This is a genomic window from Paraburkholderia kirstenboschensis (assembly GCF_904848585.1).
Classification (GTDB): Bacteria; Pseudomonadota; Gammaproteobacteria; order Burkholderiales; family Burkholderiaceae; genus Paraburkholderia; species Paraburkholderia kirstenboschensis.
On record NZ_CAJHCR010000020.1, the window covers coordinates 1 to 57,671 of the forward strand.

The window sequence follows — 57,671 nt, forward strand, 5'->3', positions numbered from 1 at the left end:
CGTCATGGCGGTCTCCACAGGCGGGAAAACCGCACCAGCATGCGCTACAGACCCTTGGGGTACGACATCTGTACTTTGCTCAGGTACGACACTACTACTTTGCTCCCACAAATTAATCTTCGATCATTTGATTTATGTAAAATTGACTGGCGCAGCCTCGCGGGCTGCTTCGCCGGCCAGAACACGGACAGCGTTTATACCTGCCCCTTGCGAAACTGGTCCCATAGACGATCAAAGCGGGAGACTTCTGCAACGATCATCGGTGCGCGGGAAACCCAACGGCTCAAGAAAGAATCCTCAGGTTACGAATGCGGCCGATCGACGGCGAGCGCTCACGGATCAGATTGGCAACGAACTCTGGCAACAGTGCCCGAGGCACCGTGACCGGTACATCGCAGATCATCTGCGAGGGGACGTGCACGATGAAATCGTTCGGCGCAGCCACGAGACTGTGCTCATAGGTAATTCGATAGTCCATCTTACGGATGCCCAGATAGTTCAGGTCCTTCATCCGGTCCAAGCTCCGCCTCGATCTGCTCGATTGACGGCAGGTCCGGCATGAGCGGCGCCGGGATGTCGCGCAGCAACTGATATTCGGCGACGCCCATCGGGTTGGCGATGCCACGCAACGCATATTCGGCGACCAGCCGATTGTTTTCCTTACAAAGCAACAAGCCAATCGTGGGCTGGTCGTGCGTTCCCTTGACCTGTGCATCGACGGCGGACAGATAGAAGTTCAGCTGACCGGCATATTCTGGCTTGAATGGCGTCGCCTTCAGTTCGACAACCACGTAGTATCTGAGCTTCAAATGGTAAAACAGCAGGTCGATGAAGAACTCGTCGCCGGCCACTTCAAGCCGATATTGCCGTGCGACGAACGCGAAGCCGGCGCCTAGTTCAAGAAGGAAACGCGTGATGTGCCGCGTCAGCGCGTGCTCGATGTCGCGTTCCTGGGCGCTTTCGGTCAGGCCCAGAAAATCGAAGATATACGGATCCTTGAGTGTGTCGCGGGCAAGGTCGGACTGAGGCGGAGGCAGACGATCGGGAAAATTGGTGACGGCACTGCCTTGTCGTTCCTGCAGGCGACTTTCGATCTGCATCACGAGCACGTTCCGGGACCAGCCGTGTTCGATCGATTTGGCGGCGTACCACTCGCGCGCGTCTGATGCCTTAAGCTTATCCAGCAACGTGACCACATGAGACCAGGGCAATTGTGCAACAGGGTATTGCACAAATTCCTCGCCCGGCCAGGCTTCGGCCAGCGTACGCATGTACTTCAGGTTTCGCGGCGAAAACCCGCGTATGTCGGGAAACGCCGCGCGCAGATCGCGCGCCAGCTGATCGACGACCTTTGCGCCCCACCCTTGTCGCCGCTGCCGCTCAAGGATCTCGCGGCCTATCTGCCAATATAGCGAGACCAGTTCCCGGTTGACCGACAACGCGGCGCGCTGCCGCGCGTGCTCGACACGGGCCTTAAGGTCGCTGAGCCAGGCGCTATAGTCAGCGGCGGTAAAAGACACTTCAGTCATACTGTCCTGTGAAACATGGCGCCGCAACTGCCGGCGAATTGCATCGATTATCAACGGTCGCCGCCCGAAACGGAAATTCCTTCCCAAGAGCCGCTCCCAGCTTGATATGCCAGCGTACCGTCACTCAGATCCCTACGCCTCCCAAAGCCGTTCTCACCGACATGCAGCGATTGCTCTGGCAGTCGAAGGCTGCGCAAAATCCGGCAAGCCTTATCTCTCCACCGTTTGCAGGCGCCTGGGAGTCCAGCCTCCTGAGTTTTCAAACCCCACCAGGCAGCGCCAAGTCCGGTGGCCGAACACTCGCTAGCGGCTATCCGATTGATCCTCGCGTCGCGGGCATCAACGGCTAAATCGAGCCTCGGCGGCATGCGTAGCATTGATGCTCGATGACTATGGTGCCGTCGGCACAGGCGGCATGGCTGTCATCTTTCCCTGAAGATCCGCTGCCTCATAAACGGGATATCGTCCGACGCGGTTGATCTGAGTTGGCGCCCTTCCTCCGCGAGAAAAGACACGTGGCCTCTCTCCGCTTTGAGCACACCGTTTCATGAGCGGTCCGGGCCTGCAGCGTGAGGTGGGCGCGCTCGACGCGTCCCTTGGCGGGGCTTGAGTTCGCGCAGAACGTGTCGATGGTCAGCTCGTACATCGCCAGGCCGAACTGCGTGACGCCTTTGCCCGCCGTCTCCGCGCGCTTCTTGACATGGAACACGCTGGCGCGGTCGCTGTAGAACGCCACCGGCTTGCCATGCCTTTCGAGATACGCGCGCGTCGCCTCAAAGTAACCGGCGGCACGCCCTGGTTTGAGCCCCATGTCTACCACGGCCTGGATCACCTTCAAACGGTCGAGTTCGCGCATGTTCAATGTCACCAGTGCGGCTGGGCTCATGACTGGCTCCTGCGATCACGCTGCAAAATGCCAGCTTGCCAGCCACGGTAAAACACGACATTTGTATCTTGCTAGAACACGACATTCTCATATTGCCGCCACAAGTTGTCAGGTGACAACTTTAATTATGTCAAATTGCCGGCTCACTTCTGCAAGCAGGTTGCCACCGGACCGTTAATGGTCTAAATTCGGTCCTGTCTCAACGTTAATTGGAGCGCCTGATGCATCTCGCCGATCACGTTAAACCGATCAGCTACCTCAAGAGCGAGGCGGCGCAAATCGTCAAGGACCTGACGGAGTCCGGGGAGCCGCTCGTCATCACGCAGAACGGCGAAGCGAAGCTCGTCGTTCAGGATGTGCGAACCTACGAATCAACGCAACAGACGCTGGCGCTCCTCAAACTCCTGGCGATCGGCCAGAAGCAGATCGAGCGCGGGGATCACGTCGATGGCGATGCGTTTTTTGCGGAACTCGACGAGCTCGACCGTCAGGAAAAGCTCCGCTGATGGCGGGACCGCTGCTGAACTACCGGATTCTCCCGACCGCGCGGATCGGCATTGACGAAGTGAGAAGCTATGTCGTCCGTACATTCGGATGGGAGACATGGCGTCAGACATCGGCGCAACTGCAGGAGACGATCAGGCATATTCGCCAGTTCCCCGCTAGCGGTCATGCGCCTGTAGAGCTTGAGGGTTTGTTCGAGGATGGTTTCCTTCAGGTCATTTCTGGCAAGAACCGGATCATTTATCGGGTCCGCGACGATACCGTTTTCGTTCATCTCGTGGTCGACGTCCGCCGGGACTTGCCTTCCCTCCTTCAAAGAGTCGTGCTTCGCCTGATGTAACGGTATTGGCCGACTCAAGCAACTTTAACCCAAACCGCCAAGTATTCTTGGCCGCGTTGCTGCCTTTCTTCGCTCTTTGACTAACTTGCGGCGGAGTTTGCTTCTTCGTGGACAACCTTCGGCGCATCTTACTTGCGGTTTTCATCCATAAGGCTTGACGCTCCTGTAACACCGGGGACTACGCATTCAGGATAGCTAGATTTAACACTGATGCGATCAGCGATTCATTGGGCGTCTGGTTTGCCAGTTTGGGCGGCGTGAAGCGGACCCGCCGTCGCTTAATCAAACCGTGGCAAACGTCAGCCGGATGCCTCGCATTCCTGCGTCGAAACGACGAGAGCACGCGACTGGTCTGAACGTTTTGGAACCTGAACTCCGAGCACTTTGATGCCTCCTGAGGCTACACGACCTGCTCGTCGGCGTAGCTAACTCTTCTCTACGGATCCGAACGACATACTCGTCGCATCAAGAAATGGCATGGCGTAGCCCATGAATTCTGCGTGGGGCGTTCTCGCTTCAGTCCATCGCCTCGGATTGGATGGCGGGGTGTCCCGGCAGTCGCTCACGGTTAGCACGAGGCGTTTCTTTGCGCGGGACACCCCAACGAAGAAAAACCACAGCGCTCATCGTCTGCGTTTCCCCAGAAGGTCTCCGTCTCGACACCGAGAATGATGACTGAATCCAATTCCAGCCCTTTGCTTTTATGGATCGTAAGAATCCGGACGGCCTCGTCATCAGAAAAACAGGCCAATGCTTTGGCTAAGTCAGGCTCTTTCTGCAGCAACTCGCCGATGCGCGTCCGCGTGTTCTTGATCACTGCGCCAAGCTGAACCTTTGATTCATAGTCTGGCGAGAGCGCAGACAAGGCTGCACCCCCCAACTTCTGAAGAAATGCGAACGCGAACTCCCACCAGCCCGCAGTCGGCTGAAGGCCTCTGGCGACGGCCGCACCTTTCCGCTGCTCCGCAAAAAAGCGCTGGAAGTCATGCCGTGCGCTCGCCTGGACCTCTTCATCGGCCAAAGGAATCAACTGGCTCATTAGTCGAATCCAGGCCTTGGGCTCGCGTTGACCGTAAAGGCAAGCCAGATAATCAACGATCAATCTTGCGAGTGGCTCCGCAGAGATATCCTGTAACTGCTGTTCGTTACGATACGGGATACCCCGCTTCTCCAGCGCGTCCATCAGTTGCGCAGCATAGAGGTCGGGTTGGCGGGAGACCAACACTGCAATTCCGAAGCGGGAATTGCTTCATCGTCGATCCAGTGATGAATAGCATCCGCCAGACGATCAGCTTCCGTCTGACTATCAGGAAAACGCCAGTAAAGGATCTGCCCTTCTTCTCCGGCAAGTTGTCCGGCTGGCATTACAGAAGCCGGGTCCATCCTGCGGATAATTTCATTTTGCATGCGTAGCAGCTGCGGCTTCGACCGGAAGTTCCGGTACATATTGAGCGCTTCTGCGTTGAAGTCTGTCGCGAACGTCTGGAATATTCCGTCCAGCGCGCCGGCCCATCCCATGATTTTCTGTTTGGTGTCACCGACTGCGGTCAGCCGGATCGCGGTTCCTTGGAATGCCGGTTTTACTAATTTGTATTGCTGGGATGTGCAGTCCTGGAATTCATCAAGAAAAACATCGCTGTAGGTCTGACGAACGGCATTACGGGCAACAGCCGATACACGTAGAATCTGCGTCGCCAGAGGCACAAGGTCGGAAAATTCGATCTGTCGCCGGGCGACCCGCCGCTCACCCATCGTGTAGTCGACATCCAGTGCATCTTCGCCGGTGAGCACGGGGCGAAACCGATCAATTATCCGCTTTGCGAATGCATGGAAGGTATAACTGTCGAATCGCGCGGCCAGATCATGACCGCACCGGCGCTGTACGCGTTCCTTCAGATTCCTGCTGGCGTCCACCTTGAATGAGATAGCCACAATCCTTTTCGGGTATCGGGAAGTTTCGGTCCGTAACAGGAAGTCGGCGCGTTGAGCCAACATCTCAGATTTGCCAGCTCCAGGTCCTGCCGTCAAGGCAAGACAACGCTGCGTTTCCTCCGCGGCACGCAGCGCGTTCGGTTCAAGCGTCAGTCCATCTGCGGGACGCCATTTGTCCGCCGAAATCATTCTGGGCCGCATCAGCGACACCCGTCTTCGCACCCGTGAAGCTGCCGCGCGGCTCATCGCCGCAGGTCGCCTCACGCATGAGCTCACCGTCGATCTGATCTATGCCGAGATCCGCCAGGGCAGCCGTACGACGATCAACGACGAACTGAAGCTGTGGAAGGACGAGCAGGCGCGTGTTGACGCGCTGAGCACCGCGCTGCCGCCTGCGGTGGCCAGTGCCATGCTCTCGGTGTGGGCGCTCGCGGTCGAACAGGGCGAACGTGTCTTTGCGCAGCGTGGTGACGAACTTGAAGCGGAAGCCGCCACAGCCATCGCACGTGCCGGAACCCTTGAGACGGCCCACGCAGAGGTTCAGGGCGAACTTCGCACCGTTCGCGGTCAGCTTGATGACCACCAGGCACGACTTGCCACCGTGCTGGCGGAACTCGCGCAGGCGCTGGGCGGGCGTGACGCCGCACTCCGGCTGGCCGAAGCAACTGCGGCCGAGAGGGACGCCGTCCGCGCGCAATCGGAACAGGCGCTGCACGACATGCGATCTGCGCATCTCCATGAACTCGACGCGCTGCGCGCCGCCCACGCCGAACATGACGCGGCGTTGCGGGCAGAGGTCCACCAGGCGACGACGCGACTCGAGGGCGTCCAGAAGCGCGTCATGCTTCAGACGGAGGAGGCACGGGGTGCGCAGCGGCGCGCCCAGGCTGCGCTGTCGACTATCCGGCAGCGCAATGAGCAGTTCATCGCCGACGTCCAGCGGATCTCGGCCGAAGCTGCCGAGCATCGTCGCTTGCCGAACGGCACGAGAAGCAACTCGCCAGCGCAATGGATGAGGCTCGCGATCTGCGCCGTGAACGCGATGCGCTCGCCCGGCAGGCGGCGTCACTGCAAGGCCAGCTCAAAGCCCGTCGCGAAGTCCCCCCGCCACGCACAACCAGACCTCCCCGTCACGAGACCTGACCGCGGTACTCCGCACGCCCCGGAGTCAGCAGCATCGTGCGAAACTCACTCGGCGATCTGCATTCTGTCTGCGCCGGATACGATGTGACCGGTGCGCCAGGCAACGTGAAGCCGTGAATCGGGAACATGAACGGATTGCGATCGTCGTCCGCCCTTGCACCGCCGGAGTGACGGCTTTGCTGCGACTCACCGGTGACACTTCAACTCGCAGGCCGCAACCTGCCACAGTCCGGCTACAGGAGGCCGCTTCAGTAAGGGACGCTCCGGGTCGGCCAGCCTGTGTGGTCGGTCAGTGTCCGCAGCCCTGAGGATAATTGCTCTGCGGCCGCTCCCGGCACATCAGGTTTCGCAGGGCCCGTGACCGCTGCCCGCACACGCCTCTTCGCTGGAACTTCCTTGCCAGCTTTTTTGGCAGCCGACTTCTTTTCTTTTTGCCGTCGCCTGCTTCTTTGCCGCAGGGCGCTTCGCCTTCATAGCGAGCCCGGGTGCCTCTGCCATCAGGAACCATGTGCGGTCTTTTCCCCCGCTGGCAAGCCATGCGGGCGCAGGACCGTGCCGACTCCGTGAGCACCGGTCTTCGGGTCCGGATATTCCGGAGGCTGCGGACCCCGCAGGTAGTTGCCGGATGCTTGCCTTACGGGCGGAAGCTGCGGGCTTCGGCGAAACGCCCTGCCTGACCGTTCATCTCTTGACGAACGGTCACGTTGCTCACGACGACGGTGCGCTAGTTTAGACGCGCCTCATGGAATCCTAGGGATCAACATAACCGGGTCAAGGAGCGATCGGCAGCCATTTTTGCGGAATCCACCACGTATCGATCTGCACTTCAAATCCGTGGCGCCAGGCAATGTTTGCGTCGATAACCGCCTGGGTAGCGATGAGCTTTTCCGTGAAGCCAAAAGCTTGCTCGACGTTCCGAACTTTGCCGACCTTGGGCGACGTGAGCTCCCGAAGAACTGCTTCGATACCCGGTACATCGCTTCGGTCCAACGCCAGATAGAACCGGTGGTCAATCTCGTACGTCCTCATTTTCAACGCGAATGACCGATGAGCCGAAGACAGCGATCTTCCAATGCAGGCCACTGCCCCAAACCGCCAACAAGGCCTGATATCCTTGAAATTCGGGGGGTGCTGGTTCATTGGGCCGCACCATATCTGGGGAGCCGTTATGGGCAAACCACTGAATCAATCCTTCATGCGGACAATAGCGGCATGAGCAGCACATATGCTGGATACGCAGCTTCTGGATCCATCTGAAAAAGAATACCTTCCAGCTTAGCGCTTAAGTAGCTCCATTCCTTGAAATGCGCCAGATCGTGATTTCTGAGCCACGAAACAAGCGCTGACGCGGTCGCATGGCTGCGCAAACCGCGCTAGAAACTGGACCGACTGCCTTTATTGTTCCCAATCATTGCTACGAGGCTGGGACATCCGAGGCCGTTGCTCAAGCCGTCAGACGCGCGGCCATACCTTTCCCTGCCGACTGACCGCGAGCGGCACCTAAGCCGTTTTGTCGTGCTTCCTGTGCGACGTTGCAACGTTCTTCAGCAGCGCGAGCCGCATGAGCCCCAAAGATTCGGGCGGCCTCAGGCGCAGGCTAGATTGCGTAGCGGCCTTTCCTGAAGTCGCGCCGGTCTGGTCGTTCCTTTGCACCGGATAACCGTCAGCGCCGATGGTCCAGCCGCTTCTCCTGCCGTGTTCCGTGAGGGTGTAAACCGGCGGATTCACGCTAACATCGTATGTGTAATTCGCTATTTTCGATTCCGTGACTTCCTTCGATTTGACGGTTCCCACCTCCTGCTTGACCCTGAACGTCGAAAATTCGGCCCCAAGGGATTGCGTGCTCCCGGCGTTGGAACCACGGTTGACGAATTTCTCCAGGAACTGAAAATTTGCGATGTGGTTTTGCCCGTAACCAGGGTCCAGGATGTAGTTCAGGAATCCTTTATCGAGCTTCGCGCTCGTAACGCCCCGGCCGTTCAGGATCGCGTTGGCCGATACCGTGTCCTGAGCGTTGAACACGTAGGCAGGTCGATGGCCGTCCGCGTCATAGCTGCCCGCGCCAGACGCATTCCAGTTGACTGTCGAAACGCCCGTCGTTTGCCGATAGTAGCCCAACTGAAACGCCACCATATCGACGTATTCCAGATCGGCCCCTTGACCCTGCGCGTATGCGTACATGTCGGACAGGGCGTCCCGATCACCAGCGGTGAGCCACTCGACTGGGTTCGAGCCGTCAGCAGATTTTGCGATTCCGACTAGCGGCTTCGCGGGAACGCCCTGCTCTGAACCGTACAACCGCGAGAGCATGATCGCCCTGCCGCTTAAACTCACGCTATCAGTCTGCGTGGCAGTCTGCGTCGAGGCGGTTTGGGTAAACGGCTGCGCCGGTCGAAGCACTGCCGACCGCAGCCGTCGATTTAACCGTGGTCGATGCCGTCGAAAGATTCGAACTGATTTGCATCACTCTATGCCTTTTTGTCGTGCGTCACGTCACGCGGCTTGTGCGCTGACGTGGCATTTTTCAGCAGTGCGAGCAGCATAAGGCCCAACGACTGAGGCGGCTTGATCGAGCTTTGAACGGACTTTTTATCGCCTATTCGAGAAGTCGTAGCGGATTGCTGATCCTTCGGAACAGGACGGCCTTGCGCGTCTAGTATCCAACCATTCTTTTTTCCGTGTTCAGTGAGTGTGAAAACGCCGCCGTTAACCGTGAAGTCCGAAATCATGGATTCGGTAACCTCCTTAGACCCGTGAACAACTGTCGCTTCTTTTTGAATAGTGAAGGTGGAAAACTCGGGCGAAAGCGGCTGTTTAGTTTTAGCGTCCGAAAAATGATCCACCATCTGGCCTAGAAATTTGAAATTCGCAGAATGATTGGGCGAAAATCCCGGGTCAAGCTCGTATTTCAGAAATCCCTTGTCGACTTTCGTGCTACGGATCGCATCACCATTCATGATGGAATCTGCTGCCGCCGTGTCATTCTTGCCAAAACTCACCGAGAGCTGATGACCGCCAGAATCATATGTGCCGCCGTCATTTATGTTGGCTTCGCTAGGGCTGTATCGACGGTACATTCCCATATCAAACGCAATGTCATCGACGTAATTCAAATCTGCGCCTTGTTGCTGCGCATACGAATACATATCGGACAGCGTATCGCGATCAGCGTCCGTCAACCAATCTACGAGGGGCAAACCAACAGTATTATCGTTAAATTCCGGTATAGAAGCCGGTATGCGCTGCTCGGAACCATACAGCCGGGAGAGCATGAGTGCGCGACCGCTGAGCGTCACACTGTCAGTCTGCGTCGCTGTTTGGGTCGAAACGGTTGCATACGCGGCAGCGCCGGTCAAGCTGGGACCCTTTGCCGCTGTCGATTTGACCGCAGGCGCACTACGATCCTGCGTCGTCAAAAGGTTTGAACTGATTTCCATGAAAATTCCCCGCTTTGCCCAGCCAGAATATGGCCCCGCCCTTTGCGGGGCCGCTACCGATCAATACGAATAAAAGAAGGTCACGGACTCAGCGCTAGCCGGTTTCAGATTCGCTCCAGGCGCGCTGCGGCTGATGTTATGCTGAATTTCAACCTTCGCTCCGTTACCGAATGCCAAGGCGTTGAAATCCGTATAATTGGCGTTGCTCGTGCCCGCAGTAACCGGATGGCATACTGCCGGTTTGATGGTATAGGGCAGGTAATAGCAAATATTTGGCGCGTCGTCGCCAGCGCCGATGTAGGATGTAACCTGATACGCAATTTTCGTCAGTTTTGTCTGAGCGCCGGGGGGAACACTGCCCCAGTCGCTACCCGCGACGCCGAAATCGGTAATGCTCGTGCCGCCGCTGCCATTTGAATAAATGAACGCAACCGGGGGCGTGATAGTCTTAGAAATGGGCGTGCCGTCAGTCGCGTGAGCGCTGACAAAAGCGGTAGACAGGAGCGCAGCTAGAATCATTTTCTTCACGACTTTCTCCGAAGTTGAACGCCGATAAATGCGCGTTGTGCGCACATATAAACCTAGCACAATCATCTGATGATTTGTCTAGCGGAATATCGGCATTCAGGAAAAAATCTTGAGGAGTAATGCATGACGCATTTTTGGGTATTTCCTGTGCATAGTTGCTGTGTTCAACAGAAATTTCTTGTATGTCGGCCTCGTAACGGGTTCGCGTCCGGGCATCCTCGAGAAAGTCAGCGCCAAGTCGGACAGCGCCCTTGCGCGACATTGAACGAAAAGCGGGCTGCGTCATAGCGCCGCTTCTTCCGCGACGCGCTCGCTCACTCTCTGGTTCTTGGCGATATTGGTCCGTCGCGCTATTCAGCCGTCTTCTTCGCCGGCGGCCATAGCACGATGTGGGACTTCGCCGACAGCCAGGCCGTGCAGAAAGTGATCCGCGAGATTTGGGAAGCCGGCGGTGTGGTTTCGGCGGTCTGCCACGGTCCCGCAGCGCTGGTGAACGCCACGCTCTCGGACGGCAGTTATCTGATCGCAGGCAAGAAAGTTGCGTCGTTCACCGATGAAGAGGAGGCGGAAGTCAAGTACACCACGGTCGTGCCATATCTGTTGGCCAGTACGTTGAAGCAAGGGGGTGCACTGCATCAACCCGCGCCCAACTGGACCGAGAAGGTCGTAGTCGATGGGCGTCTCGTGACCGGTCAGAACCCAGCCTCCGCACGCGGCGTTGGACAGGCGGTCGTCGACCAGCTAAAGCCGAGTAAGGCCATCGCCTAACGCCGGAGTTGATCATGCCGTCACTACCCTGCCCACATCGCGAAGTGACGCAGCAACAGGAGACGCAACATGATCAAACACAAACTCGGCCAAGGGCTCGACGTATCAGCGCTGTCGCTGGGAGCGATGGGTTATGGCAGAGCCCGGGAACTGCCCGACCGGGCGGAAATGATCGAACTCATTCGCATGGCCGTCGACCGTGAAATGGACTTCTTCGATACGGCAAAGGTCTATGCCCCTAGACGAACACTAAATGACAAACGATATATGAATAGTCTGTTTACGGAATACCCCCGCCATATCATCTTCCTACTCGTGATGATGTGCGCGCTGCTGTCGTTGGGTAAGCACGGTAACGTCTATGCGCAGGAGCCGAAAATGTTAGTTCGAATCTCGGAAATCGAAATATTCAGTCAGCACCTCGAAGAATATCATCGCATTTTGAACGAAGAGGCTGAGGCCTCAGTGCGCCTTGAACCCGGGGTGCTGTGCATTTTCCCGACCGCTCAAAAGGACAATCCGACGCAGATCAGGATTCTGGAAGTTTATGCTAGCCGCGATGCCTATGACGCGCATATAAAGTCACCGCATTTCCAGAAGTACAAGAGTTTGACGTCGCAGATGGTGAAGTCGCTGCGACTGGTGGACATGGCAGCCTTGGATGCAGAGGCGATGCCGCTGATCTTCAAGAAAATGAGCGGTCGGCCGTAACGAACGCTGGCAAGATTGGAAGAAAAGTTCGCCATGAAAGAGATCAAATCTCACTTGTTCGGGGCCCTGGTGGGCACGGCCCTCTGCTTGAGCCACCTGTCAGTTCACGCGCAGGCCCCCACGGTTGCCACGCCAGCGTACTACGTCGCTGAGTTTCAGGCGACCGATTCCGAGGGCATCAAGCCCTACAGTGCCAAGGTGGAATCGACTTTCAAGCCGTTCAGCGGGCGCTATATCGTTCGCGGCGGTGAGCTGGACGTAAAAGAGGGCTTTGGCGCCCAAGGGCGCCTGGTCATGATCAAGTTCGATTCACTGGCTCAGGCGCAGGCCTGGTACAATTCGCCCGCTTATCAGGCCATCATTCCCATCCGCCATCGGTCCGGCAACACCCGGGCCTATATCGTTGAGGGCCTAGCGGAACAGTGAACGCATTGCGTGCCGGACGGTTCATCGTTGCAAATGCACTTCGTCGCGGCGCGCCGAACTCCGGCGTGAAGTGGAAGAATTAAACCAAGCGGTTCACCAATGCGTGGCCGTCCGCTTTCGGAGGGTCGAGCTGCCTGCCAGATGTCTTGTCGCTGTCGTTGGTTTACGACCGCTTTGGCCGAACTCGGGAGTCCGGTAGCCGAGTCGGCCGGGTGTGAGCCAAGCCAAGCCCATTGGTTTTAATGTCGAGTGCAACTTATCAGATCGGGCGCTTCACCGCATCTGTCGGCTGTTGACACTTTCAATTCGCTCTCGCGAATCCTTATGTAGTAAGGCTCCTCGGCCGACGATGCGCCGCTCGGCTGCTGGCTGACACATTCTTTGTCGCTACGTTGACAGAATTAATGCGGTCCACGATCACACGCGCCCAAACACCGAGGCGTATTGTGGCAACAGTTTTTGGAATGGAGCGATCAGCGCCCCGGCGCGATAGCAAGCTGTCGATCCAGTGCCTCTCGCGCACGCCGTGCGACTTCTCCGTCTACGCGATCAGCCAACACTTGCCCTACCTGCCGCAACTGATTCGCGGTAAGGCCGACGTTCATGCTGATGCGCACGTGGGCCTGCAGCTGTGAGTCCACTCCGGATAACGCGGAAAGCATGCTCACGGTGGCGAGTTCACGGCTCTGCCAGTCAAGGTTATCGCGCTCGAAGATATCGCCGAACAGGTGGGTCTTAAGATATGCATCGATCGCAGGGGCGAATTCAAACAATTGTCCCGTAACCGGACTGCCCGACAGCCTGGTCTGGTTCGCGGTGCCAGCGGCAAGCAGGGCATCTCCAGTAGGAATGAGAGAGCCGGGTTGGCGGCCCGCCACATCCTGAATTCCGCGCTGCTTGCGCATCTCCAGCACCTTCATCAGTTCTGCCAGAGCGTTAAGGCTTCTTGGGAAGCCCGCGTAGGCGTAAAGCTGCACCAGAATTTCCTTGGCTTCACTGACCGTCAGGCCCGCGTCCAGACCAGCGTCCAGGGAGGTATTCAGACTGGCAAGATTGCCGGCGGCGGCGAACGCAGCAATCGGCACGATTGCTTGCTGGCGGTCGGTCAGGGTTTCAGAAGCAGCGGGTAAGTTGGTACCGGTATTCGGCATGTCGTTAGATCCTTCGCTTGTTAAGGGGAAGCTTGATGTTGCTGCCACGCTCACGATCACGGTCAATGCCGTAGCCTGCGCGTGTTTCCTTAGGCGCTTACCGCGCGTCGTATTGCTCATCGGTGACTTTCTCCATCCATGAAACGTTCTTGCCATTAACCGTACCTGTCACAGCCAGATGAGTCATGGGGGAATTGGGCGCGGCGCCATGCCAGTGTTTCACGCCAGGTGGGCACCAGATAACGTCGCCCGGCCGGATTTGCTGGACTGGTTTCCCCCACTCCTGTGTGAGCCCCACTCCTGATATCACGACCAATCGTTGGCCCGCCGGATGGGTGTGCCAGGCAGAACGCGCTCCGGGTTCGAAACTGACCAGCCCACCCGAGACGTTGCTGTTCTCGTCTACCGACCAGACAGGTTCCACGCGTACTTGGCCGGTAAAGTTCTCGGTGGAACCGGTCACCGAAGCCCGCGCACCGGCGCGCGTTATCTTCTGCTGCGCGTCGGCAAGCATCATGTCGTTCGCCCACGCCTCGACGGCACCTGTCAGGAGTGTTTGAAGGACTGCGAAGGTCAACGCGAAGCGCACAGGCGAAGCATTCATAGAAGGTACCCGTTTCAAAGTGATCGACGTCGCAGCCCCGCATCAGGCCTGATACGCCGCCGGTCAATGGGCGGTGAACCCACCGTCGATTGCAAGGGCATGACCTATTACGAAGGTCGATCCAGTACTGCAAAGCCAAAGCACCGCATCCGCGATTTCCTCGACGCGCCCAAGCCGTCCGATCGGCTGTTCGCGAAGGATCTCCCTCATTGCATCGGCTTGCTTTTCCAGCATCGCAGAGACCATCGGAGTATCGAAGGTGCCGGGGCAAATCGCGTTGATACGGATCCCGCGTGGCGCGTACTCGAGGGCCGCGCTTCGCGTCAGCCCGATCACACCATGTTTCGACGCGTGATAGGCCGCCCGGCCAGGGAGTCCCACCAGGCCTCCGAGCGAAGAGCAATTGACGATCGCGCCGCTGCCCTGTTTTCTCATGTGGCTCAACTCATGCTTCATGCAAGCCCAGACGCCCCGCAGGTTCACGGCGGTGACCTTTTCGAAGTTTTCCGCGGGTTCGTCTGCATCGCTCGGCGGCACCTGAATCCCAGCGTTGTTGAAGGCCGCGTCCAGCCGCCAAAAGTCGCCACCGTCCGATTTACCATCTCGGCAACCTACGCTTCATCGGTCACGTCGCAAGCCACTGCCAGCACCTGATGCGCTGGAACTCTCAACGAATCCATCGCATGATGGAGGGCATCGGTATTGACGTCTGCCAGCGTCACAGACGCACCCGCCTGCGCGAATGCCCTGGCAGTCGCGAGACCCGTTCCGGACGCCGCACCGGTGACCAGCGCGACCTGCCCTGAAAAATCGAATGTGACCCGCACGATACCTCCTACGTAATCGTTGACTTGAAAGTTCTGACAACCATCGGGGCGTTGTAGCGGTGCCCGCTCAAATGCGTCCGCCACACATCTGTCCCGCCCGCCCGTGGCGTCAAATATCAGGTGACGACCGGCAGCCGGTCGAGGAACTTGTCCAGCGTGACGGGATACTGGCGCACGCGCACTCCGGTCGCGTTATAGATCGCATTTGCGAGGGCCGGGGCAACTCCCGTCAGACCCAGTTCACCGACTCCCTTCGCTTTCACAGGCGAGATCGCAGGATCGACCTCGTCGATGAAGACGGCGTCAAGATGGGGGATATCTGCATGAACCGGAACTTCGTAACCGGCGAGGTCATGATTGACAAAGAAACCCTGACGCCTGTCGATCGTCATTTCTTCCATCAACGCCGCGCCAACCCCCATCGTCATTCCTCCGATCACCTGGCTGCGTGCCGTCTTGGGGTTGAGGATGCGCCCGGCGGCGCAAACCGCAAGCATTCGTCGAACACGGATTTCGCCGGTAAACGCATTCACGGCAACCTCGGCGAAGTGCGCTCCAAAGGTCTGAATCGCGAATTGCCTCGACAGGTCTCCGAATTCCATACTGTCTTCGACGACGATGTCTCCGTCGGCAGCGGCACGAGCAAGCGACACGCTCCGGTTGCCAAAACGCACTTCGCCAGCGACGAACTCGGCCTCCGAGGCAACGAATCCCAGTCGCTCGGCAACAACCTGCCGCAGCTTCGTGCACGCCGCGTAAACGCCTGCGGTAACGGAAGCAGCACCCTGCTGCCCTCCAGAACCGGGGGTCTCAGGGAAGCTCGAATCACCCAGTCTCGCCACGACTCTGTCGATCGACACGCCCATCATCTCGGCCGCAGTCTGTTGAACGATGGTGTAGCTGCCTGTGCCGATGTCGGTCATGTCTGTCTCGACCGTGAGCAGTCCGTTGCGACCGAGACGCACTCGCGCGCCTGCCCTGGCAATGGGAGCTCCTCGTATTGCGCTCGCCATGCCAAGCCCGATGAACCAGTGACCCTCGCGGACCTGGCCCGGCTGCGCGTTCCTCGCACTCCATCCAAAGCGTTCGGCCCCCGTGCGCAGACATTCGACAAATGGGCGGGAGGAGAAGGGCCGATCGGGATTCTCGGGATCGACCTTCGTATCGTTCAGGATACGCAGCTCTACCGGGTCCATCCCCAACTTCTCCGCCATCTCGTCCATGGCGATCTCGAGCGCCATCAGGCCAGGCGCCTCACCGGGCGCCCGCATAGCGTTACCCTCCGCGAGATCCAGCGTTGCCAGCCGGACGCGGGTCATCCTGTTTTTACCCGCGTACAGCATCCGGGTAGACAAGGTGGTCGGTTCCGTGCGCCCGCCCGCAAGGTTTCCAGACAGGCTCTCGTGCCCGAGCGCCGTCAGCTTTCCGTCGCGCGTCGCGCCGAGTCGGACGCGCTGGATGGTCTTGGGCCGGTGGATCGTATTGTTGAACATGATCGGACGTTGAAGCGCGATTTTGACTGGCCGACGCACCACCTTCGCTGCAACGGCTGCAAGCACAAGATCCGATTGGACCGTCCCCTTCCCTCCGAAGCCGCCCCCGATGAACGTGGAAATCAGCCGGACGTTCTCGCGCGAAATACCAAGAATGAGCCCAAGATCCCGAGTTCCCCAGTTCATCTGCTGGATCGAAGTCCAGCAGGTCACGCGATCAGCGTCCCACGCCGCAATCGTGGCGTGCGGTTCCATCATTGCATGCGCCTGATCGGGAACTGTGTATGTCTCGTCTACCTTGAACTCCGCATCTGAATAGGCCTGTTCGAAGTCCCCCCATCCGTCTCAGTCGGACCACCGAACGCCATCTGTGGTGCGATCGGGGCGCTTGCTAGTTGAGCGCAGAGATCGAACCGGCCGGCGCTACGCGCGTAATCGATGCGAACGAGCGACGCCGCCGCCCGCGCCTGCTCGAATGTCTCGGCGACCACGACAGCAACGGGCTGGTGATAATGATCCACGTCTGGCGACGCAAGCATGCGCTGCACGTAGAACTTGCCAATTCCAAGCGGACCGGCGTTGCGATACGTCACGACGGCCAGCACACCCGGCGCGGCCTCTGCCTGACGCGTATCGATGGCCGTGATCCGCCCTTTCGGAATCCCCGCGCCCAGAATGTAGCCGTAGCAGATATTCGGTGCGACACCGCGGTGCTCATAAGCGTAGGTCGCGGTGCCGGTGGTTTTCAACTTCGCCTCGAACCGGTCGAGGGGCTGACCGACTACCGCCAACCGGTCAATGGGGTTGGGCCCTGCAAGCGTGTCGAACTTCATGTCTCATCCTCTGGCTTGCGCCATTACATAGGCGAGTGTCCGCTCCACCAATGGCAACTTGAATGCGTTCTCGTCGGTCGGCTGGGCGCCCTTTATGAGTTCAAGGGCGACCGCCTTTGCTCCGCGCGGCATTGCCGCATCGGCTGCAGCAACGCGCCATGGTTTCGGTGCAATGCCGCCAATCGCGACCCGTCCGCGGCCGTCACCGTGTATGACAGCTGCGACGGACACAAGCGCGAACGCGTACGACGCGCGATCGCGCACTTTCTGATAGATGTGGCGGCCACCGACCGGGGGAGGCAACGTGACAGCGGTTATGAGCTCACCAGGCTCAAGGGATGTCTCGACACCTGGCGTCGTGCCCGGCAATCGGTGAAAGTCCGCAATCGGAATCACCCGCGTCCTCCCGTCAGCGCGGACCGTTCCGACAGATGCATCCAAAACGCGCAATGCCACTGCCATGTCGCTCGGGTGTGTTGCGATACAGTCGGGACTTCCGCCGATCACGGCAAGTTGCCGGCTGATTCCACCGATTCCCGCGCACCCCGAGCCAGGCTGCCGTTTGTTGCAAGGCTGATTGGTGTCATAGAAGTATGGGCAGCGGGTACGCTGTAACAAATTGCCGCCGGTTGTCGCCATGTTGCGCAGCTGCCCTGAGGCACCCGCGACAATCGCGCGCGCCAGCAGCCCGTAGTCGCGCCGCACTCGCACATCGGACTCAAGCTGTGTATTGGTCACCATGGTGCCGATCCGCAACCCGCCCTCTGCAGTGTTCTCTACTCTGTCGAGGCCGATACCCCGGATATCGACGAGATGAGTCGGCGTCTCGATCTCGAGCTTCATCAGGTCGATCAGGTTGGTGCCTCCAGCGATGAACTTTGCGCCACGTCGCTGCGCCACGATTCTCGCTGCCTCGGCTGGGCTTGTCGCCCTCTCGAAGGTGAATGCCTTCATGCCCGGCTCCGGGCGACTTCCGCCATCGCCTCGGCAATATTGGAATAGGCGCCGCAGCGGCAGATATTGCCGCTCATCCGTTCGCGCATTTCCAGATTCGTGACGTCGATTGGGGCAGTCAGGGCACCCGTCACATGACTCGGCACACCGTCCTCGATCTCACGGAGGACGGCAACGGCCGAGCAGATCTGACCAGGCGTACAGTAACCGCACTGATAGCCATCGTGCTTGATGAAGGCCGATTGCATCGGATGAAGATTCTCTGGTGTCCCGAGCCCTTCAATCGTCGTGATTCTGTCACCCTCGTGCATGACCGCAAGACTGAGGCAGGCGTTGATGCGAACGCCGCCGACGAGAACCGTGCACGCTCCACATTGACCGTGATCGCAACCCTTCTTGGTGCCCGTAAGATGAAGGTGCTCGCGCAAGGCATCAAGCAAAGTCGTTCGGGGGTCGACATCAATCTCTTGATCCCTCCCGTTTACCGCAAGCGTGACCCGCATCGTTCCCGGGACCTCCGGCGATTTCACGCCATCTGCGCTGCCCATCGACGCTCGCGCGGTCGCCGTACCAACAGGCAATATCGGGACTACGGTCGAGACTGCGCCCACGATGAGCAGATTTCGTCTCGTAGGATTTGGCTGCCTGGGTTCATCCATGTGTCGCTGCTCCTTTCGCTCGTGTAACGCTACGCATCGCTTTCGAGCGTCGACGTCATAGCCGGTTAAACCGCCGTGTTCACCACGCGTAAGCCTCCGGTGCTTCTCCGCCAGGCCCGGGTCAGATTTCGTCGAGGCATCGAAGTGCATCGTCGGAAAGAGATATCCCCATGGCCCGTAGGGGTTCCGAGGCATAGACGCATGGAGGCCCAGAACGACCGAGATGAACATATTGCATTTCAATTCCTGGTTAGGTTTCTGCCCCGCAGTGCATCCGCCTGCGCAATGGTCACGGATCCGTCATCCGGCCTGCGAGCCGCGACGTTTTGCGCGGGCACATGGTGTCCCGATGCGATATCGGTCAACTTTAGCGGGAACGTACCGTTTTGAAAGCTACCGCTCATCGAATGCACTCTTGAAGGAGGCTCAATAACCACGCTCGTCATCGACGGATGAGCTTTCGTTGCCCCATGTCGTGGGGGCGGGCGCCGTCATCGTAATGCTCCTGTGAACGTAGCTCACAGGAGCATTGACGGGAAGCAGGCTTCAATAGCGCATGCGGCTGATCTAGAGTTCACTCGATATGGCGTCGGCCTGCATACGCAATGGTGGCGCAGCGGGACGCGCGGCGAAGCCGCCCTGACGGCGCGGCACGCGAAGTATCCCGCATGCCACAAAAGAAGGCCGGAGTGAAGCTGCCGGCGCAGGAATCAATCGTTCGACACACCGGCAACTCAAAGGACAGTCGTGAAAATAGGATTCAACTTTAACGGCGCGCGGGTAACCGCCAGTCTGGAAGACAACGCGACAAGCCGTGACTTAATCGCCATGCTACCGTTGACCCTCAGGCTGGAGGACTTCGCAGCGACGGAGAAAATCGCTTACCTTCCACAGAAGCTCGATACCGCGGGAGCACCATCAGGGATCGCTCCGGACGCGGGTGACTTGGCGTATTACGCGCCGTGGGGCAACCTTGCCTTTTTCCATGCGGATTTTTTCCATTCGCCAGGCCTCGTGAAGTTCGGGCACATCGACCGTGGCCTGGCAGCGCTGCGAACAGCGGGCTCCGCGGAGGTCATCATCGAATGCGAGGAAGACTGATCGCGTTCGACCGTCGCCACACGGGTGGCGGCTCTCTCGCGCTCCCTCGGCGCTGCCAGTTGAAGATAACGGTCGAGCCGGTCAGCATCTCATGCATGACTGACGCCCACCCCACTTCTCTCCCTTGTTCATAGGAGGATCGCCAATATGAATACATGGACGAAAGATGAGTTGGATCGCATCGCAGCGTCGGACGATCTGCACATCGCTCCGTTGCGTGAGGATCGGAAAACATATGGAACCCTAACCTGGGTCTGGTCGGTGGTCGTGAACGGTGATCTTTATGTTCGTGCCTATAACGGTAAAGCCTCGCGTTGGTATCAAGCGGCAATCCTTCAGGGAAGCGGGAAAATCACCGTTGCAGGCGCGGCAAGGGACGTTTGCTTCCAGCCGACTACAGGTGCAATCCTCGACCAGGTCGATGACGCCTATCGAAACAAGTATCGCAAGAGTGCCTACCTCGCGCCCATGATCGGCGAGCGCGCTCGCGAGGCGACCATCAGGATCGTTCTAGAAGACTGAGGTGGACAGATGCGACGACGCAAACCTGGCCAAGGCTTCGAGGTCCCGTCACTCTCGCTCGGTTGCATGGGATTCGGCAGGTCACGCGACATCCTCGATCTCACGCAACTGGCAGCCACCGGCAAGATCGACACGCATACAATCTTCGGCGCCAACGACTTCCGCGCCCTGATCCCGCCTTTTACTCGAGAGGCGCGGGAGATCAATCGGCCACCCGTCGATCTGCGTCGTATCGTTGCAGCGCGTCACGATGCAACGCCGACTCAAGTGGCACTAGTCCGGCAGCTACCGCCGAAACCATGGATTGTGACCATACGCCGCGCGAGAAAGCCTCTATGTTCGTAATGTCCCGACGGTCCACATCTCCCGCCGCCCGGTCCCTGCTGTCGGTAATGGCCTCTGTCTTCACTGTGTTTCTGGTCACAGGTGCGGCCTTGCCAGTACTTCCGCTGCACGTCCATGACGACCTGCGATTTGGAACGTTTACCGTAGGGCTCGTGTCGGGTGTGCAGTTCGCGGCGTCGCTGATTTCCCGCCTCTGGTCCGGCACCATCTCCGACCGTAAGGGACCTAAATTCGCTGTCTCGACGGGTCTCCTGATGGCGGTGCTCGCCGGGTTGCTCTACCTCCTTTCCTTGCGCGCCACTGGAACACCATTACTTTCGGTCGCGATACTGCTGACTGGCCGTGCGCTGCTGGGCGGCGCAGAAAGTTTTATCATGACGGGCGCCCAAAGCTGGTGTCTCGCCCTTGCCGGCCCTGGCAACGTCGGCAGGATGATTGCATGGATCGGGACCGCGATGTTCGTGGCGCTTGCGCTCGGTTCGCCATTTGGAAGTTACCTGTTCAGACACTACGGCTTTTCATCGACTGGATTGGCCACGGTCGTCGGTGCGGCGGTCACGCTCGCCCTGATCATGCCCATCCCAGCCGTACGAACGAATCCCCGCAGCGCCACGGTAGTAACGAAGGTCCTGGCTGCCGTCTGGATGCCTGGGATAGGAATGGCCTTCTCGAGCCTCGGCTACGGCATGATGACGGCCTTCGCCGTTCTTCTTTTTATCCAGCGCGGCTGGCAGCCGGCTTGGCTATCGTTCACGGCATTTGCTGCTGGGTTGATCATCGCGCGTGCATTCTTCGGTGCATTGCCCGACCGTTTGGGCGGCGCAAGAACGGCGGCCGTCTTCGTGGTTATTCACAGCGCTGGCATGGCTCTAATCTACCTGTCTCCCATCGCATCGCTCGCTTTCGCGGGCGCCGCGCTGGCGGGCTTCGGTTACGCGCTTGTGTATCCGGGCTTCGGCATGGAGGCGGTGGCGCGCGCACCGGCGGATGCGCGAGGTCTCGCAATGGGCGTCTATACCGCTTTTATCGATCTTGCGCTCGGCGTGTTCGCGCCAGCACTTGGACTGGTCGCCGACGTGACGGGGCTGGGTCCGATATTCCTCATCGCAGCGGTCCTCGCACTGTGCGCCGTCCCGATTGCGATCAGACTGCAATCCCCCCGGACCTCGCACTGAATGTTCCGCGTGTCTGTGTTCTTGCCGGATACGCGCCCTGACCATGTTGCATCTGAGCGCTCGCGCACAACCTTGAGGTCAGATCAGCGCAGCATTCATCACAACCCAAGTGGCTGAATCTCTCGGACCAGATCGATCAGCAGGCGCAACCCAGTAGGCATCTGGCGGCGACTCGAATAATAAATGTGAAACCCTGGGCCGGATGGAGCCCAGTCGGTCAGCACGAGACGAAGACGTCCAGCCTTGACGTGCGGCGCGACTAGCGGTTCAGGAAAGTACATGAGACCCACACCACCGAGCACGGCAATGAGCCCGGTGTCGGCCTGATCGACCGTAACAGACGACGGTACCGTCACCGACAACTTCTCACTACCGCGCTCGAACTCCCACCGATATATACGGTCGTCCCCCAGACGGTTGCTGACGCAGCGATGCCGCAGAAGATCGTCCGGATGAACCGGTACTCCAGACCTTTCGAGGTAGGTGGGTGCCGCAGCAACGACCCATCGAATGTTCGCGGAAAGACGCTGCGCGATCATATCTTCGGGGACGGTACCACCATAGCGAATTCCCGCGTCGAAGCCTCCTTCCGTCACGTTCACCGTGCGGTTGCTCGCAGCGATGTCGAGCTCTACATCAGGGTAGCGTTCAACGAATGCGGGAATCACCGGGGCCAAAAGCAACGTCGACGCCTCGACTGCGACATTGAGCCGGATGCGACCCGCGGGTGCATCGCGAAACCGATTTAACGTCTCCAGCGCGCTATCGATTGCCTCGAAGGGAAGCCCCACCGAGGCTGCGAGCGCGTCGCCCGCCCCAGTCAGCGTAACGCTCTTCGTCGTGCGGTTGAGAAGGCGAACTCCAAGACGACTTTCCAGACCCTTCAAAGCGTGACTGAGCGCGGAGGTACTAACACCGAGTTCAATGGCCGCACGACTGAAACTTCGGTGGCGTGCTATTGCGAGAAAATAGATTAGATCCGCTACGTCAGCCCGATTTATCTGCATGTCGAGAACCTTTGCGCCATTCAGACGATTATATCGCGCGGACCCGTGCCGATACGCTCCCTGGCAACCAGATCCAGCCAAGTCCACCATGCAGCAAAAGATGCAACGCTAGCAGCGCACCCACCGGCGTCGAAGGCGTTACATCAGGCGAGCGATAGCGGCCTGGCGACGCCGCGCCCCTCGAGACTGGCCACATGCGCGGTAGGCAAACGGACAGCGACGCGAATCAGCGGGTATTCTGAGCAAACACGTCGTCTGCCCCAGCGGCGAATGGTTCGACCGACGTCCGCAGCCGAACATGAATTCTAATCATTCGATTTGAGTTCCAACTATCGCAACTGCGTTGCGTCAATTGAAAATTGGTGGGCGCAAACGAATAATCAGGATCCAGGTGGACAATTTCAGAGGAGCGCCTCCGTGCGCGGCATCGTTCCGCGACTGAAAAAGACGCTCGCTGTCCGATTTGTGGCATGCGATACGCATCATCCCCGACTCGCCCTTTTATTCTTACCCGTCACATCGGATACAGACAGTTGTCCCTCACGCGCAGCACGGCTTTTGTCAACGTCAATGCAAGCTCACTCTCGACATCCCCAACATGAAAACTTCTCCCCGAACGCCCTCGTCTCAACGGCTCGCCGAGGCAAGTCCCGAAGCCATGGAGCATTACCGTCGAATGCGCGCCGTGCTTTTACCGCCCGGAAATGTCGATGCAGCCCTGTGCGAAATCGTGCTAACCGTCCAGTTTGCGGTATTGGGAGAAGAGACCTCGTTCAAGATTCATGCTTTGCGCTCGTTGACGCTAGGCGCGAGCAAAACGCAGTTGCGCGGCGCGCTAATGGCAGGACTGGGGGTTACCCTCGTTGCCTTCGAGACTGCACGAGCACTTGCGTGGCTGGACGAGGCGTACGCTAGTGCTGACAGAACATAACTTCCTTCCACAGATAGCAACGCCTGAGCCGGTTTGCTGTCAGCGTCGCATTTCGGCAAGCCGCCCCGCAATCACTGGAACCGAATCCTTCTTGCAAGGGGCGCGCTCACTCCCCTGTCCTTTGGTTTCGGACATCGGAACTGGTGCTACAAACTTGACGCTTCAAATCGTCCTCACTAGATTTCTACACGCGTGGTTCCTGTGAATCGCTGCAAGACGAGAACCTTAGGAGACAAGTCCGCGCCAGTTCGGAAAACGGCCTTTCCGAGGTGGAGCTTCGCGTCCCGACCAGTTCTTCTATTGAGCTAAACAGATGCGCAGACGCCTCGACGTAAGCGACGCGTCGTCATCAAAACGGAAATAAGGATCCTTCCCCGTGTCGTTTGGAGATACGACCCTCTCTTAGTTTATCTATCAATAAAATTGGAGACAGACAATGAAAATGAAATTCTTATTACTCGCAGCAGTTGGCATTACTAACTTGTCGGCCTTTGCACAAAGCAGCGTGACGTTGTACGGAATCATCGATGAAGGTGTCAACTACAACAGCAACGCCGGAGGCGAACGTCTCTACAATCTGTCCAGCGGCGTTCTCAACGGGAGTCGTTGGGGTTTGCGGGGTCGGGAGGATCTTGGCAGCGGGTTGACTGCGCTGTTCGTCCTCGAAAGCGGGTTCGACGTGAACAATGGCAGGCTGGGTCAAGGCGGCCTGATTTTCGGCCGACAGGCATACGTCGGACTGAGCAGCCAGTATGGGACCGTGACACTCGGTCGCCAGTACGATATGGTCGTCGACAACCTTGGTCAATTCGAGGTCGGCGATCAATGGGGCGGATACATGGCCGCACACCCTGCCGATCTCGACAACTTCAATAACACCTATCGGGTCAACAACGAAATCAAATACACGAGCAAGCCGATCGGCGGGCTCACGTTCGGCGGCGCTTACTCTCTGGGTGGGGTTGCGGGCAACGTAAGTCGCAACCAGATCTGGTCAATTGGGGCCAATTACGCAAACGGTCCCCTGCTCGCCGGCGTAGGCTACCTGAATGTCCGGAACCCCAATGTCTCGTTCTACGGTGGCGGCGGATCGCCGGCCGCGACTGTAAATGGCGTCCCAGGATCGAATCTCGGATCGTCCCCCGTCATTTCCGGATACGCGTCAGCACATACGTTGCAGGTAATCGGCGCAGGTGGGGCTTATACATTTGGCGCAGCGACATTTGGAGCGACCTATTCGAACACAAAATTCATGAGCCTTGGCGACAGGTCATCCGGTCCGGTACCCGCTGGTGGCATTTCTGGCACCCCCACTTTCAACAACGCCGAGGTGAACTTCAAGTATCAGATTACTCCAGCGCTCGTTGCCGGCGTTGCATACGACTATACCCACAATAGCGGTGCATCCGGGCAAAGCTCGGCCACCTATAATCAGGAGTCGGCAGGCGCAGACTACTTTCTCTCGAAGCGGACCGATGTCTACACGGTTGCGACGTTCCAGCAGGCGCATGGAACCGACTCCACCGGCAAAACCGCCGTCGCATCTATCAATCAGTTGACCCCTTCCACCTCGAATCATCAGGTCGCTGTGCGTTTCGGCGTTCGCCACAAGTTCTAACGTAGCGATCGGCCCAGGCGTCGGCGCCGCGCGGGTCCGCAAAAAGGATGCTTGCGAGTACGATAACGAGAGACACAGCGCCGGCCATGTTCGTTCATGGCCGGCCTCCTGTCGATCTGAAGCCTCTTCAACGAGTCTGGCCGTTCCGGTACATCCGGTACCTGGCCGCGTACTCGGCGATGCCCTGTCCAATTTGGAACTGTGGCGTCCAGTCGAGGAGTTCGCGGGCCAATGTGATATCCAGTGGCACACGACTCTTGAGGTTTTCTTCCTCAAGCGGAGTCAATGCATCACCGATCTCGATATCGGCGCCGCTCACGGTATGGCGAACGATGTCCGCGATCTCAGCTGGCGATACCAGATTTCCTGCAGCGACATTAACGACATGAGAGCGGCCTGCGAGCGGGCCTTCGTAGTTCACCGCTTTCGCAACGGCGCGACTGACGTCGAGTACATGAGTCAGGTCCCGCTTCATTCGCCCCCCGGTCGCGAACACCGTCTTTAGTCCGTCGACGGCGTTCTCGACCATCGGCTTGATGTACAGCGGCGTACGCATACCGAATCCATACACCGCAGCAATCCGAAGTGCCAGAAAATCGATCCCGTGATACTGGCTGTACGACATGCCAATTGCTTCAGCGATCATCTTGGACGTCCCGTAGTGCGCGGAGGGATTCGCGTTGAATACAGAAAACGCCGGATCGGTTTCCTTCTGGACAGCGCCCACTCCGGCATGGCACGCCGTGTTACTCGATATCAGTACAACCTTTCTCACGCCATGAGTGCGCGCGACTTCGCATATGTTCACGAACCCCATGACGTTGGTTTGATAGAAGCCACCCGGGTCCTCAAGCGAGGGTTCGAAACCTACGCGCGCCGCAGCATGCACAACGGCGTCCGGCTTCACTTCCTCGCAGACCGCGGACAGTGCCGCGACGTCCGCAATTTCGCCCATACTCAGGACGCCCGCCAGTTCTGGCGCAACCAACGCAAGGTCCGGCGTAACGTGCGCACGGTCGTACACATGGACCTCATGTCCTGTGCTGCGCAAGGCGTCGAAAATATACGCTCCGAGAAATCCCGCACCGCCGGTGAGAAGAACTTTCATGAATTATCCCTTATGAAATGCGGCCAGTTAAGGCCCGTGGGCGCTCACCGCCCTGACTGCTTCAGCCCTATTATGGGCTAGCGGATCCAAATTCCGAAGTTCCACTCATCGAAATGCATTCTTAAAATATTGACCCTTGCATGGAATCGGAATAGATTGCTTGCAGGTGGTCGAGCATCCGCAGCCTGATCGCTAGAACGATATCGAAAATTACGGAGACAGACGATGGCAAGCACAGCATCGACGGCGCGGCAAAAGCGACTGATCATTGCATCCACATTCATTGGATCGACAATCGAGTGGTATGACTTTTTCATTTTCGGCACGGTCTCGGCACTCTTCCTGAACAAGCTGTTTTTTCCAGCCGTCGACCCGACGATGGGGACCATTTTCGGTTTCATGACGTTCGCGACGGCGTGGCTGGTCCGGCCGATTGGAGGCGTGGTCGCCGGACACCTGGGCGACAGGATCGGCCGCAAGACAACGCTGTTGTGGAGCTTCATCATCATGGGGGCAGCGACGACGCTCATCGGGTTGCTGCCTACATACGAGAGCGCCGGATACGTTGGTGCGGTTCTCCTCGTCTTGCTTCGCGTCGTGCAGGGCCTGTCGGCGGGCGCCGAGTACGGCGGTGCCATCGTGACTGTGGTGGAGCACGCCGACGAATCTCGACGCGGCCTGTTCGGTAGTGTTCCTCAGAGCGCGGCGTTCTTCGGTCTCCTGCTCGGGAATCTGACCTTCCTGGCAATGACGATGCTCGACAAACAGGCGCTCATGAATTGGGGGTGGCGGGTGCCATTTGTGCTGAGTGCAGCGATGCTGATGGTCGGCATCTATATCCGGAACAGGGTTGCCGAATCGCCGGCGTTCGTGAAGGCAAAGGCCGCGGGAAATATCGAAAAGCTACCTGTGATGACCGTGCTCCGCGAGTTCCCCCAGCAACTCCTTGGCGTACTGTTCGCCCAGGCGGCACCCAACACGTTCTTCTATACCTGCGCCGTGGCGATGGTGTCGTATGCGGTATCGAAGCTCAAGATGAACCAGGCCGACATGTTGATTGCCGTATCGGTCGGCGCGGCAGTAGAAATGCTGATGATCCCGGTTTACGGGATTCTCTCCGACAGGATCGGGGGTCGAAAGGTCTTTGTCTGGGGTATTGCTGCGCTTCTTATCGGGGCAATACCGTTTTGTCTCGCCGTCGAGGCCCGTTCCTACGCCGGTATGGTCGCAGGCTACGTTTGGGTGCTTGGCGTGGGACACGCCGCTTGCCATAGCTCGCAGGCTTCGCTTTTCTCGGATATGTTCCCCACGTCGGTCCGGTACACCGGAATTTCCGCGGGATATCAGATGTCCGGGGCGATCTTCGGTGGCCCCCTGCCCATCGTCGCGACTGTCCTTATTGCTTATCAGAACGGTGGCATTCGCCTCTTCTTTGGTTACGCAATGCTGATCGGTCTCGTGAGCCTCATCGCCATCATGGCCAGCAAGCCCCACTATTCTCTCGTGGGTAGCGACGGCGACCAGCCCGGACGCAAGCACCAGATCAACACGGCGCCCTGAACAGAGGATCCATACAGCGGGCAAAGACGAACTCCGTCGGCGCCTGCCGCAACCAAACGGCAGCCGAATGACGGTTGCCTCGTTCTGTCGTTCCCGATTACTTGCCCGCATGCCTGACGAATCCATCCAAGCTGTGCTGAAAGCGCACCCCGCTGTACGCGCCGACTGGCTCGCCACATACTCCGAAGAAGTCATCGCGCCTGAACTTGAGATCGTCGATCCTCATCACCATCTCTGGAACCATCCGGGGGATCAATACCTCTATGACCAGGCCGTGGAAGACTTTTCGTCCGGTCACAAAGTCACCGCGACGGTTCATGTGCAGTGCCGTTCAATGTATCGGGAGCATGGCCCCGAAAGTCTGAAGCCCGTCGGTGAGACAGAGTTTGTGCACGGAATTACCGCCCGGACCGCGCAGACGGATCAGCCGGTCCAGATCTGTGCGGGCATCGTAGGCACCGTCGATCTGCTACTCGGCCAGGGTGTACAGCCTGTACTCGAAGCCCACGTCGAAGCCGGGGAAGGACAGTTTCGCGGCATTCGACCTACCGTCGTCTGGCATGAGAACCGGGAGATACTTCCGGCAAGCACCCCCGCCGGGGTCTTACAGTCAAATCAGGCGCACGCCGCCGCGATCTGTATCCGGAAGATGGGAATGACGCTTGACCTGTGGGCGTTTTTTACCCAGCTAAGAGAGGTCGCGGAGTTCTGTAAAGCGCATCCGGATCTGACCGTCATAATTAATCATACCGGTGGTCCACTAGGTATTGGTCCATATCGGGGCAGGCGGGACGAGGTTTTTTCCGAATGGCGTGACAGAATCCAGGATCTGTCGGAACTGCCGAACACAGTGATGAAACTCGGCGGCCTTGCTATGCGGTACGCAGGCTTTGCGTTCAACGAACAGACCACGCCCCCTTCTTCCGATGAGCTGGTCGCCGCCTGGATGCCCTATATGCGTCTATGCATCGATCTTTTTGGCCCGAAGCGTTGCATGTTTGAAAGCAACTTTCCTGTCGACAAGGCGATGTGCAGTTACAGGGTTCTTTGGAACGCGTACAAGAAAATGACTTCGGATCTGACGCCGGTGGAACGTCAGGATCTTTTCTCCGCGACAGCGGTGCGGGTCTATCGCATCGCGGTGTGAACATCAGAGCCTTTCGAGTTCAGCTTCGACGGGGTGCGAAGTTCGAAAAAGTCGCCGCAAGAACGGACGCGCATTCCAGGACGGAATCACACCCCGATACATCTTCGGCCGTGGCGCGCGCCGGCGCGACCGGTTAAGGTCGATCGACGATGTCACCGCGAAGACGGAACAATGCTCGCGCGAGGGGCTTGCAGGTATGCATGTTCGGTACGCCATTGAAAGGCGGCGAAGCGTCGCAGCGGCCAACACTTGGAGACTTCACGACCGTGTATATGCCGGGGCGCAGCGGACCAAGCCAATGACTCGACCGAAGAGCGGCAGCCCCTTCTCCAACCGTATGCGCCTTACGCCGGCCGCAGGCCTTCCCTTACGACGGCACGCCTGCGAAACCAAGCATTGCTTTCACTTCGAGGTACTCTTCCAAACCGAAAACTCCCATTTCGCGACCGTTGCCTGACTGCTTGTAGCCGCCCATCGGAGCGACGTTATTGGATGGCGCTCCATTAAGGAAAATCCGGCCCGCCTGCATACGCTCCGCGACTCCACGCGCGAGTTCGCGATTCGAGGAGAAAATGTAGCCTCCGAGCCCATACCGCGTGCCATTCGCGATCTCGACGGCCTCGTCAACGTCCCGGTATGAAATGACCGAAAGCACTGGCCCGAAAATCTCTTCCTGAGCGATCGTCGTGTCCGGTTTGACCGACGAAAACACGGTCGGCCGGATGAAGAAGCCTCTTGTGATCCCTTCCGGCCGGCCGGGTCCCCCTGTTACCACTGCCGCGCCCTCTTCGATCCCGCGCTCGATAAATCGCTGCACCCGCTTGAACTGGGCGCCGTTGACGACAGGGCCCATGGTAGTCGTGGCATCGAGCGGATCGCCTACTCTCACTTGCCCGGCCTCCTTTCTGATCAGGTCAATCAGCGTATCGACCTGACGTTCGGATACGAGCATGCGCGTCGGAGAATGGCAGGACTGCCCCGTATTCGAAAAACCCCGAGAGACATTGAACCGTGCAGCAGCGGCAAGATCCGCGTCGGGCAGAATGATGTTGGCAGACTTTCCTCCCAGCTCCTGGCATACGCGCTTCACGGTACCGGCCGCAGCCTGAGCCACCATCACGCCGGCGCGCGTGGACCCGGTGAACGAAACCATATCGATGCCGGGATGACGTGAGATCGCCTCGCCAACGGTCGGACCATCACCATTCACAAGATTGAAGACGCCTGGCGGCACTCCCGCCGAGTCAAGCGCCTCTGCGAGGACGACAGCACTTAGGGGAGTGAATTCGCTCGGCTTCGCAACGACAGTACAACCAGCTGCGAATGCCGATGCGAGTTTCTGGCACATCAGCTGCAAGGGCCAATTCCATGCAGAGATGAGGCCGCATACCCCGATGGGTTCCCGCCGCACCACGTTGTCGCCAAGCATGTGCTCGAAAGAGTAGTCACGCAGCGTCACGATTGCCTGACGGAAGGCCTGTATTGCCGTGCCTGTCTGTCCCTTCAAACTGGAAGGAGCACCCATCTCTTCAGTTACCGCATCCATCAGGTCGGACTCCCGCTTCAGCATCGACTCGACGATGTTGCCAAGCAGTTCCATCCGCCATTCCTTCTTCGACTGGGAGAAGGATGAGAATGCCCGTCGGGCTGCAGAAACTGCCATGTCGACATCCTCGGCGCTTCCGAGGGTAACGTGTCCGTATACTTCTTCAGTTGCTGGGTTGATCAGTTCGAAGAGGCCCGTACCTGCAGGCTCCGTCCATTTTCCGTCGATGTAAAACCGGTCAAGCTTTTTCATGATTTCTCGATTCCCTGAAAAGATTCGATTCCGTAGAGGCGGCCGACCTCATCAATCTGTGCCGCCGGTCCCAACATTCTTGATCCCGCCTCCAGCACCGTCCTCACCAGATTGAGCAGGGGTAAAGGCGACCCGGTCGCACGTCCCATGCGACCGATCAGTTGCTGGTCTTTAACGACCGTTCTAAGACTCGCGTCGGCTGTAGGAGAGCCCGTCCTGATGGAGCGCAGGATCCGGGCGAGCGCACCCGAGGCGCTCGCCCCTGTCGACAGAGCAGCGTGCAACGCGTCGATTTGCAAGCCGAAAGCTGCTGCAACGGACAACATTTCATAGATGATCAGCCGGTTACTCGCGCCAAGCGAATTTTTGACCAGCTTGATCGCCTGCCCGGAACCCGGCTCCCCGAAATACACAACCTCGCCCCCCATCGCTTCGAGTATCGGCCTCACGCGGGAGAACGCCGCCTTTTGTCCGCCGCACATGGTGACTAGACCACCGTTGCGGGCTGCGTCGGGCCCACCGGTCACCGGCGCGTCGATCATCGCCACTCCCGCAACCGCCAGTCGCTCGCCGAAGCGAACTGTTTCAGCCGGGCTGCACGTCGTCTGGTCGATCACGATCGTTCCGCGGCCCAGGGCCGCATACATCCCACCGTCGCTAAAGAGGATCTGTTCAACCTCGTTCGCGCTGGGAACGCAAAGAAAGATCAGGTCACATACGGCAGCGAGTGACGCGACGTCCGCAGCAGCACATGCACCTTCCCTCTTCAGGTGCTCGACCTTCGCAGGATCAGGATCGTAAACATGGAGCTCCCGGGCAACCCGTAGGGCTTGCATTGCCAGAGCGCTGCCCATTGCCCCCAGCCCGACGTATCCGATAACCGGCGAAGGCGGGGCATCGCCTCCAGTGGGCTCGTTTGCCTTACTGGTTGCGATCTTGTCCCTCCGCAGTCCTACGAGCCTCTCATAGCTGGCGAACAGGTCTGCGGCAGTCTGCCCGTCGTCGACGTCATCAACCGCTTCGAGGCTTAACAGAGCCAGAGCGGCTGAAGTCAGGGGAAGCGGCAGGCTCAGTGCCATTCCCACATCAACGAGGTTTTCCAGCATCCTCGTGAACGACCCTGACTCACCGGCCTCATCGCGATCCCTCTGAAGCAGGCCATCAAAAAAAATCTCCGCCTGCCGGCTGCGGCCGCTGCTGCGACCAATCACCGCCGCAGCAAGGTCGACGGGTAAGCCAGCACGCACGCCCATGCCGACCGCTTCAATGACAACCATGCGGCCGAGCGCACAGATTGCATGCTGGATCAGTGCGATCAACCGGGCATCCTCTGCACGGGATCCGCAATACACCGGGGCCAACGACATCCGCTCGAAGATTGACGCGGCCGTTTCACTCGCCACCACGTCACCGGACAGGAAAACTCGCCCCGCAGCCTTTTCACCGAGCGACAATGCGGCCGATACGAGCGGAGCATCCGCCGTCGTCTCGGGACAGGCATCTGCTTCGTGCGAATGTTCGTCAACCAGCACCACGACTACGACCTTCGATGCTGGCTTCCGGGCGCTGAGAACCCGCCTCCTGAGCTCCGGACTCACGTCGGAGGCAATCAGGAGGCATGTTAAATCGAGGGGCGACAACCTAATGCCCCGTTCTTCGCCCGCGCTTACCCACGTCAAGGCTTCGAGCTTGCGCAAAGCAGGCAACCATTTCCCAGACGGTTTTCCTACACACACGACCGATCGCATCATTGCCCTCACCTCTACGCGACTACTGCTTGGGAATTCCCATCGTCTTGATCATGTCCTGGTTGTCGGTCAGATCTTTTTTCAGGAACGCAGCAGAATCTGCAGTGTTCTTGTAGAACGGCTCGGTTCCTTGGGCCTGCAGTTTTGCTTTCAATGCCGGGTCGCTGAGTACCTTCGACATGGCGTCGTTCAGCTTCTTGACGACGTCCGGGGGCGTTCCTGCGGGCGCGAACAGTCCGAGCCAGTAGAAATAGGTGAAGCCCGGAAGACCTTGCTGCGCCGTAGTGGGAACATCTGCGAGCACGGGCAGGCGCGAATCGCTAGTGACGGCGAGTGCCTTGAGGAGTCCTCCGTGAAGACCGGCGGCGCTGCTCCCATAAGCGTCGATCATAAAACTTACCCTTCCCGCTATCACATCAGGCATGGCCGCGCCGTTGCCCTTGTATGGCACGTGCTGCATCTGAAGATTTGCCTGCTTGAGCATCATCGCAGCAGCGATATGCGTCGTTGTCCCGATGCCGGCCGAACCAAAGCTGATCTGTCCGGGATGCGCCTTCGCATCGGCGACGAGATCGCTGAAGCTTTTGTAGTTCGACTTTGCACCCGCCACCACCAGGGCCGGCGAGCGTGCAAAGGTTCCCGCAAGAGTAAAGTCTTTCAGAGCGTCGTATCCCGGCTCCTTGTTAACTGCTTCCTGGATGGAGAGGGTGCTTCCAGTAGACATCAGGGTGTATCCATCCGCCGGCTGCTCCTTCGTGTATCGAATACCCACCAGCCCCCCCGCCCCTGTCCGGTTGTCGACGAGTACGGACTGGCCAAGCACCTCACCGAGCTTTTGTGCTACGACACGCGTCGTCACGTCGCCCCAGCCGCCGGCCGAAACGGGGACGATAATCCTTATCGTTCGGGACGGGAATTCGGCCGACGAAGCAATGTTGGAAAAAGCGCTTGTCGCAGCGACGAGCATCCCGACTGCAATCCTGTTCAATGTTTTCACTTTCGTCTCACTCCAGTTTCGCGCGACCGCAAGGCATGAAGGCTGTTTTGCGCGATGGTTAAGTCAATTGCGCCAACGCGGCGCAAGTCTCCTCTCACGACGGCGTATCCGCTTTTATCGTGTCGATCAGGTCACGGATGGATGTCAGGGCGTGCATGTCCTGGATCTGGTTGAAACTCGCGGCGACCTGCCTTGCGCTCACCCCACCGTATGGCATAAGCGCCTCATACTTCTGCCTGAGTTCGGCCCAGTGAATGCCACGCACCGCTGCGCCCTTTGGCGCCAGCACGGAAGCCTCATGGACCGCACCATCAACCGTCGTTATTCGCACGATCGCGCCGCTCTTGAAGTCGGTCTTGTTCGGAACGTCATAGTCGAGCCGTGTGACCCGATCGAAGAGCGAGCGGATGCGCGGATCTGCGATCTTTTCAGGAAGCGCATGCTGCCAGCCATACTCACGGTCTGCTGCGCCCGCAGCAGCGAAGTAGAAGGGGCTATGGGCGATACCGATCAGATCAGTCGGGTGCTTCGGCCCCGGAAACGGGTAGTCAGGCAGCGTGAATTCGATTTCCTCGATGTCGGCCACATCAAGATCACCCTTTTCCGCCGCAATCGCTGCGGCTTCTGCAACCGCGTGGAATGGAGAACCCCCAGGTACCAGCTTGATGCCTAGTTCTGCGAGCAGACTCCACTTGCTACCTAGCTGCCCGACAACGTCCTGTGCGTGACTGCCCGTGCCGAGCGTATCGAAGAAACCTCTCGGCATCTCGAACCCAGCAAGATCTGCGGTGTATCCATGCTTCGCCGCTTCGGCAGCCGACACGCCCATCATCGCTGCATTGCCCGCGTGGTACTCGCGCGCGAGACTCGTTGCAGCGACCGCATGCAGACCGCCCAACGAAGTTGCTGCGAGAACCAGCGCATGTGCTGCCTGCTCAGGCTGCAGCCTGAGCAAGCGTGCCGCCGCTGCGGCCGCAGCGAAGGTCGCGACCAAACAACCGTGAAAACCCTTGCGTTGCAGGCCGCCGATCATTGCGGTATTGATGTTTCCCGCAACTTCATAGCCCGCGATGATCGCCTCCAGCACCTGTGTCCCACTTGCCGTGCAGGCTTCACCCACGGCGATAGCGGCCGCGCAGGCTTGTGTACCGCTATGAACGATGTTGCGAAGGTCACTGTCATCCGACGCGGCCGCATCGCTCATGAGGGCGTTCACGCGGGCGGCGGCTAAGGCAGGCAACCTGTCCCACCCACCGAACCAGACTGTACTGACCGGAAATCCGCCGCGCTCCTTCTCGAGCTTCCTGATCAGCTTGCTCGATTGCAGGGTCGATCCCAGAGCTGCACTCGCCATGGTACTGGCCACCAGCATCTTTCCGTGTTCTGCGACTTCGTCCGGGAAGCTTCCAAGATCCGCATCGGCGATGAACCGGCCGTAGCGCTGAGCAACTGTTTCGGTGCGATAAGACAAATCCGTCTCCTGTTGATTTTTTTGCTGACCCTTCCTGCCAAGTCTGTCGGGCCCGCTTTTCCAGATTTCACCTACTGCTGGCGCGAACGGAACCCGTTCATTTGACTTTACGACCGCAACAGGATTCGAGTCAACAAAAAAGAAACGCGTTCCACTGACAGAAACTGGTCAAGATGGCGCTGCGTTGCGCTTTCTTGCGTAGGAAGGGCCGACTGAGGAGTGAAGCGCGTGCGCCTGAATCGCGGGTCCGTCAAAGGGACTCGCGCCGATACAGGTGGGTTCCGAACGGTGCTCCCACCGGCGAGACGGCGTTTGCGGGGACCGATGCAGGCGGCGAAACAGCCAAGGGACGCCTACGACTGCGTCACGATCGGTTGCTCAAGCCTGTAGACGTGGGCGGCTGTGCCACTGTAAAGCGCGAGCTTTTCGGCTGGCGAGAAGCGCTCGGTAATCCGCTTGAACGCATTCCAGAGAACTCCGTAGCCACATGTCTGCTTGTCGACCGGGAAGTTGCTTTCGAACATGCATCGTTCGGGGCCAAACAGGTCGATGCAAGTTTCGACGTACGGCCTCCAGCGCGTAGCCAGCTCTTCGGAGGACGGCGGCGTGTCGCGAAGATGGAAATCCCATCCTGCGTATAGCATCCCTAGTCCGCCAATCTTGACCGTTACGTTCGGGTAACTGGCGACTTGCTGCAGGTTTTCACGCCACGCGCTGAAGACGGCAGCACGATCAGTGTGCGGATCGACGCCGAGCACACCTCCTGCATGATCCATGACTACCGTGGAATCGGGATAGTCACGCAGAAGTGAAACCAAGTCAGGCAGTTGCGGGTAAAAGAGCCACGCATCGAATGTAAGACCCATTGGAGCGAGTCTTGCGAACCCTCGCCGGAAAGCTGTGTCGGAGAGAAGGTGTGGCTTTGCGAAGGTCCGCCCATACCCAGCGCTGCCGCTGTCCCAGGTAGCGCCATGTCTGATGCCCTTGAGCCGTTCGCCTCCGGCCGCTGCCATCGCGTCGAGAACGGCCTGCACTTCGTCTCCGAGAGTCAGATCTGCGTGAGCGATGATCCCGTCGCACAGTCGCGGCCCGTTTGGCATCTGGATCCCGCAGGTATCCGCGAAAGAACGCGCGAACTCAACCTCGCCGATGGGCTTCATCGATGCCGGGCCGTCCTTCCGGTATCCGGACTTGAACTGCACGAATACCGTTGATTCGATACGGTGTCCGCTCGACAGATCGTGCAGCAATTCCGAGGACATGTAACGTCCGCGTTCGTCATCCCAGACATGATGATGCGGGTCGATGATGGGGAGATCCGGTTCGAGCGCGTCTTCACGCAGCAAGTCGGCCCACTTCGCCAGTTCCGCAATCGGGCGGTGGGTCGTTCCCTTGAACGCAACACCTGCAGTCCCGAAGGACTGCATCACTTCATTCGTGTTCATGCTGTGTCAACCTTTGCGACAAAATTCACTGCAACGGGGAAGCAGTTGTACCTCGCGTAGCGCACGTCCTACCGACCCGGCTCGACGGCGTCCGATGCGGGACTCCTCACTTCAACGCCAGCCCATCGTTCATACTGCCGAGCCACGGCCGTGACATCGTCGGCCGGGCAGGTGCACGCCTGCACGAGACCGTAGATGCCCCGCACCTTGTCGAAGATCCAGGTGGTCACGCCAAGTTGACGCGCCTCGTCGGTCGCAGCAGTGAGTCGGGCGTAGGTCTCGGCCAGGCTGAAACCGTAGTTGAAGTGACGTGTTGCCACTTCGCCAGGCAGAATTCGCGAACTTGCCGCGTTGCGCCCCGTCTCGATGCCCATGATTTTCGCCATCTGCTCGGGTGTCAGTCCCGCCTTGGCGCCAGCAACGTACGCTTCGCTTGTGACCACCAGCAGCGTCGCGAACAACGACGCGTGGATGTTCAACATCAGATGCGCGGCGCCGGCTGCCGAGCCGATCTGGAAGGCGTCCCGGCACAGGTTCACGATCACGTGACCCGCGGCCTCAATGGCCAATGCGTCCCCGCCGACGATGATCACGCCATCGCCTGCCGCGATCTCTCGATGTGTGCCCGTGTGAAGCGCGTCGCAATACGGGATCTCCGGACCAAGTAGCGCCTTTATTTTGACGACCTTGCTCATGGCCATCGCGCACATGTTCACAACTGCGGCATCGCCATCAGCAGCCTCTACAATGCCTGCCGCCATCGACTCTTCCGACTGCCCCGCTGCTACGCCGAGAAGCGTCACGTTGATCGGGGTTCCGTTCGGCAACCGCAGACGGATCAGGTGCGGGGCTTGATTGTTCTGCTGGCTGCTGTAGCCTGAGGCGACCAGTCTGTCGGCCAGTTCGCGGACGTCCGCGAGGGCGCAGATCAGCACCAGCGATCGATGCGCGGGTTCAAAAAATGAAATCCGGCAGGACGGCTCCTCTTTGGGGCTGGAAACCTCGATGCCAGCCCACGGTTCGAGGTATGTGATCAGGGAGGTGCCGTCGCGGTCGTATCCTCCCTGCGTGGATGCGAACTTCCAGATTTGCTGGACGGCCTGCGCTACCCACATTGGAACGCCGCGACTCTGCGCTTCTTCGACCGACAGGCTGATGTCCTTCGCCGTAATCGCCATCCGTGCGCCGAAATCGAAGCGGCGGGGCAACACGGAACGCGCGAACTTGTTCCGCGACGCACTGGAACTCGCGTCTCCGGAATTGATAATCTCGAGCATCCGTCGCGGCGCAAGTCCACCTTTGACGCCCAGAATGAACGCTTCGCACGTTGACGCCATTCCTGTCGCAGACAACAGGTTGTTCAGTAATTTAAGGGTCTGCGCCTTACCCGACTCTTCACCAAGATAGAGCACCGTGGCACTGGCAAGCGTTGCCATGACTGCAGCGACCTTTTCATATGCAGCCCGAGGGCCCGAGCACATGATTCCCAACGTCCCGTTACCTGCGGTCGTGACATTTCCGGTGATCGGAGAATCGAGCAGCGCTATATCCCGGGTCGCAAGACCTCCCGCGATTTCCCTGGCGAAACTCGCCCCCGTCGTCGAAAAATCGACCACGACACGAACGGCAGAACCACCGGCGACACCAACCTCACCGAAGACGACTTCGCGGATCGCCGGCAGAGATGGCAGACAGAGCAGGACAATGCTGCATTGGTCTGCAACTTCCCTCGCCGAAGCCGCCGCGTGGGCGCCCAGCGCGACTACCGAATCGACCGCCGAACGGTTGAAGTCGTTGACGACCAGCCTGTAGCCCTGGCGGGCAAGGTGGCCCGCCATGGGCGCGCCCATGGCGCCAAGTCCAATGAACCCGATCGATGTACCGGGATCGAATTCTGCTTTCAGTTCTGCCGTGTCCATGCACTCTTTACCGTGGTTAGCTTATGCCCGGAGCCGGGATGATGATCAAATTGAAGTGTCCTGACGTTCCCGCAGCGCAGCGGCCGGCACGCCGACCAGAATGACCACACCTCCAGCCAGCGCGATTGCCGCGATGGTGTACAGGCCGATCGCAATGCTGTGGGTATTCGTCATCAGCCATCCGAGCCAGGTTGGTGTGAGGAGCGACCCCGCCTGTCCCAGGCTGCTCATCAACGCGATACCCGCAGCGACCGATCCGGCCGAGAAATACGCTGGTGGAATCGTCCAGAACATCGTACTGCCTGCGTAGTAGGCGATGCCGAGTAGCGAGAGGCATCCGATCGTCAGCACGGGGTTGCCGCCCACCTGGGGCAGCAGTACGAGGCCCACTGCTCCGATCGAAATCGAGAAGAAGTAATGCCAGCGTCTTTCCACGTGTTTGTCGGAATGGCGAGCGATCAGAACCATCCCGATTGCCCCGAAAATCGACGGTATTGCCGAAAGCAGCGCTACATGCAGAATGTCTTTAACCCCTGCCCGATGAATGATCGTTGGGGTCCAGTAATTCATCACGATGCCGAGCATTGGCGTAACCAGAGAAGCGAGAACGACCACGTAGACTCGCGGGTCGCGCAGAACCGCGAGCAGCCCCTGATGGCCAGCCGATCCTTTGAACTTCCTGTCTGCCTGGATGTTGTCGATCAGGAACTGCCTTTCGGTCTCGGTCAGCCACTTCGCGTCCTTCGGCCTGTCGTCGAGATAGAAGTAGGCGATGACGCCGAGCAGTACCGCCGGCAGCCCCTCAAGCAGGAAAAGCCACTGCCAGTCACGCAGTCCCGCCACGTTGTTGAAGCTGTGAAGGATCCATCCGGCGATGGGGCCGCCGATGATTCCCGAAACGGCGATCGACAGCAGGAAGCGCGAAGTGATGCGCGCTCGTCGGGCCGACGGAAACCAGTACGTCAAGTAAAGCAGAAGCCCAGGGTAGAAACCGGCTTCAGCGGCACCGAGAACGATGCGCGCAATGTAAAACTGGGTGGTGTTATGGATGAACATCATCGAACACGTGACTACGCCCCAGAGGACCATGATGCGGGTCATGGTGAGCCTCGCCCCGATTTTCTCGAGCATCAGGTTGCTGGGCACCTCGAAAAGCACATAGCCTATCGAAAACAGACCAACCCCCAAACCGTATGCAGCGTCCGAAAGGGCAAGATCCTGGGAGAGCGACATCTTCGCGAAGCCAAGGTTGACCCGGTCAAGGTAATTCACAACCCAGCACAGAAAAAGAAACGGCACTAGACGGAACGCAACCTTGCGATACGTGTGCTGAATCTGCTGGTCGGTTAGGACCGAACTGCCTGCGACGCCTTCACCCCACTTTTCGAGGGGCGGCTGCACTGAATGGTTCATGGGGTGTCTCCTTCAACCGTCATCTGCGGCTGAGTCGTTTTTGTGCGAACTACCAGATCCGGACCAACCGGCGCTGAAGCCGTCAGTCAACCGTTGCCTGCATGCGTCTCGTTCCTGCGGTCCGGGTGACGGTTGCGCGGCGAAGGTGGCGTGCCGGGCATGCCCAGCCACGGTGCCGACGCAGCCCCCGCGCTGAAAACCTAGACCTCCACCATGTCGAAGTCGGCCTTACCTACCGAGCACTGGGGGCAAACCCAGTCGTCCGGCACGTCTTCCCAGCGGGTTCCCGGCGCAATGCCTTCCGACGGCAGGCCCTCCGCCTCGTCGTAAATAAAGCCACACAAAGCGCATTGCCAGATCCTGAATTCTGCCTGCGGCTGGGACTTAGCAATTTCCGTCGTCACTTCTTTCACCTGTTCAATCATGATCCTCTCCATGACAGCGCGCCAGCGCTGACAACCCACATGCGGATGCCGGGCCATCAGATGTCGCCCGGTCAGCAGCATCCGGCTACGGCAGCCGCGCCGATGAAGCCGGGAACACGGGGTGACATCCACGTGCGACGACCTCCATTACCCGCGAGCATGTCAGCCCACGATTTTCAGTCCGTTTCGCAGAAGAACTTCCAAGCGTAAAGCAATGGTATCATGGTTCTGACTGATAGCATTGATTCCACTGATCGGAACTACGAGACTGCGGCATACAGTCATCGAAACCTTGAGCAGCCCGCGCGACAAGGCAGTTTGACGCTACGGATGCGTCACTAGACAGGAGACTACCGTATGACCATCAGAGGCAAGGCCTATATCGTCGGTGCCTACGAACACCCGTTGCGCAAGGCTCCCAATCACTCGGTTGCCCAGCTTCACGCTGAAGTCGCGAAGGGTGCGATCGAGGACGCCGGTCTTACACGCGACGATATCGACGGTTTTTTCTGCGCAGGGGACGCTCCCGGCGCAAACCCATGGTCGCTCTCGGACTACCTGAATCTGACGAGGCTGCGCCACATCGATTCGACAGACATGGGCGGCTGCTCATACCTGATCCACGCGGCGCACGCCGCGCAGGCGATTGCGGCAGGCAAGTGCAATGTCGCCCTCGTGACGCTTGCGGGCCGGCCCAACTCCGAAGGAAGCGCTGGAACACAGGTGCGCAACAGGGGCACCAATCTTCCCGATGCTCCGTTCGAAATTCCATACAGCCCTGTACCGCTCAACCTCTATGCGATGGCAGCAAAACGCCATATGTACGAATTCGGGACGACAAACGAACAGCTGGCATGGGTCAAGGTGGCCGCTTCCCACCACGCGCAATACAACGAGCACGCGATGCTGCGTTCCGTGGTGTCCGTCGAAGACGTGCTGGCATCGCCCATGATCTCGGACCCGCTTCACCGGCTTGATTCGTGCGTTGTGAGCGACGGCGGGGGCGCTATCGTCATTGCACGTCCGGAGATCGCAAAGTCGCTTTCACGCCCGCGCGTTCGGGTGCTTGGATGCGGCGAGTCGGCCAAGCACCTGACGGGCGGGGACATCGACCTGACCTACACGACAGCCGCGTGGACCGGGCCACGAGCCTTTGAAGAGGCCGAAGTGACGCCTGCAGACATCCAGTACGCGTCTATCTACGACAGCTTCACCATCACGGTGATCCTGCAACTCGAGGACCTCGGGTTCTGCCCGAAGGGCGAAGGCGGCCGGTTCGTCGCCGATGGAAACCTAATCTCTGGTAGAGGAAAGCTTCCCTTCAACACCGACGGGGGTGGCCTCTGTAACAACCACCCATCAAATCGCGGTGGAATGACGAAAATTATCGAAGCGGTAAGACAGTTGCGCGCTGAAGCCCATCCGTCCGTACAGGTCCCGAACTGCACGCTTGCCCTCGCCACTGGCATTGGCGGCGCGATCGGAAGTCGCCATGGCGGCGCAACCGTCATCCTTGAAAGGGAGTAACTCGCATGACTTCAACCGTCGTAGAACGCGTGATCAAGGATCCCGCTATCAATCCCGGTGACGAGCCTTATTTCGACGCTGCCGATAGGGGACAGCTGCTGCTCAGGTTCTGCACGAGCTGCCGCCGGCCTCATCACTATCCCCGATCCTTGTGCCCTTTCTGCTGGAGCACCGATCTGTTGTGGAAGGAGGCCGCTGGAACTGGCGAAATATACTCGTACAGCGTCATGCGGCGAGGCGCCGGAGCGCCCTATTGCATCGCTTATGTGAAACTGGACGACGGCCCCAAGATGCTCACCAATATCGTCGATACCGACTATGACGCGATTGCAATTGGCCAGCGGGTTCGGGTAGTTTTCAAGAGATCTGAGAGTGGCGTAGCCATCCCGATGTTCGCGCCCGTCTGACAAGCAATCCTTGACCGGGTGGACTGTCGCCCAACAGCGATAAGGACGGCGAACCCGCCCGCTACGCCGCAATCTGGAGCCTTAAGCAATGAGCCTCATTTCGCTGTTTAGTGCCGTCGACAACACCCTGACACGCTACGATGTCGACGTCGCTTCCGCAACCCTGAGCCGACGGGAAAGTATCCGAACCGCAGCAAAAGTCCAGTATGCCTGGCCCCATCCAGATGGCCCGTATCTTTACGTGGCGACCAGCGCCGCAGGGCCGCGCGTACCCTCCGATTTCAACCACGTGAGTGCGTACAGGATTGACCACAGCGGGTCGCTGACCAAGCACGGCCCATCACGCCCGCTTGATCGACGAGCGGTCCATATCTGTGTAGATCCGGATGGTAAGTACCTTCTGAGCGCGCACAACTTTCCGCGCAGCGGTCTGACCATTCACACCCTTCTGGAAGACGGCACCATCGGCGAGCCCGTTACTCAGGGCAATGTCCCTGACTGCGGGGCCTATCCCCATCAGGTTCGCGTGCTGCCGTCGGCACAGGCAGCGTTGATCGTCGACCGGGGGAACCACGCCCGGCCGGACAAGACAGAAGATCCCGGTGCCCTGAGACTGTTCCCGTTTTCGCACGGCGTCCTCTCACCGGGCGACGTGATCGCACCGGATCGCGGCTACGGCTTCGGCCCAAGGCACGTCGACTTTCATCCGACGCGGCCGTGGCTGTATGTTTCGGACGAGCGCTCAAACCAGCTCTACATGTTCCGGATTTCCGACAGCACTATCGAGAGTGAGCCGGCATATCGTTGCGGCCTGCTTGAAGCGCCCGACCGCGTAGACGGTCGGCAACTGGGCGGCCCCATCCACGTCCACCCTTCGGGTCGATACGTTTACGTCGCAAACCGCGCCGACCGGACTGAGGAAATCGACGGTCAGAAGGTTTTCGCAGGCGGCGAGAACAGCATCGCCGTGTTCAGGATCAACTCATTGACAGGAGAGCCAACGCTCGTGGAGCATGCCGACACGCGAAGCATTCACGTTCGAACCTTTGCGTGTGACCCTACCGGCAGACTACTGGTGACAGCGAGCATCAAACCACTCGCGGTAAACCTCGAGGGCGAGATCAGGTCCATCCCGGCGGCCCTCACGGTATTCCGGGTGCAGGACGATGGTTCGCTCGCGTACGTTCGTCAATACCCGGTGGACACGCACGATGGTCAATTGCAGTACTGGATGGGCATTGTTGCGGTTGCCTGACTAAAGAAGCGAAAGGCAGCTTTTGCTGCTGCCTCCGCTCGCCGTCAGATACGGTTCAGAATCCGGCCGCCGTCAACAAGTAGTGACACGCCCGTGACGAAAGACGCCTCGTCGGACGCAAGGTACAAGGCGGCATTCGCAACATCCCATGCGGTGCCTTGACGGCCGAGCGGGACCTTCGCGTCCCGTTCTGCGAGGACCTGTTCCCGGCTTTGGTTCCACTCGCGAGCTCGCGTATCGACCGCCATTGGGGTGGCGATCAGCCCTGGCAGGATGCAGTTGGCGCGGATGCCATGCGGCGCATTCTGCACCGCGAGCTGCTCCGTGAACGCGATGACGCCGGCCTTGGTTGCCTTGTAGGCTACATAGGGATACTTTCCAGGTCCAGCGGCCGACGAGACGTTGACGATCACTCCCGATCGCTGCTCGCGCATGATCGCCACCGCATGTTTGCACGCAAACACGGTGCCGCGCAGATTGATGCGGCAGATGTTGTCAAAGCGCTCCTCGGTGATCTCCATCAGGTCGGCGTCGCCGCCGCCAAGACTGACGCCGACGTTGTTGTGCAGTATGTCGACGGTCCTCCACTTCTCTCTGGCGCCATGTATGGCCGCCGCGAGTTGATCCTCGTGCGCAACGTCAGCGGCAATCGCATCAGCCTCGAAACCCTCGTTCCTGATAATTAGCGCGGTCTCCTGCGCTGATTCCACCGATCTGTCGACGGCCAGCACGCGTGCGCCTTCCCTCGCGAAACGCATCGCCACCGCCCGCCCGTTGCCTACACCCTCGCCCGGACTCTGTCCTGCCCCGATAACGACCGCCACCTTGCCGGCGAGGCGCGCGCTCGAGGTCCAGCCATCAGTATGAGCCACCGCTGTCTCCTATGCTGTAAGTCAAAACGAAACGGGGCGCGCAAAAACAAAAACGAACGCGCTGTATTCGCGCACATCACCGAGTCATCAGATGCTATCATGGGTTCCTATCATCAATACGCATTTCACTGGATGAAACTTTAACACCGATTGCCGGCGCGTTTTTTTTCAGGTTCCCACGGACGGCTGGTTGCGCTAGCCTTTCCACGAGGCCCGATTAACAGGCGACCGGCAAGAGACATAAGGAGGCGCAATGACACGGCTTGCATCCATTCTGATCGGTGGTGACTGCGGTCCCACCCACGGGCCAGAGCAGGGGTTTCCCATCGAAGGTTACACGGAGCTGGTAGCGCCCGCCCTGCGGGAGGCTGATTTCCGCTTCGTGAACTGCATGCGGACATACTCCACACGTGGAGTGAAGTCGGACCACGCGCCTCAGGTCTGTCAGCCGGTTGAAATGTCAACGCTTTTCACGAGTGGACTGTTCGACGCAGTGACGATGGCGAACAATCACAGTTTCGATGCAGGCCCGGACGCGATGCTCGACACGCGCAAGCTCTTCCTCGAAAACGGTCTGCTGGTTACCGGTGCGGGACGCGATCTGGAGGAGGCCCGTCAGCCAGCGATTATCGAAAAATCAGGTGTACGCGTGGGCTATCTCGGATACACGTCGGTGGCCGCTGCCGGGACCGAAGCCGCCAACGGAAAACCCGGGGTCGCCAACATCCGCGTCAAGACGACTTACGAACCGCGCGGCCCCCACCAGCCGGTTCGGGTATGGACCTTTCCGAACCCGCAGGATCTTGCCCGCCTTACGGAGGACATTACCGCTCTGCGCAAGCAGGTGGACGTGGTAGTACTCGCGTACCACGCCGGCGCAATACGCCTGCCGCGAATCATCTCCGACTATCAGGTGGAGGTGGCTCACGCAGCAATCGATGCGGGCGCAGATCTGGTCGTCGGACACGCCCCACATATCCCCAAGGCCATCGAGGTTTACAAGGGCAAGGTCATTTTCTACAGCCTGGGTGTCTTCGCCATGACCAAATCGTTTGCCGCACCCGCATGGACGAACGAGCCGGCATGGGCACAGGGCGCCGTGCGCAATTTCATGGACCTCGACCCGGCATATCCCCTGATGCCCTACGGCAAGGACTGCACGCTCGCACTGCTCGCCAAGGCATATGTCTGCTCCCAAGGCGTCGCAAAGGTCTCGTTCCTGCCCGTCAAATTCGATGACCGCTATCGCCCTGAAGTTGTTCGCCCAGGCGATCCGCGGTTCGCAGAAGTCGTCGAATACATGGAATGGGCCTCGGTAGACATGCCTCACCGATTCGAAGTCGAATGCGATGAAGTCGTAGTCGCGGCACAGTAAGGCACCAGCCGTTCAACCGTTCAACCGTCAGAGTGAAGGGTAGTTATCATGGATTTGGGCATTATAGGGAAGACAGCGCTCGTCACGGCGTCGAGTGGCGGCATGGGTCGAAACATCGCTCACTCGCTTGCGGCGGAGGGGGTGAACGTGGTGCTGTTTGCACGCTCGGAAGACAAACTGAACGCGGTCGCAAACGAGATCACACAGCAGCATGGGGTGCGCGCTGTTGCGAAGGCGGGAGATATGCGCGTGGGCGAAGACGTGGCTGCGCTGGTCGAGGTGGTGAAAGCGGAGTTCGGCGGGCTGGACATTCTCGTCCTCAACACGGCTCGCCCGCCCAATCCTATTCGCGAGACCACCGAGGAGGTCGATATGGCGCGATGGGACGAAGCGTATCAGAACCAGCTCGCTGGTGTGTTGCAGGTAGTCAGTCAGACGATCCCGTTGATCACTGCGCGCGGATGGGGCCGCGTGATCGCGATCACTTCGGCTTCGGTGAAAGCCCCGATGGCCCATCATAGCCTCTCGACGGTCTTCCGGGCCGGTGTGACCGCTTATATGAAGCATCTCGCGAACGAGGTTGGCCTGAGCGGCGTCACGGTCAACTGTGTCGCGCCGGCCCTCATCGAAACGCCGCATCGAGCCGGATCAGCTGCTTACTCGCCTAGTCAGGCCGAGGCGCGCAAGAAGCTGACGCCTCTAGGCCGGATGGGTACCCAAAGCGAACTTGCGGGGGTGGTCACGTTTCTGGCGTCGGTTCAGGCAGGATTCGTTACCGGCGCGACGATCCCGGTTGAAGGCGGAATGGTGGGATCGCTGTTTTGAATGTCACTTGTATTTCTGCCCGCATTATTCGGTTTGACCGCCGAACTGACGCGAAATATTCAAAGCTGCCTCGACTACGAGTTTGATGAAGTTCTTCTCATGCATCTGAATCCGCACAGAGGGCGCGCCAACGGACAGGCAATAGTGCACCTGTCCGTCGACTCCTTTAATCGGGGCCGAGATTGCCGAGATGCCCACTAGTCGTTCACCGTGCGAGACAGCGTACCCATTCTCCCGAATGCGCTGAAGTTCTTCCAGAAAAGCAGCCCTGGTTTGCTTGGTGGCTTTCGTAGCGGCCGGCAGCAGCGGCGTCAGATCCGCCTTTGACATATACGCCATCAGCACCTTCGAAGCGGAGCCCCCCTGCAGCGGTATCTGTTCGCCGGCCTGCACCACTGCTCTAAGAGGGGCCGTAACTGTAGTAATGGAATCGATACACACGCGGTTGGGACCGTTGATCGTATGGAGGGATACGGTTTCTTTTGTTGTCTCGGCGAGCTCCGTCATAAACGGACGGGAAATCTCGCGGATACCGAGGGTGCCGCGCACGAGACCAGCGAGCCTTGTGAAACGGAATGACAGGCAGTACTGCTGGTCCTCCAGCCGAACCAGATACCCGGCTCGCTCCAGACTCTGCACAATCCGGAAAGTGGTGGACTTCGGCAAATCGATGCGTTCGGAGATTTCCTGAAGAGACAGGCTGCTCCTCTCAACGCTAAAGCTTTCGAAAACAGCCAGAATACGTTCAACCGAGCGCATCATTTCGCAACGTTCCATACGGGGTCAAAGACAGCCGTATGGTACATCAGGTGTGGTCGAAACCGGCCCTTCAAATATTCAGGCCGTCGGGACCGCTCTGTGTCTGAGCAGCGGCCCGGGCGGCATCGCGCGTCGCAAACCATGCGGTCTGCACCGGAGTGGCCCCCGCCGGCGCGGATGAGCACCCACCCATCGTGCCGCTGTGACATCACTCTTCTGTCAGCGGAGAGTGAGATAACGGAGGCACCGCTACCTCCGGCGACCCGCCTAACGACCGCTTGCGCAGGTGCGCTCGCCAGGCGAAGTAGCACTGTCCAACGACCATCACCGCGCAGATCGCCACGAACGCTGCGCTGATGGGCCGTTGCACGAAGATAGCGAGGTCGCCCCGCGACAGTAGAAGTGCCCGTCGGAAATTTTCCTCGACCATCGGTCCGAGAACGTACCCAAGAAGAATAGTGGCTACAGGGAAATCCAGTGCGAGCAAAACCGCTCCGATAATCCCGAAAACCAGTACCTCGCCGACCTCGAAAAGACTGTTGTTCGTACTGAAAACACCGACCGCTATGAAGAAGAGCGCGGACGGATACATGAGGCGATAAGGCACCTGCAGGAGTTTCACCCAAACTCCGATGAGGGGTACGTTTAGCAACACGAGGAGCACATTGCCGATCCAGAAGCTAGCAATCAGCCCCCAGAAAAGATCGGCATGCTGCGTGATCAGTTGAGGACCAGGCTGGAATCCCTGAATCAGCAAGGCGCCCAGCAGCAGGGCCATTACCGCATCACCCGGGATGCCGAGCGTCATGGTTGGAATGAAGTCAACCTGTGTTTTTGCGTGAGCAGACGCTTCAGGACTGGCCACACCTTCAATGGCCCCATGCCCAAATCGCTCCGGATGCTTCGCGATTTTCTTTTCGAGTGCGTACGCGAGGAAGGTGGTGATAGTCGGGCCAGTACCTGGCATGGCACCGAAAAGTGTCCCCACGAACGTGCCCCTTACCATCGGCCAGAAAGCCTGCCTCAGCTCCGCTCGCGTTGGTCGCATGTCGCGAAGACGCACCTTTGTCTGCGTCCCGATAAAACTGATCCGGTTGACATTGATCAGGAAATCAGCAACCCCGAAGAGGCCCATCGAAAGCGCAACGAGTTCGACCTTGTCCGAAAGTTCTGGGAAGCCGAAGGTGAAACGCTCTAGCCCGCTGTTGACGTCTGTGCCTACAATCCCCAGCAGCAGGCCGAAGACTGTCATCGCGATCCCTTTAAGGCGCGATCCGCGCGACATCGTCGCCCCAGCAATCAGGCCCAGCAACATGATGGAGACGATCTCAGTCGGGCCGAAATCGAAAGCGATCTTGACGAGCCATGGTGAAAGGAAAATCATCACCACGATGCCAACCGAGGCGGCAAAAAATGACGACACCATCGTAATGCCCAGCGCCGCCCCCCCACGCCCCTGTTTCGTCATTGGATATCCGTCGATACAGGTTACAGCATGGGGTGGATGCGACGGCAGATTCAACAGGATCGCACCAAGCGCACCGCCATACTGCGACCCGTAGAATATCCCTGCCAGCATCAGAAGCGCCGGAACCGCGTGCATCGAATAGGTGAGCGGCAGCAGCATGGCGATCGCTGAGAGTGCTCCCATGCCGGGAAGCACCCCGATAAGATTGCCGACCAGCACACCGACAAATGACCAGAACAAGTTTTGCGGCATCGCTGCCACGCTAAAGCCATACATGAGATCATGCAGCGTCTGCGCAATCATAGGACACCCCACTTGAACAACGGCAACTGGATCTGCAGTGCCCACCAGAAGACGACCACGGCGATTGCAACCATCGCGAGTGCTAGTAAGACCGCCGATTTAACGTTGTTATCACGATCTCCGAGCGCTGAAATAAAAACCACAGCGAAAGTGCCCGCGACGAGCCCCAGGTACTTTGTCAGAACGACAAATGCAACCATTCCCAAACCGATGAGAATCCACGCCTTCCACTCCGGTCGCAGCTTCTTTTTCGCAGCGGGTCTGTCAGGCACCGCCTCCGCATGGACCGCGAGATATCCCTGAACGGCAATCCCGCAACCGACCAGGGCCAGAATGATGCCCAGAAAAAACGGGAAGAACCCCGGCCCCATCTGAAACAACGTGCCGATATGGTAGGAAACCGAATGCGTCAGCACTGCGGTTCCGACGACGACCAGCAGTGTCCCGCCGATCAGATCCTTATGTAACAGTGTTCTGTTCACGGTGTCTCCTCCTATGAACGTCAATAACACCCAGCTCTCTCTCCGCCCGGAGATGATCTGTTCCTATCACGTCGCTGCGATGCCGGCGGCGCGGACTTATGATCGATATAGCAATGGTGTCCAGTGCCCGCCGGCAGCATGGCGCGCGGCCAACCGGCCTGACTGCCGGGACTTCGCGTTAGCCCCCTCCTGGTGCGTTCTACTCCTCAACCATTAACGAAGACGGTTTTCGCTTCTCGATCGCCCACTTCAGCAAAGCGGCGGACCGGTAGATACCGTGCGCAAATTTTCCGTAGGGCAGCGTCATGAAAAACGCCAGCACCACACCCAGATGTACGGCCAGCAACACTGGCATCGCATCCGTTTCCCGGGCGCCCAGCAGTACCAGTCCTGTTAGGCCGGCCAGCCAGAGCAGCGCGATGAATCCGCGATCCATGCCCTTCTGCGATGCATCGCCGTGTAGCGGATGGCGTCTGAGATTCAGAACAAAAAGGCCGCTGCATCCAACGACAAGGCTCATCCCCCCAAGAGACCCCAGAAACACGGGAATGCTGGTCAGGCCGTAAGGCGCCTCCAGAGCAAAGAAATAGTGATAAAGGGTGGCGACGCATGTCGATGCAAAACAGAGCATGAAACCGTAGAACGTCAGATGGTGAAACCGTCGCCGGGAAAGCGAATAGCTGTCGCTGTCGTTGTTACAGCCTTCGCCGTGTCCACCGCCGAGGTATCTGAGCGTCAGCACTGATCCCGCTGCTTCTGCGGCAGCATCGACCGACAACACGCCTGGGCTTTCGTTTCTCCAGAATCTGCGCACACCGATCGCCAGCGAGACGACGGCGAGAAGAAACACGGTGCCAAAGATGAGTGCTATCAGATTGTGGGGGAACACGCTGTAGAAGTTTGCGCTGCCGGGTTGCGGTCTGCCTGAGATCGCGGCAAGGGAGAGAAACAGCGCAAGCCCGCTGGCCAGCGCCAGTGCGACTGTGGTGCCGTTTCTCCGGTACAACGCGCCGAACGAAGCGGGCCATGCATAGTCCGTATAGGTGTTCACTCGCACCTTCGCCATCGCCTGAGGCACGTTGACAGCAAACTCATGAGGTGGTGCGTACTGGCACGCGTGCAGACAAGCACCACAGTTGTGGCAAAGGTTCGCGAGGAAATGTACGTCTGCCCTGCCGAACTCGAGCCGTCGTGTCATTGCGGGAAATACGGCACAGAACCCTTCGCAATACCGGCATGCGTTACAGATCTGCATGATGCGGCTGACTTCCTTCTCTGCCTGCGTCATGTCAGTTCGGGCGACGACTTCGTTGGTCGCGAGCTCTACGGCCTCGCGGGTCAATGCTTCAAGCGACTGCATGATTGATAGCTTCCCTGTAGTGCTGCGCCGCTGCCGCGGCCTGAGTGCCGGCGATCCGCCCAAAGGCAGTTCCGATCGACATACCCACACCGGCCGTGTACCCCTTGCCGAGAATGTTTCCCGCCATCATCTCGCCTGCAACGAACAGGTTCCGGGACGGCTCGCCGCCGAAATGAACAGCGGCATTGGAATTCACCTTCAGGCCGAGGTATGTGAATGTGATGCCGGGGCGCAATGCGTATGCGTAGAACGGAGCACGCTCCAACGGCTGGGCCCAATGTGTCTTGGGCGGCGTCAAACCTTCCGTATGACAGTCGTCTAGCACGGCGTGATTGAACGTACCGGGCCGGCAAGACTGGTTGTACGTCAGGATTGTCCCCAGAAATTCTTCCTCGTTGAAGCCGAGTGCAGTCGCCAGTTCGCGCAGCGAGTTCGCTCTAGTACCCGGGAAAACGGGAGGCATGAACCGGCCGATCGCTTTGGAATCGATAATCGAATAGGCAATCTGCCCGGGTTGCTGCGCAACCAGACGGCCCCAGATCGCGTAACGCTTGGGCCAGAAATCCTCTCCCTCGTCGTAGAAGCGCTTGCCGTCGCGGTTGAGAACCACGCCCAGCGACACACAGTCGACGCGCGTGCAGATTCCCCCGTCGTAGAGCGGCGCACGCGCATCGATCGCCACGCAATGTGACTGGGACGGGTCACCGATAGCGTCCGCGCCAGCGTGGATCATGAACTTCAGCAATGTGCCCTGATTGAACCGGGTGCCACGGATCAGAAAGTTGTCTGCCACCCAGACACCGTCCACCTGCCCCCATGCCTCACGCAGCCATTCGCGATTCGATTCGAAGCCACCGGCTGCCAGCACACAGCTTTTCGCTGCAATGCGCTCATTGCCGATCCTTGCGGCTACGAACCGTGTGCCGTCGAGCTCGATCGAATCGACGGGGGCGTTGTAACGGATAGCGACACCGATCGCCTCAGCGCTCCGGTAATAGGCATTTACCAGCGCTTTTCCACCGCCCATAAAGAAGGCGTTGGTACGGGCTACGTGAAGAGCGCCGGAAAGCGGGGGCTGGAAGTGCACTCCGTGCTTTCTCATCCAGTCACGGCAACTCGAAGACGCGCGAATTGCGATACGCGCCAGTTCCTCATTTGTGTTGCCACCCGTTACCTTGAGCAGGTCTTGCCAGAACTCCTCTTCCGGATAGGCCTCAACGAGTACGTCCTGTGGTGCGTCATGCATGCAGCGCAGGTTGCGCGTATGCTGTGAATTGCCGCCGCGCCACTCCCGCGGGGCTGCTTCAAGTAGAAGTACGCTGGCACCTGCTTCCCGCGCCATGATCGCGGCGCAGAGTGCTGCGTTGCCTCCTCCGATTACGAGAACGTCTACCATGATATCTGTCCTATTCTGAGAGGCCATGCTACGGCGGCGTTGGGGTCATCGCCACCAGCCTTCGGACAACACGTGTTCATTTTTTTTAAAGACCCAACCCGCTTCTCGTGCACCAACTCAACAAGAGCGACTAGTCGCTGGCACCAGACGCCTGCAGATGCAAAGTAAACGACGGCCTGCGCCGGTCGGGCGGCAAGACGCTCCATGAGCCGTCCATATGCCGAAAGAGGAAGAGCGCTATTTCGCTATCCGAATCTTTTTCTCGGACACAAACGTACCGCGCGCCCCATCTCACACCCGGGAACCGGGTCACGATGATGCGGGCCCGGCACGCCGGTCCGAACCACTTGTCGATGTTCCATCTCAACGAGCGCACGATCTGTTGCATGGTCTGATCTGATAGGGGCGAGGTCTGCTCCAAGCCTCGCTGCTAGTTTGACGCGCGGGCCGGCCGTACTGGATGCTTGAGGCGCTTCACCGCCCCTTGAATTCGCCCTTGCGCTTATCCTTGTACGCCGTGATCGCTTCCCGATAGTCCTCAGTCGACTGGACTACCGCCATAAGAGCCGAGGTGGTCTCGAGGCTGGTGCGAAGATCCGTGCGCATTGACTGGTTCATCAGCTTCTTGATATCACGTGTCTGAACGGGTGGTCCGTCCGCCAGACGGGTCGCAAATGCCAGCGTTTCGTCCTGAAGGCTTTCGTCCGGCATCACGCGATTGACAATGCCGAGTCTGTTCGCTTCGTATGCGTCGACGAAGTCGCCCGTCCACAGCAGTTCGAGCGCCTTAGCCGGCCCAACTAGCCTTGGGAGAAAGTAGCAACCTCCGTTACCCGGGATCAGGCCGATCCGGATGTACGCTTCTGCGAACCGGGCCGATCGGGCGGCAAAGCGGATGTCACACATGAGCGACAGGTCCATCCCCGCGCCGACGGCCGCACCGTTCACGGCCGCAATCAACGGCTTTTCGAATTCCTCAACCGCCAGAGCGACCTTGTGAGTAACACGCTGGAGTCGGTGTTTTCGCTCAAGCGGCGTGGGGTCCCCGCCTTCGGCCGCGCGGCGCCCGAGATCACCGCCCGAGCAGAATGCGTCTCCTGCTCCCGTGAGAATGAAACTTCCTACATCGTCGTCGTCGTTCGCTTTCTTGAGCTCGTTGCGAAGCAACTCAAGCATGTCCTCGCTCAACGCGTTCTTTTTCTCCGGCCGATTCAGCGTAGCAACCACTACACGACCAACCCTGCTGATTTCAAGATCCGCCACGTCCGTCTCCGTTTAAATTCGTAATCTGCCGGGCACCGCGCCCCTTACTTCTCGACGCCCTTCACCATGGCCCGATGGCGCGCATGTTCATGCCGGGATTCCTCAAGTGCGGAGCGCAAGCCCCGATTGATCCAGCGCTTGTTGTCGGCGAATGCCGGGCGGTTCTTGGATCCCAGTGCCTCTGCGATTTTTCTCGCCGAGTGTTCGAGTTCACCTCTTTCGACCACTGCGCTGATCAGGCCGCGATTTAGCGCGTCCTCGGCGACAAGCCGCCGCCCCGTCTGTATCAGATCCGCCGCAAGGGCACGTCCGCCGAGCACTGTGAGGATGTTTGCGCCCGAGAAGGTGGCGATCCCGATATCGATTTCTGGCAGCGAGAGCGCCGATCCTTCAACGGCAACACATCCATCAGCCAACAGTGCGAGCATGGCGCCGGCGCCAACGGCAAGCCCGTTCAGCGCTACAACGACCGGAACCGGCGTCGCTATCACCGCATCCTGAAGCGCCGCGAGCGCGTGGGAACGTCTCTCCCTCTGACGTGCAACATCGCCATCGGGGGACTGCTCGCGCACGTCCACTCCCGCACAGAAAAGCTTCTCGCCTTTCGCCGTCAGCACCACGGCCTGCGTGCTATCGTCGGTGCTCGCCTGGAGGATCGCCGACGTGATCCCTTCCATCATGGCGACCGTCATGGCATTCGCCTTCCCGGTGCGGTCGATCTCGATCCACAGTTGCGAATCCCGCTTCCCGATCTGCAGCCCATCTAACGACATACCAACTCCTGGGTTTTTTTGCGCATTCAAGCGGAGGGAGCTGCGCCGGACACGAAAATGTCAGCGAAGAATTCGTCTTCGGGCAGCCCGCATCGCTCTGTAAAGTCTCTCCTGGCCGAGAGCACAACCACCGGCGCCCCACACGCGTAGACTTGATACGACGAGAGATCCGCCAAGTCCCTCATCACCGCTTCGTGAACGAATCCCGAACGCCCTCTCCAGTCGTCTTCTGAGAGAGCGTTGGAAACGACTGGGACATAGTTGATTCCGTGGTCCGCCCAGGACCGGGCGAGTGCATCGAAATACAGGTCGTGCGGCCGCCGGCCGCCCCAGTACAGCGTCATCTGTCGGCCACTGCCCTTTCGCAATTCGTGCTCGATGATGGACTTGATCGGGGCGAATCCCGTGCCACTGGCCAGCAGGACCATTGGCTTGTCGGAATCGTCTCGGACGAAGAACGTGCCAAATGGCCCCTCCAGTCGAAGAAGGTCGTTCTCTTTCAACTTGCCGAAGACGAAGTTACTCAGGGGGCCGCCGTAATTGCGAAGATGCAGCTCAATGAAGCCTTCATCCTCCGGCGAGTTGGCTATCGACAGGCTGCGCCTGATTCCACCTGGGATCAGCAAGTCGATGTACTGCCCTGGAAGAAATCTGAACTGCGCGTTGGCCGGTAGCTTGAGCCGAATACGCATGACGTCGTCGGCAAGACGTTCCAGCGCAGCGACGCGGCACGGTGCCTTTTTGACTGGATAGCCCTCGACCGACGGGACCGTCCGGCATTGCACCGTCACATCCGATGCTGGCGTTGCCTGACACAGCAGGACATAGCCCTGCTGTGCCTCCGAAGCAGAAAGACCCGCAAACTGCGCTTCGCCATGATCGCAGGTTCCAGCCGTCACCTTGGCCTTGCATGATCCGCAAACGCCACTCTGACAGCTATACGGAACGGGAAAGTTAGCCGCCAGCGCCGCCGCGAGGATCTTCTCTCCGCGGCGGACCTCGAGCGTGCGATCGAGGGGCTGGAACGTGACGGTGTGGCGTTCAGCGTGAACTGTTTCGTCATTCATGGAAAAATCTACAGGAAGTTCCACAATGGCCATCCTTTAAATGGCCCGGGAACGGCACGGGCACGATCAGCGCGTCGGCCGCCAGGACGCCGTGTGGCAGAATGAAAAGCGGGTTGACATCGATCTCGGATACGCCATCGCGGTGCTCCCATGCGAACCGGGAGAGTGCCGCAAGCGCTTTCGATGTGGCATCGACGTCGAGCGCCGGCTTACCTCGAGCCCCGTCCAGAATCGGACGGCACCGCAGTTCGTCGAGCATCTGTCGCGCGACCGTTTCATCGAAGGGTGCGAGGCGGCAAGAGGAGTCGCGCACCAGCTCGGCGTAAATCCCCCCTGCTCCCACCACCACGACCGGTCCGAACACCTCGTCGTTCACGACACCCGCGATCAGCTCGAACCCGTCCTTGACCATCTGGGAGACCATCACGCCTTCGATTCTGGCGTGCGGGACATGAGACTGGGCGTTCGCGCGAACCTCGGCAATGGCCGACTCAAGTTCCTTGGCGTCGCGGATCCCGACCTTGACGCCTCCAATTTCCGTTTTATGAGCGATATCGGGGGATACGATCTTCACGACGACTGGCCATGACAGCTGGTCCGGCAAGCTGCCGCCGGCATCGGTCACCAGCACATCGCGAGTGACAGGAATACCTGCGCGCGAAAGGATGTCCTTCGACTGCGCTTCGGACAGCTTGCCGGCCCAGCCTGAGAGGACGTCTTTCGATGACTGGACTGGGCAAGAATCTGCGGATTCAGAAGTCCCCACCAGGCTTCGTGCGGCGCCGTAGCGCGCAAGCATCGCCAGCGCTTTCGCCGCGCGAGACGGTGACGGGAAGAGCGGCACTGCTGCAGCAGCGAGCAATCTGCCGGCATCCGCGATCTGGTCACGCGGAGCGGATGAGAATACGCAGACAGGCTTGGCCGACCCCTTTGCCACATCAGCGATCACTTCGGCAGCAGCGGTACTGCCGGCGCTACCGGTTGTGGCCAGGTTCACGCAAAGGGCATCCACGCCGGGGTCGGCAAGTGTCACCTCGATAGCCGTGCGCAGCTTGTCGCGATTGCCCGCGGAAAAATAGCCGGCAGTCAGGTCGATCGGATTGTGCACGGCACCGATATTGGGCACCACCTCCGCGAGCAGCCGTTCCGTTTCTTCCGCAAGATTCGCGAGGCGGAGCCCTTCGGGTTCACCGGCATCCGCAAAAACGATGGCCGAGCCCCCGGATACCCCCATGACCGCCATCGCGCCGTTGGCCGGATATTTCCTTGCCACGAAAGCCTTCAGGAAGTCGACAGCCTCATGAATCTCCTTGACTTCGACTATACCGGTCTGTTTGAAAAGCGCACGATAGAAATCATAGCTTCCGGTCATACTTGCTGTATGCGAAGCGGCTGCCCGTGCACCCTCTTCGGTGACTCCCCCCTTCCAGAGCAGAACGGGTTTGCCAGCCGCGAGCGCGCGCCGGCCGACATCGAGCAGCGACCGGCCATCCTTCGTACCTTCGATGTACGCGAGGATGATCTCGGTCTCCTGATCGTTCAGCAATGCATCGATCAGTTGTACGGTGTCGACGTCCGTCTCATTGCCAGTGGCAATCACATGGCGAAAACCGATGTCCGCCTCAGCACACGCAAGCGCGAGACTGTAGCCGAAGCCGCCACTCTGGGTAACGAGCGAAACGCACCCTTTCTTCAGCTTGGGCTCCCGCGTGATGCTTCCGAACGCGGCGAACACCTGCGAATGTATGTTTGCGAAGCCCAGACAGTTTGGGCCGATGACGCGCATTCCTCCCGCTCTTGCGATCTCCAGCATCTCGCGCTCGCGCTCAACGCCCTCCGTACCGCTCTCGCGAAAGCCGCCGCTCAGAACTACGACATATGGGACCGATTTCTGCGCACATGATTTCAGGACCGGGATAACGCCTTTCGCGGGTACGCCGATCACGACCAGGTCGATTGGCGCATCGATGTCGGTCACCGCGCCGTAGCACTTGAGACCGTCGAACTCCGCGTACTTTGGATTGACTGGATAGATTTGTCCCTGGTAACCGTTCCCGACAAGTGCACGGACAGCTTGCGAACCA

The 57,671-nt window shown here is 59.1% G+C and carries 47 protein-coding genes and 5 pseudogenes (1 of these 52 running past the window's edge); 17 read left to right on the forward strand and 35 right to left on the reverse strand.

The features are described 5' to 3' along the window. Window positions 1–283: 283 nt before the first annotated feature. The 3 genes and pseudogenes from JMY24_RS32205 to JMY24_RS32215 all read right to left on the reverse strand — a co-directional run. A complete protein-coding gene (locus JMY24_RS32205; protein WP_121325203.1) occupies window positions 284–478 on the reverse strand; it encodes a hypothetical protein in 195 nt (64 codons plus the stop codon). Between the two features lies 1 nt (window position 479). Continuing rightward, window positions 480–1,529, reverse strand: coding sequence for a PDDEXK nuclease domain-containing protein (locus tag JMY24_RS32210; RefSeq protein ID WP_201703624.1), 1,050 nt, complete (start codon window positions 1,527–1,529; stop codon window positions 480–482). A 544-nt stretch (window positions 1,530–2,073) separates the two neighbouring features. After that, window positions 2,074–2,310, reverse strand: a pseudogene (locus JMY24_RS32215) (ISNCY family transposase); the annotation flags it as partial. A gap of 326 nt (window positions 2,311–2,636) precedes the next feature. Here JMY24_RS32215 and JMY24_RS32220 point away from each other — a divergent pair. Together JMY24_RS32220 and JMY24_RS32225 are read left to right on the forward strand one after the other, a co-directional pair. Next, window positions 2,637–2,921, forward strand: a complete 285-nt coding sequence (locus JMY24_RS32220) for a type II toxin-antitoxin system Phd/YefM family antitoxin (RefSeq protein WP_128592432.1) — start codon at window positions 2,637–2,639, stop codon at window positions 2,919–2,921. Next, window positions 2,921–3,259 (forward strand): type II toxin-antitoxin system RelE/ParE family toxin, encoded by a 339-nt coding sequence (locus tag JMY24_RS32225; protein ID WP_128596275.1) that lies wholly within the window; start codon window positions 2,921–2,923, stop codon window positions 3,257–3,259. The genes JMY24_RS32220 and JMY24_RS32225 overlap by 1 nt, the downstream gene beginning before the upstream one ends. 568 nt (window positions 3,260–3,827) lie before the next feature. On the opposite strand, the gene JMY24_RS38660 is transcribed toward JMY24_RS32225, so the two are convergent. Further along, the gene (locus JMY24_RS38660) at window positions 3,828–4,484 is read right to left on the reverse strand and encodes a 3'-5' exonuclease (RefSeq protein WP_236597611.1); all 657 of its coding nucleotides are present in this window, start codon (window positions 4,482–4,484) and stop codon (window positions 3,828–3,830) included. Then, window positions 4,442–5,380: a UvrD-helicase domain-containing protein gene (locus JMY24_RS38665; protein ID WP_236597612.1), complete on the reverse strand. Its 939-nt coding sequence runs from the start codon at window positions 5,378–5,380 to the stop codon at window positions 4,442–4,444. The genes JMY24_RS38660 and JMY24_RS38665 overlap by 43 nt, the downstream gene beginning before the upstream one ends. Before the next feature lies 1 nt (window position 5,381). Between JMY24_RS38665 and JMY24_RS32235 the strand changes: the two are divergent. Further along, window positions 5,382–6,334 (forward strand): annotated as a pseudogene (locus JMY24_RS32235) (DNA-binding protein). A 771-nt stretch (window positions 6,335–7,105) separates the two neighbouring features. Here the strand turns inward: JMY24_RS32235 and JMY24_RS32240 are convergent. The 4 genes from JMY24_RS32240 to JMY24_RS32255 all read right to left on the reverse strand — a co-directional run bounded on the left by JMY24_RS32240 (window position 7,106) and on the right by JMY24_RS32255 (window position 10,299). Further along, window positions 7,106–7,474: an immunity 49 family protein gene (locus JMY24_RS32240; protein ID WP_128596276.1), complete on the reverse strand. Its 369-nt coding sequence runs from the start codon at window positions 7,472–7,474 to the stop codon at window positions 7,106–7,108. Window positions 7,475–7,834: 360 nt separating this feature from the next. Continuing rightward, on the reverse strand, window positions 7,835–8,734 hold the full coding sequence (locus JMY24_RS32245) for a hypothetical protein (protein WP_128596277.1): 900 nt from the start codon (window positions 8,732–8,734) through the stop codon (window positions 7,835–7,837). A 68-nt stretch (window positions 8,735–8,802) separates the two neighbouring features. After that, complete coding sequence (locus JMY24_RS32250; RefSeq protein ID WP_201703575.1) at window positions 8,803–9,771, reverse strand: hypothetical protein; 969 nt, start codon at window positions 9,769–9,771, stop codon at window positions 8,803–8,805. Window positions 9,772–9,831: 60 nt separating this feature from the next. Continuing rightward, entirely contained in the window at window positions 9,832–10,299 is a 468-nt protein-coding gene (locus tag JMY24_RS32255; RefSeq protein ID WP_128596279.1) for a hypothetical protein, read from the reverse strand. A 297-nt stretch (window positions 10,300–10,596) separates the two neighbouring features. On the opposite strand from JMY24_RS32255, the pseudogene JMY24_RS32260 reads away from it, so the two are divergent. From JMY24_RS32260 to JMY24_RS32275, 3 genes and pseudogenes are all read left to right on the forward strand, one after another. After that, window positions 10,597–11,067, forward strand: a pseudogene (locus JMY24_RS32260) (type 1 glutamine amidotransferase domain-containing protein); the annotation flags it as partial. A gap of 69 nt (window positions 11,068–11,136) precedes the next feature. Continuing rightward, window positions 11,137–11,778, forward strand: coding sequence for a putative quinol monooxygenase (locus JMY24_RS38670; protein ID WP_128596281.1), 642 nt, complete (start codon window positions 11,137–11,139; stop codon window positions 11,776–11,778). Window positions 11,779–11,811: 33 nt separating this feature from the next. Further along, window positions 11,812–12,204 (forward strand): DUF1330 domain-containing protein, encoded by a 393-nt coding sequence (locus tag JMY24_RS32275; RefSeq protein ID WP_128596282.1) that lies wholly within the window; start codon window positions 11,812–11,814, stop codon window positions 12,202–12,204. Window positions 12,205–12,677: 473 nt separating this feature from the next. Here JMY24_RS32275 and JMY24_RS32280 read toward each other — a convergent pair whose 3' ends face one another. From JMY24_RS32280 to paoA, 6 genes and pseudogenes are all read right to left on the reverse strand, one after another. Beyond that, entirely contained in the window at window positions 12,678–13,355 is a 678-nt protein-coding gene (locus JMY24_RS32280; protein WP_236597625.1) for a carboxymuconolactone decarboxylase family protein, read from the reverse strand. Between the two features lie 97 nt (window positions 13,356–13,452). Beyond that, complete coding sequence (locus JMY24_RS32285) at window positions 13,453–13,959, reverse strand: (R)-mandelonitrile lyase (protein ID WP_201703577.1); 507 nt, start codon at window positions 13,957–13,959, stop codon at window positions 13,453–13,455. A gap of 63 nt (window positions 13,960–14,022) precedes the next feature. Continuing rightward, window positions 14,023–14,786 (reverse strand): annotated as a pseudogene (locus JMY24_RS32290) (glucose 1-dehydrogenase). Window positions 14,787–14,902: 116 nt separating this feature from the next. Beyond that, window positions 14,903–17,112: pseudogene (gene paoC, locus JMY24_RS32295) on the reverse strand (aldehyde oxidoreductase molybdenum-binding subunit PaoC). 3 nt (window positions 17,113–17,115) lie between these two features. Further along, window positions 17,116–18,066: an FAD binding domain-containing protein gene (locus JMY24_RS32300; protein WP_128596285.1), complete on the reverse strand. Its 951-nt coding sequence runs from the start codon at window positions 18,064–18,066 to the stop codon at window positions 17,116–17,118. Further along, window positions 18,063–18,725: an aldehyde dehydrogenase iron-sulfur subunit PaoA gene (paoA, locus tag JMY24_RS32305; RefSeq protein ID WP_128596286.1), complete on the reverse strand. Its 663-nt coding sequence runs from the start codon at window positions 18,723–18,725 to the stop codon at window positions 18,063–18,065. The genes JMY24_RS32300 and paoA overlap by 4 nt, the downstream gene beginning before the upstream one ends. 747 nt (window positions 18,726–19,472) lie before the next feature. Between paoA and JMY24_RS32310 the strand changes: the two genes are divergently transcribed. The 3 genes from JMY24_RS32310 (at window position 19,473) to JMY24_RS32320 (ending at window position 21,868) form a co-directional block, all read left to right on the forward strand. Then, window positions 19,473–19,826, forward strand: coding sequence for a cyclophilin-like fold protein (locus JMY24_RS32310; protein WP_128596287.1), 354 nt, complete (start codon window positions 19,473–19,475; stop codon window positions 19,824–19,826). A gap of 147 nt (window positions 19,827–19,973) precedes the next feature. Next, a complete protein-coding gene (locus tag JMY24_RS32315; protein ID WP_128596288.1) occupies window positions 19,974–20,348 on the forward strand; it encodes a DUF2255 family protein in 375 nt (124 codons plus the stop codon). Window positions 20,349–20,683: 335 nt separating this feature from the next. Further along, window positions 20,684–21,868, forward strand: a complete 1,185-nt coding sequence (locus JMY24_RS32320; RefSeq protein WP_328809307.1) for an arabinose transporter — start codon at window positions 20,684–20,686, stop codon at window positions 21,866–21,868. 98 nt (window positions 21,869–21,966) lie between these two features. Here JMY24_RS32320 and JMY24_RS32325 read toward each other — a convergent pair whose 3' ends face one another. Then, window positions 21,967–22,875 (reverse strand): LysR family transcriptional regulator, encoded by a 909-nt coding sequence (locus JMY24_RS32325; protein ID WP_128596289.1) that lies wholly within the window; start codon window positions 22,873–22,875, stop codon window positions 21,967–21,969. A 1,367-nt stretch (window positions 22,876–24,242) separates the two neighbouring features. Here JMY24_RS32325 and JMY24_RS32330 point away from each other — a divergent pair. Next, on the forward strand, window positions 24,243–25,424 hold the full coding sequence (locus JMY24_RS32330) for a porin (protein ID WP_128596290.1): 1,182 nt from the start codon (window positions 24,243–24,245) through the stop codon (window positions 25,422–25,424). Between the two features lie 127 nt (window positions 25,425–25,551). Here the strand turns inward: JMY24_RS32330 and JMY24_RS32335 are convergent, their stop codons facing one another. Continuing rightward, window positions 25,552–26,532, reverse strand: coding sequence for an NAD-dependent epimerase/dehydratase family protein (locus JMY24_RS32335; RefSeq protein WP_128596291.1), 981 nt, complete (start codon window positions 26,530–26,532; stop codon window positions 25,552–25,554). Between the two features lie 225 nt (window positions 26,533–26,757). Between JMY24_RS32335 and JMY24_RS32340 the strand changes: the two genes are divergently transcribed. Together JMY24_RS32340 and JMY24_RS32345 are read left to right on the forward strand one after the other, a co-directional pair. After that, window positions 26,758–28,092, forward strand: a complete 1,335-nt coding sequence (locus JMY24_RS32340; RefSeq protein WP_128596292.1) for an MFS transporter — start codon at window positions 26,758–26,760, stop codon at window positions 28,090–28,092. Window positions 28,093–28,201: 109 nt separating this feature from the next. Further along, entirely contained in the window at window positions 28,202–29,239 is a 1,038-nt protein-coding gene (locus tag JMY24_RS32345) for an amidohydrolase family protein (protein WP_201703579.1), read from the forward strand. A 367-nt stretch (window positions 29,240–29,606) separates the two neighbouring features. Here JMY24_RS32345 and JMY24_RS32350 read toward each other — a convergent pair whose 3' ends face one another. The 8 genes from JMY24_RS32350 to JMY24_RS32385 form a co-directional block, all read right to left on the reverse strand. Then, the gene (locus tag JMY24_RS32350; protein ID WP_128596293.1) at window positions 29,607–31,037 is read right to left on the reverse strand and encodes an aldehyde dehydrogenase family protein; all 1,431 of its coding nucleotides are present in this window, start codon (window positions 31,035–31,037) and stop codon (window positions 29,607–29,609) included. Continuing rightward, window positions 31,034–32,572 (reverse strand): NAD(P)-binding domain-containing protein, encoded by a 1,539-nt coding sequence (locus tag JMY24_RS32355; protein ID WP_201703581.1) that lies wholly within the window; start codon window positions 32,570–32,572, stop codon window positions 31,034–31,036. The genes JMY24_RS32350 and JMY24_RS32355 overlap by 4 nt, the downstream gene beginning before the upstream one ends. A gap of 235 nt (window positions 32,573–32,807) precedes the next feature. Further along, window positions 32,808–33,782 (reverse strand): Bug family tripartite tricarboxylate transporter substrate binding protein, encoded by a 975-nt coding sequence (locus tag JMY24_RS32360; protein WP_236597613.1) that lies wholly within the window; start codon window positions 33,780–33,782, stop codon window positions 32,808–32,810. 94 nt (window positions 33,783–33,876) lie between these two features. After that, a complete protein-coding gene (locus JMY24_RS32365; RefSeq protein WP_164853654.1) occupies window positions 33,877–35,253 on the reverse strand; it encodes an MmgE/PrpD family protein in 1,377 nt (458 codons plus the stop codon). Between the two features lie 353 nt (window positions 35,254–35,606). After that, the gene (locus JMY24_RS32370; protein ID WP_236597614.1) at window positions 35,607–36,698 is read right to left on the reverse strand and encodes an amidohydrolase family protein; all 1,092 of its coding nucleotides are present in this window, start codon (window positions 36,696–36,698) and stop codon (window positions 35,607–35,609) included. Between the two features lie 68 nt (window positions 36,699–36,766). Next, entirely contained in the window at window positions 36,767–38,617 is a 1,851-nt protein-coding gene (locus tag JMY24_RS32375; RefSeq protein ID WP_128596299.1) for an NAD-binding protein, read from the reverse strand. 45 nt (window positions 38,618–38,662) lie between these two features. After that, a complete protein-coding gene (locus JMY24_RS32380; RefSeq protein ID WP_236597615.1) occupies window positions 38,663–40,030 on the reverse strand; it encodes an MFS transporter in 1,368 nt (455 codons plus the stop codon). Window positions 40,031–40,230: 200 nt separating this feature from the next. Beyond that, window positions 40,231–40,455 carry a rubredoxin gene (locus tag JMY24_RS32385; RefSeq protein ID WP_164853655.1) on the reverse strand — a complete coding sequence of 75 codons (225 nt, stop codon included), beginning with the start codon at window positions 40,453–40,455 and terminating at the stop codon, window positions 40,231–40,233. Between the two features lie 357 nt (window positions 40,456–40,812). Here JMY24_RS32385 and JMY24_RS32390 point away from each other — a divergent pair, with 357 nt between their 5' ends. The 3 genes from JMY24_RS32390 (at window position 40,813) to JMY24_RS32400 (ending at window position 43,644) form a co-directional block, all read left to right on the forward strand. Continuing rightward, the gene (locus JMY24_RS32390; RefSeq protein ID WP_201703583.1) at window positions 40,813–41,982 is read left to right on the forward strand and encodes a thiolase domain-containing protein; all 1,170 of its coding nucleotides are present in this window, start codon (window positions 40,813–40,815) and stop codon (window positions 41,980–41,982) included. Between the two features lie 5 nt (window positions 41,983–41,987). Further along, window positions 41,988–42,389: a Zn-ribbon domain-containing OB-fold protein gene (locus tag JMY24_RS32395; protein WP_128596301.1), complete on the forward strand. Its 402-nt coding sequence runs from the start codon at window positions 41,988–41,990 to the stop codon at window positions 42,387–42,389. 88 nt (window positions 42,390–42,477) lie between these two features. Further along, window positions 42,478–43,644 carry a lactonase family protein gene (locus JMY24_RS32400; RefSeq protein WP_128596302.1) on the forward strand — a complete coding sequence of 389 codons (1,167 nt, stop codon included), beginning with the start codon at window positions 42,478–42,480 and terminating at the stop codon, window positions 43,642–43,644. A gap of 44 nt (window positions 43,645–43,688) precedes the next feature. On the opposite strand, the gene JMY24_RS32405 is transcribed toward JMY24_RS32400, so the two are convergent. After that, window positions 43,689–44,516, reverse strand: a complete 828-nt coding sequence (locus JMY24_RS32405; RefSeq protein ID WP_128596303.1) for an SDR family NAD(P)-dependent oxidoreductase — start codon at window positions 44,514–44,516, stop codon at window positions 43,689–43,691. A 253-nt stretch (window positions 44,517–44,769) separates the two neighbouring features. Here JMY24_RS32405 and JMY24_RS32410 point away from each other — a divergent pair, with 253 nt between their 5' ends. Continuing rightward, window positions 44,770–45,891, forward strand: coding sequence for a CapA family protein (locus JMY24_RS32410; protein ID WP_128596304.1), 1,122 nt, complete (start codon window positions 44,770–44,772; stop codon window positions 45,889–45,891). 102 nt (window positions 45,892–45,993) lie between these two features. Next, on the forward strand, window positions 45,994–46,716 hold the full coding sequence (locus JMY24_RS32415) for an SDR family oxidoreductase (RefSeq protein ID WP_236597627.1): 723 nt from the start codon (window positions 45,994–45,996) through the stop codon (window positions 46,714–46,716). 24 nt (window positions 46,717–46,740) lie between these two features. Here JMY24_RS32415 and JMY24_RS32420 read toward each other — a convergent pair whose 3' ends face one another. The 9 genes from JMY24_RS32420 to JMY24_RS32460 all read right to left on the reverse strand — a co-directional run. After that, complete coding sequence (locus JMY24_RS32420; RefSeq protein ID WP_236597616.1) at window positions 46,741–47,478, reverse strand: IclR family transcriptional regulator; 738 nt, start codon at window positions 47,476–47,478, stop codon at window positions 46,741–46,743. Window positions 47,479–47,683: 205 nt separating this feature from the next. Then, complete coding sequence (locus JMY24_RS32425) at window positions 47,684–49,246, reverse strand: tripartite tricarboxylate transporter permease (RefSeq protein ID WP_201703587.1); 1,563 nt, start codon at window positions 49,244–49,246, stop codon at window positions 47,684–47,686. Beyond that, a complete protein-coding gene (locus JMY24_RS32430) occupies window positions 49,243–49,728 on the reverse strand; it encodes a tripartite tricarboxylate transporter TctB family protein (RefSeq protein ID WP_128596306.1) in 486 nt (161 codons plus the stop codon). The genes JMY24_RS32425 and JMY24_RS32430 overlap by 4 nt, the downstream gene beginning before the upstream one ends. A gap of 199 nt (window positions 49,729–49,927) precedes the next feature. Further along, a complete protein-coding gene (tcuB, locus tag JMY24_RS32435) occupies window positions 49,928–51,088 on the reverse strand; it encodes a tricarballylate utilization 4Fe-4S protein TcuB (RefSeq protein ID WP_128596307.1) in 1,161 nt (386 codons plus the stop codon). Next, window positions 51,075–52,484: an FAD-dependent tricarballylate dehydrogenase TcuA gene (gene tcuA, locus JMY24_RS32440; protein WP_128596308.1), complete on the reverse strand. Its 1,410-nt coding sequence runs from the start codon at window positions 52,482–52,484 to the stop codon at window positions 51,075–51,077. The genes tcuB and tcuA overlap by 14 nt, the downstream gene beginning before the upstream one ends. Window positions 52,485–52,958: 474 nt before the next feature. Next, a complete protein-coding gene (locus JMY24_RS32445; protein ID WP_164853656.1) occupies window positions 52,959–53,747 on the reverse strand; it encodes an enoyl-CoA hydratase/isomerase family protein in 789 nt (262 codons plus the stop codon). 44 nt (window positions 53,748–53,791) lie between these two features. After that, a complete protein-coding gene (locus JMY24_RS32450; RefSeq protein WP_128596309.1) occupies window positions 53,792–54,520 on the reverse strand; it encodes an enoyl-CoA hydratase/isomerase family protein in 729 nt (242 codons plus the stop codon). 26 nt (window positions 54,521–54,546) lie between these two features. Beyond that, complete coding sequence (locus tag JMY24_RS32455; protein WP_128596310.1) at window positions 54,547–55,587, reverse strand: CDP-6-deoxy-delta-3,4-glucoseen reductase; 1,041 nt, start codon at window positions 55,585–55,587, stop codon at window positions 54,547–54,549. Beyond that, on the reverse strand, window positions 55,580–57,671 hold the 3' portion of the coding sequence (locus JMY24_RS32460; RefSeq protein WP_201703589.1) for an acetate--CoA ligase family protein. Its footprint extends 74 nt past the window's final position; 2,092 of the gene's 2,166 nt are visible here — the last part of the coding sequence; the start codon falls outside the window, past its right edge; its stop codon occupies window positions 55,580–55,582. Before JMY24_RS32460 ends, JMY24_RS32455 begins: the two co-directional genes overlap by 8 nt.

Excerpts from the sequence above, each read along its gene's own strand:
- JMY24_RS32395 (WP_128596301.1), top strand. The coding sequence starts at position 41,988 with ATGACTTCAACCGTCGTAGAACGCGTGATCAAGGATCCCGCTATCAAT.
- JMY24_RS32455 (WP_128596310.1), bottom strand. The coding sequence starts at position 55,587 with ATGAATGACGAAACAGTTCACGCTGAACGCCACACCGTCACGTTCCAG.
- JMY24_RS32370 (WP_236597614.1), bottom strand. The coding sequence starts at position 36,698 with ATGAACACGAATGAAGTGATGCAGTCCTTCGGGACTGCAGGTGTTGCG.
- JMY24_RS32335 (WP_128596291.1), bottom strand. The coding sequence starts at position 26,532 with ATGAAAGTTCTTCTCACCGGCGGTGCGGGATTTCTCGGAGCGTATATT.
- JMY24_RS32420 (WP_236597616.1), bottom strand. The coding sequence starts at position 47,478 with ATGATGCGCTCGGTTGAACGTATTCTGGCTGTTTTCGAAAGCTTTAGC.
- JMY24_RS32380 (WP_236597615.1), bottom strand. The coding sequence starts at position 40,030 with ATGAACCATTCAGTGCAGCCGCCCCTCGAAAAGTGGGGTGAAGGCGTC.
- JMY24_RS32385 (WP_164853655.1), bottom strand. The coding sequence starts at position 40,455 with ATGATTGAACAGGTGAAAGAAGTGACGACGGAAATTGCTAAGTCCCAG.
- JMY24_RS32450 (WP_128596309.1), bottom strand. The coding sequence starts at position 54,520 with ATGTCGTTAGATGGGCTGCAGATCGGGAAGCGGGATTCGCAACTGTGG.
- JMY24_RS32285 (WP_201703577.1), bottom strand. The coding sequence starts at position 13,959 with ATGAATGCTTCGCCTGTGCGCTTCGCGTTGACCTTCGCAGTCCTTCAA.
- JMY24_RS32315 (WP_128596288.1), top strand. The coding sequence starts at position 19,974 with ATGAATACATGGACGAAAGATGAGTTGGATCGCATCGCAGCGTCGGAC.
- JMY24_RS38665 (WP_236597612.1), bottom strand. The coding sequence starts at position 5,380 with ATGATTTCGGCGGACAAATGGCGTCCCGCAGATGGACTGACGCTTGAA.
- JMY24_RS32210 (WP_201703624.1), bottom strand. The coding sequence starts at position 1,529 with ATGACTGAAGTGTCTTTTACCGCCGCTGACTATAGCGCCTGGCTCAGC.
- JMY24_RS32205 (WP_121325203.1), bottom strand. The coding sequence starts at position 478 with ATGGACTATCGAATTACCTATGAGCACAGTCTCGTGGCTGCGCCGAAC.
- JMY24_RS32350 (WP_128596293.1), bottom strand. The coding sequence starts at position 31,037 with ATGAAAAAGCTTGACCGGTTTTACATCGACGGAAAATGGACGGAGCCT.
- JMY24_RS32345 (WP_201703579.1), top strand. The coding sequence starts at position 28,202 with ATGCCTGACGAATCCATCCAAGCTGTGCTGAAAGCGCACCCCGCTGTA.
- tcuB (WP_128596307.1), bottom strand. The coding sequence starts at position 51,088 with ATGCAGTCGCTTGAAGCATTGACCCGCGAGGCCGTAGAGCTCGCGACC.
- tcuA (WP_128596308.1), bottom strand. The coding sequence starts at position 52,484 with ATGGTAGACGTTCTCGTAATCGGAGGAGGCAACGCAGCACTCTGCGCC.
- JMY24_RS32375 (WP_128596299.1), bottom strand. The coding sequence starts at position 38,617 with ATGGACACGGCAGAACTGAAAGCAGAATTCGATCCCGGTACATCGATC.
- JMY24_RS32275 (WP_128596282.1), top strand. The coding sequence starts at position 11,812 with ATGAAAGAGATCAAATCTCACTTGTTCGGGGCCCTGGTGGGCACGGCC.
- JMY24_RS32400 (WP_128596302.1), top strand. The coding sequence starts at position 42,478 with ATGAGCCTCATTTCGCTGTTTAGTGCCGTCGACAACACCCTGACACGC.
- JMY24_RS32325 (WP_128596289.1), bottom strand. The coding sequence starts at position 22,875 with ATGCAGATAAATCGGGCTGACGTAGCGGATCTAATCTATTTTCTCGCA.
- JMY24_RS32220 (WP_128592432.1), top strand. The coding sequence starts at position 2,637 with ATGCATCTCGCCGATCACGTTAAACCGATCAGCTACCTCAAGAGCGAG.
- JMY24_RS32300 (WP_128596285.1), bottom strand. The coding sequence starts at position 18,066 with ATGAAGGCATTCACCTTCGAGAGGGCGACAAGCCCAGCCGAGGCAGCG.
- paoA (WP_128596286.1), bottom strand. The coding sequence starts at position 18,725 with ATGGATGAACCCAGGCAGCCAAATCCTACGAGACGAAATCTGCTCATC.
- JMY24_RS32240 (WP_128596276.1), bottom strand. The coding sequence starts at position 7,474 with ATGAACCAGCACCCCCCGAATTTCAAGGATATCAGGCCTTGTTGGCGG.
- JMY24_RS32340 (WP_128596292.1), top strand. The coding sequence starts at position 26,758 with ATGGCAAGCACAGCATCGACGGCGCGGCAAAAGCGACTGATCATTGCA.
- JMY24_RS32390 (WP_201703583.1), top strand. The coding sequence starts at position 40,813 with ATGACCATCAGAGGCAAGGCCTATATCGTCGGTGCCTACGAACACCCG.
- JMY24_RS32410 (WP_128596304.1), top strand. The coding sequence starts at position 44,770 with ATGACACGGCTTGCATCCATTCTGATCGGTGGTGACTGCGGTCCCACC.
- JMY24_RS38670 (WP_128596281.1), top strand. The coding sequence starts at position 11,137 with ATGATCAAACACAAACTCGGCCAAGGGCTCGACGTATCAGCGCTGTCG.
- JMY24_RS32425 (WP_201703587.1), bottom strand. The coding sequence starts at position 49,246 with ATGATTGCGCAGACGCTGCATGATCTCATGTATGGCTTTAGCGTGGCA.
- JMY24_RS32415 (WP_236597627.1), top strand. The coding sequence starts at position 45,994 with ATGGGTCGAAACATCGCTCACTCGCTTGCGGCGGAGGGGGTGAACGTG.
- JMY24_RS32320 (WP_328809307.1), top strand. The coding sequence starts at position 20,684 with ATGTTCGTAATGTCCCGACGGTCCACATCTCCCGCCGCCCGGTCCCTG.
- JMY24_RS32280 (WP_236597625.1), bottom strand. The coding sequence starts at position 13,355 with ATGCCGAATACCGGTACCAACTTACCCGCTGCTTCTGAAACCCTGACC.
- JMY24_RS32330 (WP_128596290.1), top strand. The coding sequence starts at position 24,243 with ATGAAAATGAAATTCTTATTACTCGCAGCAGTTGGCATTACTAACTTG.
- JMY24_RS32250 (WP_201703575.1), bottom strand. The coding sequence starts at position 9,771 with ATGGAAATCAGTTCAAACCTTTTGACGACGCAGGATCGTAGTGCGCCT.
- JMY24_RS32225 (WP_128596275.1), top strand. The coding sequence starts at position 2,921 with ATGGCGGGACCGCTGCTGAACTACCGGATTCTCCCGACCGCGCGGATC.